Here is a 57,671-nt window from a genome sequence, read left to right on the forward strand (position 1 = left end):
AAAAATCCTGTTCTCCAGCAATGTTTTTTTAAATTAAAAAACCTTCTAAATCCGGTGTTCCGTCTTCGTAGAGAACCATCGATGGAAAAGGACAGGTTTTTTTAACCACTCTTTTAGAAGGCCGGTGAATTAATGAAAAAGGCAACTCATCCCAACTCTTTTTCAATTAGAGAAACTTTGTCAGATCTGTTCTCCTTGCTGATCAAATACCGCTGGTTTGAGCAAAAAACTTGTTTTTCACCAGCCTTTTAGAAGAAAAATTAGCGTTTTCCACAATTCAATCATCCAAACAATCCGAGTTCGATGGCTTTTCCCACCGCTCCCGCCCGCGACTTTACATCAAGTTTTCGCAAATATGGGAGATACGTGGTGCTCCACGGTTCGTTTACTGACTCACATTTCGCACCCTGAATAAAAATTTGAAATAAGCCCGATTTGACCGAATAAAAATTAATTATTTTACAATTTTTGTATAAAAAATTATATTTATGCGAATATTCTGGTCGTTTTTTGTATATTATGCAAAGGTTGCGAAATATGAGTACTGATGTTCAGTTGTTCGCCGATTTCGCTATTCGTTTTGTCTCTGGCAATGAGATCGAGAACGGCCAACTCCATTTCGGTTAGGGACGAACGATCATGGAAAACGAGATGGGTCGGAAATGATTTCACCCCTCGATGGCTTTCCCGAATGGCGTGAATAAGTGTTTCGACAGAGTCTTGTTTGGATACAAAAGGCATAGGCGCCTGCCTCGTAGGCGGCGTTCATGCACTCCAGACAATGAGATCGAGACAAAATCACGACTTTGCATGCAGGAAATAATGATGCGATTTTCCTTATCCAAAGGAGGCCGTTTTTCCCTTTGAAGCGAATGTCCATGACAATAATGTCAGGCTGATGTTGAGCTTATTTTCTGCTCCAAGTCGGTCGGAGAGGAAACGGCGCCCATCACTTCCAAGTCTAACTCACGTGCCATCCATGACAAGACAATGATCATCCACTAGCAGGAACTTTGATCTTCACAATTTCTTCCCTCCCCCCCCCCCTCCCGTAAAGGTATGGTATTGTCAAAAGTGTATCCTCCACACTCACGGTTTTCCCTTGAGTTTCAACGGTTGAACGAAAAAAAAGCTTGCCACCCCCGTTGTTTTCGGCCATCATTGAGGTAACCACACACTCAACAGCCAAAACAAAGGAGTGACAAGCTTTGTTACCTCAATGATTAGCCTATTTGCTTCAAATCATCAAGACCCAATATCAAATCATTGTGTATTTGATGGGTGTGATATTGGGAAAATCCTTGAATCTCGAGGACTTGGACGAACCCATCCAAAAGCCGTACCGGAAACTTCAGGTCGATGACCTTCCCATCATCGATGTGCCGGAAACCCTTGATTACCGGAAGCTGTTGGCGGACTACGAAGCCCAGCACGGACGTCCTTTACGGCCCATCCAGCGCCGCGCGAATGCGAAACACCGTGTTCCGGATTCGTTGACCTGCCCTCGCTGCCAGGCTCCCTCTTCTTACCTGTACGCCAATAACGGCGGAAACGGGCAATACCAATGCAAAGTGTGCCAATGCCGGTTCAACCACCGAAATCGGTTCACCAAGCAAGCGGTCTTTCGCTGCCCGCACTGCAAAAAGACGCTGGAAAAAATCAAGGAACGCAAAGAATACAACATCTATAAGTGCAAGAACAACGATTGCCCGTTTTACCAGGCCAACCTTCGCCGGATGACGAAGAAGGAGCGCCAACAGTTTCAACAGGATCCTCAAGCCTTCAAGGTGCGGTATTTGTTTTGAGAGTTCTTGTTTGACTTTCTCCCGTTGGCTTCCTCGTCGCTCATCAAGCCGAAGGTCGATTTGTCCCGGCTGGCTGCGTCGCCGCACGTGTTGGGGCTCGTGTTGACGTACTACGTCAACTTTGGGATGTCCTCGAGGGAGACCGCCGCCGCCATGAAGGACATCCATGGCGTCTCGATCTCCCATCAGACGGTGCTCAACTACGCCAACAGCGTCGCGCTTTGGATCAAGCCCTTTGTCGACCGGTTCCCGTATGAGCTGTCCGGTTCGTTTTGCGGGGACGAGACGTATATTCGCGTCAAAGGGCGCTGGCATTACCTGTTCTTTATGTTTGACGCCGTCAAAAAGATCGTGCTGTCCTATCGCGTCTCGCCCAACCGGGATACGCTCTCGGCCATCAAGGCCATCGATGATGTCCTGAGGAAGCTGGCGTCCCTCCCAGACGACTTGTCGTTCGTCGTGGATGGCAACCCTATTTACCGGCTGGCGCAACACTTCTTTGCCCAGCACGGGATTTCGTTTGACGTCCGCCAGGTGATCGGCCTGACCAACGAAGATCCGGTCTCGGAAGAGTTTCGCCCTCTCAAGCAGATCATCGAGCGATTCAACCGGACCTTTAAAGGCAACTACCGCCCGACCCATGGGTTCGGTGCGGAAGAAGGCTCGGTGTCCTTTGTGACGCTGTTTGTGGCGTATTTCAACTTTCTGCGCCCGCATAGCGCGCTCGAAGGCCGGGTGCCGGTCGTCGTCCCGGAATTGGCGGATCTTCCGCATATGCCGGCCCGGTGGACGAAGCTGATCGCCATGGCACAAGCGTTTCTCCAACAAGAGGCGGCCTGACTTTTTTGTCCTCCGGAGCCCGTTGAACAGAACTCCTGCCGGATTCGGCGAAGCGAACCCTTGACCAACCGAACACCGCCAAAGGTAAAATTCGGTCATGGCAAGGGCGGCTTTCTTATTGCCTTCTTTTTTGTCCCCGTCGCCCTTGACGACTCTTCCGCACCTTTGGCGGGTGTTGGTCAAGGGCGAATCCGGCTCTCCACATGCCCAATGATGCTCAATGGGATGGCCTGTGTGGAGTTTTCATAGAACTTTTGACGCTACCCCCGTAAAACTCACATTTCGCACCCTGAATAAAAATTCGAAATAAGCCAAGTTTGACCGAATAAAAATTAATTATTTTACAATTTTTGTATAAAAAATTATTTTTATGCGCATATCCGGGTTGTTTTTTGTATATTATGCAAAGGTTGCGAAATATGAGGTAAAACATTGTGAGTGGCTGTTTATTTGGTTGAAACACGGGTTGCTGTGGAAAACGATGGAGTTTTACAGGGGGATGAACGATGTGCCGTTTTGTCCAATGAGGCCGTCTCTCTCAGCCTAATCCATTAACTAAAAATAGGTATTTTCCGCAATGAAATTTGCGGAAAATACGGATGTTTTTTCGATTTTATTTTGGTACAGTAAGGGTGAAGCCGGCCGGCTTGATAAGATAATGAATGAGGAGTTGTTTATTTTGAAAAAGGTAAAAGTATTAGCATTTTCACTCATCGGAGCATTGTCCATTTCTATAGCTACAGTATGCTTTGCTGCTGAAGGGGATGTGTTAACGGCAAAACAACAACAAGAAATCAAGGCCATTCAATCCTATCACCCAAGTATCAAGGGGATTGATCTTGAACATCCAGAAACTTGGAATCTTAAACAGAATGTAGGCATTCAAGTACCAGTTCAAAGTTCGGGAAAAGTGTCTTCAGGACAAGTTTCCACGTCATCAACAAGTACAGAATTTGTAGGGGCCAAGGGTTATACCTATGTAGTAGACGAAGGACTATATTATGAAGGCGTTCATGGTACAATTCCATATCAATTAACTCCAGTAGTAGTGGTTAATGCTTGGTTAGGAAAACAATCACCATCTGCTTCAGAAATTACATGGGTAGACAATCAGGAAGAGATAAAATATGCAACAAAGAGTGCTGCTGATGTTACAACAGGTACAAACAAAAAGGCAAAAGGTTCTGTAGGGACACTTATATATGGAGAAGCTGCTCATTCCATAACCTTTTTAACTGGAACTTATACTGCTACAACAAATGACGCCAAGATTATTGAATAATTATAATAATTAGAAAGAAGAGTTATTTCTCTTCTTTTCCGTTTATAGAAAGGTATTTGACTTATGACAATAAGTAATAAAACAGGATTTTTAATCATAATACTTTCAATGCTACTATCTTTTTTCATCACTTTGTATATCGTTAAAGGAAACCATCAGGAAACAGACGGGAGGCCGAAATTGAAACAAATATATAGCTATACAGACATAAGAGAAACTAGTATGACTACAAAGCTGGATTATATAGTTGACTCTAAAAAATTGTTATACACTGTAGATCAAGATGGCAAGTTTGAAGCAACTTATACTTTAAAACATAATACTAGAACCCCAGAGAAAATGGTTTTTTATATCTTAATGGAAAATACTAATACTCCAATTTCAGTCAAAATTAATGGAATACAGAAAAAGTACCATGTCATGAAAGTACCCAAAAAAGGAAAAGTCTCCGTTACTTTTACCATTAGCAATGTGCCTAAAGGTAATCATATTGTTTATTTATTTACTGAAATATATGAAGAGGATCTAAACAGTAAGAATCCAGTAGAAAAACACAATATTCAAACATTCATGTCTTTCTATTATTTCCAATTAAAAGGTAAGGAAGGAGTGACAAAGGCAATTTCTCAAAAATCTATTAAGCCAATTTCTGTTTTAAAAGCTGACGCTAAAAAAGACCATTCATTAAAACTATTTAAAGATGAAAAACTATCAAATGAAATATTAGATAGTATTACTAGAGGAATGTATTATCTATCATTTAATAACTCAGACGAGTTTAATATGAGAGCTAATATGTATGTTCTTAATGATTATGAAGTTCAAAACAATGACCCAAATTCAGTTGATATTGCCCCATTCACAAAAGCGGTTGTTCCTATTGACCTTTCAAATATCAAAAGCAATAACAGTATACGAATAATCATGATCGGAATCCCTGAAAAGAATAAGACTGAAGCGCCGTTTCCAGTAAGAGTTGCGTTTAGTACTATGCGTTTTCAAGTTTCACGGTAATGCAACACCCGTAGAAGATAGCGCTGAAAAAAGCAGAATCAAGCGATATAGAGGAGAAGAGTGATATGGGATGGCATTGGAGGGGAGCGCGAATTATAGGCACATGGCCATCTTACAACTCACATTTCGCACCCTAACAACGTCAAAACAAAGGATTTTTTATTTAGTTTTTCAGAATAACTTTTTGACCAACACAACGAGCGATGGCAATCCTTTTTTTACCATCGCTAGTCGTTCTGTATCATGTTAGACGTAGATGCTCTCATCCATGCCCAATCCCTGCAGAATCCTTCGCTGATCCGGGTTGAGGGAGCGATCGAGTGCGCGTTGGATGCGCCCGTCTGGCAGCTCCAGCAGGATGACGTTCACATATTGAAACAGCTGAAAAATCGCCTGTCCCGTTGGCCGGGTCAGCTTGCGGCCTCCCGCGCCCTTTAACGGGTGTTCGGGTGTGATGAACTGGCGCACCCGGCGCTGAAAAACGCGGTAAATCGCCAAGGCCAAGAGAAATAGATAGCCCAATACGGCAACTCGTTCTGGCTTTTTGACATAAATCTCATCCGTGAAAAACGGATCTTTCAAAAACGCGAAGTTCATTTCCACCGAGATTTGCCCTTTATACAGCTTCAAGATCTCTTGGGCATCCATTTGTTGGCCCTTCCATTCCTTCGGAACGGTCGTGACGAGGACAAACCGGGACGCTTTCCGTCTTGCCTGTTCCCATGCCGGTTGGTCGAATTCGACGTTTAGGCGAAGGGTGTACAGCGTCTCCGTCTCGGGTTCCGCCCCTTTTTTCGGCCGTCCGCGCCGTTTTTTCGGACGCACGATCTCTTCGACCGCGGCCTCCACTCGATGAAACCGAGGGCGAAGGGACGCCTTGAGGGACGTCAAGGCTTGTTCGGCGTCTTCGCGGCAGGAGAAGGGGTGGCGCTCCCAACGGACTTGTTCCTCGCGAAGAAGCTCCGCTTCTTTGACCCGCTCTTTTTCGAGCGTTTTTCCTTTGCGCTGGTCGAGCGCGCTCGATTCGACGACGATCAGCCGAACCGAGTGGCCTTCATAGGTCGAGGCCGTTTCCCATACCCGATGCGTGGCGCCGTTTCTCTCCGCTAGGGTAAAGGGTTCGCTCCACGGGATGTGAGGCGAATCGGCCTCCGCTAATGCCCGTTTCACGATCCGGAGCGACGAAGGGCCTCTGGTGATCAAAAAGGCATGGGCGGCTTTCGTCTGCGCCAAGGTGTCTTTCGTCATCGCGGCGGAATCGGCCACGTAAATCCATTCGTCGTCGAGGTGGGCTTGCTTCAGCTGTTCATGGACACGGGAAAGTACCTCGGGATTCCATGTTTTATCAGACAGGTTGCCGTCATGCACATCGCCGTAAAACGGGATGCCATCCTCGTTGCCGACCAGTCCGAAGCCGATTGGTTTTTGCCAACGATGATGGCGGTTATAGCCATGTGTGATCTGCAAAGCCTCTAACGAGGCCGATTCATACGCTCCGTAAACCGTCTTGTCCGTCGTATCGGCGTGAAAGGCTCGGAGGGAAAGGCCTTCTTTGCGATAAATGTGAATCAAGCAAGTGCTGATGACCTTGTGAATATCGGCCTCATACAAGCGGTCGAGATGACGGGCCAAGGCATCGTCGTTCAACCAGGAAGGCTGGAGACCGGGACGGATGAGTTTCTCCAGATCGATCTCCTGAGCCCATCGTTCTAAGTGAACCAGGGCTTGCCGGCCGTCAAATAGATTGTAAAGGATGGCCTGAACGGCATCGCTGACTCGCGTTTGGCATTGTGGATCGACGGGCACAAGATGGTCAATCAAGTGGGGGAGGTCCAGTTTTTTGACTAGAACACTTATTATATTCAAATAAGAATTGCGATAGACCCCTTTGACTTTAACATTCATGAGAGAAAAACTCCTTTACGTTCCTTGTGTGTCAAGGATTCATTCGACACCGGAATGAAAAAATCCTCCCGATTTTCGTCGGGAGGGTGCGAAATGTGAGGCACAAGACTTGACAATTTATCCTTTTAAAAAAGCCCGATATCGTTTGTAATATAGACTCGCATATCAAAGAAATCATCGTAGGCGACGGAGAAGCGCGTCAGCGCTATGTTCTCGTGTATAATCCCAGCGAAGCCGAGCGCCAACGCAAGGAACGGGAAACGTTGCTCGAATCGCTGAAAGAGGAGTTAGAGGGGCTTCGCCAACTCCCCAATGAAGCTCATCATAAGGCCACCTGCCGGCTGCGTTCCCCTCCGTCCTACGGAAAATACTTGCGTCAATTGAAGGATGGAACGCTTCGCATCGACAAGCAAGCGGTTCGTGAAGCGGAAAAGTACGATGGCAAATATTTCATCGGAACCTCCGATGACACCTTGTCTGCCGAGGATGTCGCCATAGGGTATAAGCAGTTGGTGGATATCGAGAAGGCCTTTCGGACGTTGAAATCAACACTCGAGCTGCGCCCTATGTATCATCGCTTGGAAGACCGCATCCGGGCGCATCTGCTGCTCAGTTGGTTGGCTCTCTTGCTGGGGGTTGTCCTAAAAGGTTGTTTGCCTTTCCACGAGGCACAACATACTGTTTTCTGAGTTGGTGTCATGCTTATATACAGGCGTGAGAGAAGGTGCCCCATAGCTTTTGGGACACCTTCTCATGAATCGTGGCCGGAAGTAAGAGACGAATGCGAACGTCTCATGCTTGGACATTTTTCTTCAAAAAACGGCGACCTTGATCAACGAACCGAACTGACGGCCAAACAAGCGCTATTCCTTGCGGCTCTAGGGCTGGAGCCTCCTCCGAAGATCCCAGGCATCCATCGTCGCACCTAGATACACGCTCGAAGTGTGCTCAAATGTCTCTCGTCCCTTTTGCATCAAGGGGCGAGAGGCATTTTGTTTGCCTAGTGACTGTCGAACTCGGGAAAAAGATTCTTGCTCTTATTCTGTACTATAAGTTATAATACAGTCAAATCACTTTAGGTGTAGCCCCATCGCATAGACAAGTTATCGAGAAGACATCATTATTTCTGTGCGGCCTTATTATGTTTATTGCAAAATAAAAATGCAGATATCTGCAGAGAATTTGGCTTAGGCCAACTTTACATGGAGAGGGGGGCGTGATAGCCTTTTTAGGCATAGCCAGCCCTTGATATTGCTGGCTTCCTGGCTTTTTAATCACGCCCCCCAGAGGCTCCATGTCAAGTTGTAATTCTCTGCACTTTTCGTCGCGAAACTCTGTATTTTTTCTTTGCAGAAAACACCTTATTATTTATTTTAAATGAATTGTGATCGGCTTGAGCCGGTGTAAAGGAGAGAAGGCTCGTTGTGTGGTGATGAAAACAAAACGAGGCGATGCCGAAAAACGGACACAGGTTGGCCGCATCGGGCATCGCCTGTTTTTACAAACGGGCGGTGTCTTGAATGATTGCAAGCAGCGTTTGCAGCGGATCGCTCGCGCCGGCTTTCTCCATGTTTTTTTGGTAGCGGTCTTTGTTTTCATATAGGCGGTGAATGGCGGCTTGCAGCGCTTCGTTCGTCAAGTCCTCTTCCATCAGCACTTCCGCATAGCCTGCTTTTTCAAACGAACGGGCGTTTAGGATTTGGTCGCCGCGGCTTGCCGCTTTCGAGAGCGGGATGAGCAGCATCGGCTTGCGCAAGGAGAGCAGTTCGAAAATGGCGTTCGCCCCGGCGCGGGAGACGACGATGTCGGCCAAGGCGAGTAAGTGGGGCAGCTCTTCGTTGACGTATTCGAACTGTTTGTATCCTTTTTGGCCTACGAGGCTTGGGTCGATGTTTCCTTTGCCGCAAATGTGGATGATGTCAAATTCGGCAAGAAGCGTCGATAGGTTGGCGCGCAAGGCGTCGTTAATTTTTTTCGAGCCTAAGCTGCCGCCCATCGCCAGCAAGACCGGTTTTTTTCCGTCGAACTGGCACATCTTCCTCCCTTGTTCGGCGTTGCCATCCTTCAACTCTTCGCGGACGACGGCGCCGACGTAGACGGCTTTATCGGCATTGACGTATTGCTTCGTTTCCGGGAAGGTGAGGCAGATTTTTGTCGCAAACGGCATGGCGATTTTGTTCGCAAGCCCCGGGGTTAAGTCAGATTCATGGATCACCGACGGCACACCGTTCAGCCAAGCGCCGAGAATGACGGGAACGGAGACGAATCCGCCTTTTGAGAAGACGACGTCCGGTTTTTCTTTTTGGATCAGGCGGTACGCCTGCCAAACGCCTTTCAGCACGTTGAATGGATCTTTAAAGTTTTTCCAGTCAAAATAGCGGCGCAGTTTTCCGGTCGAAACCGAATAGTACGGGACGCCGTCGATGCGGCCGATAATCTCCCGTTCAATCCCTTGATGAGATCCGATGTAAACGATATCCCATCCAAGCTCTTTCAATTTCGGGATGAGGGCGACGTTGACCATCACGTGGCCGGCTGTGCCGCCGCCGGTTAAGATGATTTTTTTTCGCAATGCGGATCACCTGTCTTTTTTTAATCGCTCGTGTATCGTTATGTATTATAGCAAATTCCACCGAGCTTCGGGAGGAAACCGAGCGGTGGCGCTTTTCGTATAGTAAGAAAACTGAACGGTCTGCATGAAATTTTCATGATTTTCTGTTCGATTTCTCATTTGTTTGTTATATGATAAAACATCTACAGCGTGATGATCTCGAATATATATAAGTTGGAATCAAGAATTTTCGATTTTTCGTTTCTGTTTTATCTCCATACAAGTCGACTTTGATATAACGTGGCGAACGATCGGCTGGATGTAAAACAAAATTAAAGTTCATTTTTCTATTTTCAGAGAGAAGAAATATTGGTAAAGTACAATCAAGAGGTGAATGCCATGTGGGCTTGGCTGTTCGTTTGTTTCATTGTGGGAATTGCCATTTATGGGATTGTACCGACGATCATCATTCGCAAAAAGCGGGTGCGTTTGTTTCGGGAGGGAACGGCATCCGATTGTCTGGCGCTGACGTTTGATGACGGCCCCGACCCGTATTATACGCCAAAGTTGCTTGATTTATTAAAGAAATATGGCGTGAAGGCGACGTTTTTCGTTGTCGGCCGCAAAGTCGAGCGCTATCCGGATATTGTGCGGCGGATGGCCGAAGAAGGCCATGAAATTGGGATTCATAATTACCGCCACATCAGCAATTGGCTGTTGCCGCCGCTTTGGTTGGATTGGGGGGTGCGCCGCGCCGCCGCGGCGATTGAGCGGGCGACGGGCCAACGCCCGGTGTATTACCGCCCGCCGTGGGGGCATTTTAACGCTTGGACGCCGATCGTGCAAAAGCGGTATACAACGGTGTTATGGTCGCATATTCTTGGCGATTGGAACGAAAAAATTGGTACAATGGAATTGTTCCGCCGCTTGCGTTCGTCCATACGCGGCGGGGCGGTGATTGTGCTTCATGACAATGGGGATGCGTTGGGTGCTGACAAACGCGCGCCAGAGCAAATGTTGTCCGCGCTCGAGCTGCTGTTTAAGGATGAAGCAGCGAAAAAGATGCGTTGGGTGACGATTACGGAACTGAGAAATGTGCAAACTAATACACAAATCTCGGCGATGTAGTGGGGGAGCTATGGATACAAGCGTATGGTTGCCGTATGTCCAGTCATATGGATATGTGATGCTGTTTTTATTTTTATTTTGCGGCATTGTCGGCATTCCGGCGCCGGAGGAAAGCTTGCTCTTTTTGGTCGGCGTGATGGTTGCCAAGGAGCAGTTGCTGCTTGGACCGTCGCTCGCTTCATGCTGGGGCGGGGCGATGGCCGGCATGGTGACGGCATACGGCGCCGGCCGGTGGTGGGGGGCGCCGTTTGTGCAAAAGTACGGCAAGTGCGTCGGAATTACGGCTGAACGTTGGGAGCGGGCTCGCCGATGGTTTGGCCGCTATGGCAAATGGGGGATTTTATTCGGCTGCTATGCTCCCGGGGTGCGGCAAATTTGCCCGTATATGGCGGGAGTGAGCCGGTTTCCGTTCGGGCCGTTTTTGTTGCTGTCGGCGCTTGGAACGGCAGGTTGGGCCGTTCCGTTGACCGCGGCGGGGCTTTGGCTCGGCCAGCGCATCCATATCCCCCTGATTTCTTTTCCGCTTGCCGGTTTGGCGTTGTTTTTGCTTTTTTTGCTTGCGGCATGGGTTGGGCAGCGGAGGCGCAAAAAATCTTTCGAAAGCTAAAGGGTGCGATCGATGATGAAAGTATTGTTTTTGCCGCTGTTTCAAATGAATACGGGACACCATAAAGTAGCCGATACGTTGATGGATTTTTTGCGCCGCCAGTTTCCGGCGGTCGAAAGCAAAAAGATCGATTTTTTGAGCTATTGCAATGAACTGATGGAAAAAATGGTGTCAGAGGCCTACTTGCGCTGGATTCGCTCGCATCCTGCTTCGTACCACCGTGTGTACAAAAGGCTGATGTACCAAGAGCCGCCCCGGTTTGAGTTCATTTCGTTTGAGCCATGGCTGCCTTATTTTGAAAGCAAAATGAAAAAGATGGTGGAAGAAGAACAGCCGGATTTAATCGTCTGCACCCATTCGTTTCCGTCGCGCATTTTGCAGCGGCTGAAGCGAAAACGGGTGCTGACGGTTCCAGTTGTCAATGTCTACACCGACTTTTTTATGAACAGCATCTGGGGGAAACGGTTTATTGACTATCATTTTGTTCCCCATCAAGAGGCGAAATGGGAGCTGATCACGAAGTACGGGGTTGACAAAGGACGCATCATCGTCACTGGCATCCCAGTGCACGATGTGTTTATGAATCGGTCGGAAGCGAGACGCAAGCGGCAGCCTGCTCATGTGCTTGTCGCCGGTGGAAACCAAGGGCTTGGCAATATGCTGGCGTTTTTGCGGGCGGCCCGCACGTCAACGTTGTTTCGCTATTCGGTGCTGTGCGGCGCCAATCGCCAGCTGTACGAGGAAATCGCCAGCTGGCAGCTGCCTCATATCCGGCCGCTTCCATACATCGCTGACCCGGAAGAGATGAATCGGCTGTATGAAGAGGCGGATGCCGTCATTACGAAACCAGGCGGGGTGACGGTCAGCGAGTTGCTTCATAAGCGCATTCCGATTTTTACGATCGATTGCTTGCCTGGGCAGGAGCGCATCAATTTGCAATATTTACAGCAAAATGGTCTCATTTATCATTTGGTCGGGCCAGAAAGCGGCGAGCAGCACATGCTTCGCTTGTTGATGGATGATGTGGAGAAAAACCGGTTTTTCCGCCGTGTGTCCGATTATTTTGCCGGCGTGGAAAAAACGGGGCAAGAAGCGCTCGCCGAAGTGGTAGCGGCCATGCCGCAACGCATGGCTTGGCGCGTGTTGCATCCGTAGCGACAGAAGGTGTCCCAAAACGGTCGGGGCACCTTTTCTTATTCCTGTATATACGTGTAAAACAAATGCTGGAAAACGATATGTTGTGCTTTGTTGAAAGAAGAACCACCTTTTTAGACACCCTCACTTTTTTGTTCCTTATCGCTTATGGGGGGTGGCGAAACAACCTGCATCGTACATATAAAATATCAGACCGTTGGGCGCGAAACGTGTTACAATAGGAACGATGGCCAAGGAAAGAGGAGGAACGATGATGAAAACGAGAGTTGGCGTGTTATACGGCGGCAAATCACCGGAGCACCAAGTATCGTTGTCGACGGCGATGGCGGTGATGAACGCCATTGATCCTCATAAATTCGATGTCATTCCGATTTATATTACACCGGAAGGTCAATGGATCAAGGGCGAACAACTGACCGGACCGATCGAGGAAATCAAGCAGCTGCAATTCACTTCGGCGGCGACCGCCTTGATTCCGGTTTCCTTGAACCAAGTTCCGGCTGCCGATTCGGCTGCGGGAGGAAACGAGGAAACGATCGATGTCATTTTCCCGCTTTTGCATGGGCCGAACGGTGAAGACGGAACGGTGCAAGGGTTGCTTGAGATATTGAACATTCCGTATGTCGGCAACGGGGTGCTTGCTTCCGCGGTCGGCATGGATAAGGTGATGATGAAAAACTTGTTTACGCAGGCCGGGTTGCGCCAAGCAAAATATATCGCCGTGACGAAGTACGATTGGCAAAAAAGCGGCGAGACGGTGTATGACCGGATCGAACGAGAGCTTGGCTACCCGTGCTTTGTCAAGCCAGCCAACGCCGGTTCGAGCGTCGGCATTTCCAAATGCAAGCAGCGCGGCGATTTAAAAGCCGCATTTATCGAGGCATTTCAGTATGACCGAAAAATTATTATTGAAGAGGCGATTGTCGGCCGCGAAATTGAAATCGGCGTGATCGGAAATGATGAGCCGATTTGTTCGGTCGTTGGCGAAATTGTTCCCAAAAAGGAATTTTACGACTATGAAGCGAAATACGAAGACGGGCAAACCGAATTGATCATCCCAGCGGACGTAACGAAAGAACAGTATGAGACGATCAAACAAATGGCCATTACGGCGTTTCAGGCGCTGGATTTGTCTGGACTTGCGCGCGTCGATTTTTTCCTCGCCGAAGATGGCGCTGTTTATATCAACGAAGTGAACACGATGCCAGGCTTTACGCCATACAGCATGTTCCCGCTTCTTTGGCAGCACAGCGGTGTGCCGTACCCGGAGCTGATTGAACGGCTTATCGCGCTCGCATTGGAACGACATCAAGAAAAGCAGACGATCACGTACACGTTCAAAAAAGAAAAGAGGTGAGAGCCGATGATCAAACGGACAGTGCGGCAAATCGCCGAAATGGCTGACGGACAGTGTTTAAAGCCGGAATGGGAGAATATGGTCGTAAGCGGTGTGTCAACCGACACAAGGACGATCCAAGCCGGCAACTTGTACGTTCCGTTGCGCGGTGCGACCTTTAACGGCCACGATTTCGTGCAAGAAGCGGCGCAAAAAGGAGCTGTCGCCGTACTCTGGGCGGAAAGGGAAGGAACGCCGCCGGAAGGTGTGCCAGTGGTCGTTGTGGATGATACGCTTTTGGCATTGCAGCGGCTCGCCGCCCGCTACCGCGAGCAGCTTGGACTGAAGGTGATCGGCGTCACTGGCAGCAACGGCAAAACGACGACGAAAGATATGATTGCCGCGCTGCTTTCAACCCACTATCGAGTGCAAAAGACGGAAGGGAACTTGAACAATCACATCGGCGTGCCGCTGACGCTTCTTTCGCTTGACGAAGGGACGGAGATGGCCGTTGTGGAAATGGGGATGAGCGGGTTTGGCGAAATCGAGCGGCTGACCATGATCGCCCGTCCGGACGCAGCGGTCATCACGAATATCGGAGAAGCACACTTGCAGGAGCTCGGGTCGCGGGAAGGCATCGCCAAGGCGAAGTTGGAAATTTTGGCGGGTTTGCATCATGACGGGCTATTCGTCTACCATGGCGATGAGCCGCTCTTGACGGAGCGCGTGCCGAAGCTGTCGCTTCCCCGCCATGTCGTGACGTTCGGGGCGGGCGAACAGAACGATTACTATCCGACCGATGTGCGCATTGAAGCGGGAGGAACATCGTTTGTCATCAATGCGCTCCCCGGCCGGACGCTGTTTATGCCGGTATTAGGCAAGCATCATGTGTACAACGCGCTCGCCGCCATTGCGGTCGCCCGCTTTTTCGGCATCGATTGGGAAGGCATTGATGCGGCCCTCTCCCGTCTGCAAGTGACGCGCATGCGTACGGAAGTCGTCAAGACGAAATATGGCTTTACCGTCATTAATGACGCCTACAATGCTAGCCCGACATCGATGCGCGCCGCCTTGATGCTTCTTCAAGAATTGAGCGGTTATCGGCAAAAAATCGCCGTATTGGGCGATATGCTGGAGCTTGGCGACGAAGAGGTGGCGTTTCATCGAGAGATCGGGGAGGTGTTGCGGCCGGGAATGGTGGACTATGTGTTCACTTACGGGCCGCTGGCGCACCATATCGCCGCGGCGGCCGCCCCATTTTTTGATGATGGACGGGTGAGGGAGTTTGACGATAAAGCAGCGTTGGCCGAGGCTGTGCGTTCCGTCGCGACTTCGGATGACATTGTTTTATTGAAAGCATCGCGCGGCATGAAATTGGAAGAGTTGCTTCGATATTGGGTGTAACATCAAGCAACCCGAGAGAAACGAAAAGCGGCGTCACAGGCGCCGCTTCTCATTCGGGCGGGGGTGGAAATGATGATCGGCTGTTTATGTATTCACGGGTTTACGGGAAGTCCAGAAGAAGTGGCGCCGCTGGCCGATTATTTGCGGGAGCGGACCGATTGGATGATCGAAACGCCGACCTTGCCGGGCCACGGAAGCGAACTGCGGTTGAAAGGAATTACATACGACCAATGGATCGCGGCGGCGGAACAAGCGTTTTTAGCGCTCCATCACCGTTGCAGTGTGGTGTATGTCATTGGGTTTTCAATGGGTGGAGTGATCGCCGTCTACTTGGCGGAAAAATACCCGGTCGCCAAACTCGTGCTGCTAAGCGTTGCGTTTTACTATGTCAACCCGCGCCAATTATGGCGCGACATCCGCGAGATGTTTGCCAATGGATGGAAAGGAGCGCGGGAGCACCCACTGTTTCTCCGCTATCGAAACAAAATGATGGCGACCCCGTTTTCAGCTGTCAGGGAGTTTCGCAAACTCGTTCGCGATGTGCGTCCCCGACTTCCGCGCGTCGCGGCACCCGCGCTCATTGTGCAAGGAGAAAAAGATGGGATCGTGCCGCTAAAAAGCGCCTATTATTTATATGAGCAGATTGGATCGGCGGAAAAAAAGCTGTTGCTTTTGCCCAATTCGTTCCATCATGTTTGTCATAGCATCGATCGGCACGTTCTGTTTGCTGAGGTGGAAACATTTTTGCGCGCTGCCCATGCCCATCATTGCAAATCACCGCATAACATGGTATGATAACTGTCAAACCTTTCTCTCGGATAAAGGGACGATTTTTTATAAGGAGTTTGAATAACATTGACGACATTTCAAGAATTAGGATTAAGCCAAGAAGTGATGAAAGCGATCGAGCGGATGGGGTTTGAAGAGACGACTCCGATTCAAGCAAAGACGATTCCGCTCAGTCTGCAAAATAAAGACGTAATCGGTCAAGCGCAAACCGGAACGGGGAAAACGGCGGCGTTTGGCATTCCGATCGTAGAAAAAGTGGATGTGAAAAACGGCGCCATTCAGGCGCTTGTGGTCGCGCCGACGCGTGAGCTCGCCATCCAAGTATCAGAAGAGCTGTACAAAATCGGCGCCGTCAAGCGCGTGCGCGTTTTGCCGATTTACGGCGGTCAAGATATCGAGCGGCAAATCCGTGCTTTGAAAAAACATCCGCACGTGATCGTCGGGACGCCGGGCCGTATTATCGACCATATCAACCGCGGGACGCTCCGCCTTGAGCATGTGCATACGGTCGTTCTCGATGAGGCGGATGAAATGCTCAATATGGGCTTTATCGAAGATATTGAGGCGATTTTAAGCCATGTGCCGGCCGAGCGGCAGACGTTGCTGTTCTCGGCGACGATGCCGGATCCGATTCGCCGCATTGCCGAGCGCTTCATGAACGAGCCGGAACTTGTCAAAGTGAAGGCAAAGGAAATGACCGTGCCGAACATTCAACAGTACTACTTAGAAGTGCACGAGAAAAAGAAATTTGACATTTTGACGCGGCTTCTTGATATTCAGGCGCCGGAGCTCGCGATCGTGTTCGGCCGCACGAAGCGTCGTGTCGATGAGCTGGCGGAGGCGCTCAACTTGCGAGGCTATGCAGCGGAAGGCATTCACGGTGATTTAAGCCAAGCGAAACGGCTGTCGGTGCTGCGCAAGTTTAAGGAAGGTGCGATTGAAATTTTAGTGGCGACGGATGTTGCGGCGCGCGGCTTGGATATTTCCGGCGTAACGCACGTGTACAACTTTGATATTCCGCAAGACCCGGAAAGCTATGTCCACCGGATTGGGCGCACCGGGCGCGCCGGCAAGACAGGGGTGGCGATGACGTTTGTCACTCCAAGGGAGATCGGCCAGCTTCACCATATTGAGCGGACGACGAAGCGGAAAATGGAGCGGATGAAGCCGCCGACACTTGATGAGGCGCTCGAAGGCCAACAGCGTATCGCTATCGAAAAGCTTCTCAACGTCGTGGAGACCGAAAACCTGTCATTTTACAAACGGGCAGCGGAAGAATTGCTTGAAGAGCACGATTCGGTAACGATTGTCGCTGCCTGCTTGAAAATGTTGACGCGCGAGCCGGATACGACGCCGGTGCAATTGACGGAAGAGCCGCCTTTAGCGGTCAAGCGGGAGAAAAAACGGGGCGGCCGCCCGGACGGCTCAGCCCGCAGCCGGACGAAGAAACGGCGGATTACGGCGCATTAAGCGCCGTTTTTTCATAGCCGAGGCATGTAAAACGACGGCCACTTGGGGCGGATGAACAAAAAGGGGGCAAGCAGGCCGCCGACGGCGAAGCCAAATAGATGGGCCAATAAATTCCCATCTGGTGTCATGATGCCAAGCAGCAAATGAACCGCCATGACCGAAAGCAGCAACTGGGCGTGGCGGGGGGCGACTAAGTCGCGGCGGAATAGGGCGAGGTAGCTGTACATGCCAAACAAGGCGAAAATGGCGCCCGACGCCCCGACATGGGTGTACAGCGGCGGCAGAAGGAATAAAGTGGCGACATTGGCGCCGATTCCGCCTCCGATATACAGAAACAAAAACTTTCTTTTCCCAAGTGCGTGCTCCAGCCAGGGGCCAAACAGCCATAAGGACAAACTGTTGACGGCCATATGGTGGAAATCGCGATGCAGCACGATTGGGCTGACAAGCCGCCAGTACTCTCCATGGCGGATCGCGCCGTTCGTCCCGACGGCGTATTGCCAAATGGGTTCAAGCGCTGTCAAGGGAAGAGAAAACAACAGCCATGCGGCGATATGGACCAATAATAAGGCGGCAACGACGGGATAAAGGCGGACAAATGAGCGGACATCGCTTGCATGTTGAAACACGGGTTGGTCTCCCTTCTTCGCGGAAATGGGGCGTTTTTTATAAGCCATCTTATGCGGGTCTCTCATAAAAAATTTGTCGGACCATCAGGGCGGATAGGATAGGTGAGGAAGCAGTGATCGTCGGCATTGGCATTGATATTGTAGAGTTGGAACGGATCCGCTCCCTTCTTGAGCGGAGCCGCAAATTTCCAGAGCGAATTTTGACGCCGCGTGAAAAAGCGCAGTTTGGCGAGTTGCCGCCCGCAAGACAGGCAGAGTTTCTCGCTGGGCGATTTGCGGCTAAAGAAGCGTACGCCAAAGCGCTCGGAACGGGGATCGGGCGGCATCTATCGTTTCAAGACATCGAGATCGTTTCCGATGAGCACGGAAAGCCGAGCATTGCTGCCCGCCGCGATGGCGAGACGGTTCATCTGTCCATTTCCCATAGCCGCGATTACGCCGTCGCCCAAGTCGTCATTGAGCGCCTTGGACCGATGACGCCGGCTGATGCTTGCCATGGCTAGTCTGCATATTCCCGAAAGTTGTCTCATATATTGTAGTGCATGGGTAGAAATCGATATATGAGGCAAAGGGGTTGAAGCGATGGGCAGAAACGTGCTGATGGCGTTGGTCGGCATCATTTTTCTGTTTGCTTTGGCTGGCTGCGGGTCGAAATCGCAGGAAGAGGTGCTGAAGGCGCTTGATGAAAAGGTCGATGAGATGACGGGCTATCAGGCTGAGGCGAAAATGACGTTCCGCACCGGGGAAAAGCCGCAAGTGTATCATGTCGAAGTGTGGCACAAGCAGCCGTCCTACTACCGCGTCAGCTTGAAAAACGCCGACAAAGGACAAAGCCAAATGATTTTGCGCAATGACGAAGGGGTGTTCGTCTTCACGCCGGCGCTCAACAAAACCTTCAAGTTTGTGAGCGATTGGCCGAAAAACAGCAGCCAAGCGTATTTGTACGAATCGCTCGTCAAAGACATTTTGAGCGATTCGAAGGCGAAGTTTAAGGCGACGGACGATTACTATGTGTTTGAGACGAAAACGAACTACCCGAACAGCGAAGTCGTTCCAACCCAAGAGATTACACTGCGCAAAAAAGATTTGGCGCCCGTCTCGGTCAAAGTGATGGATACGGACCGGAAAGCGCTGTTGACGGTCGAGTTTTCCAACGTCGAGTTTAACAAAAAGTTTGATGATGACGCGTTTGATACAAAGAAAAACATGACTGGCGCCCGTCTTGAGGTGCCAACGATGGCCGAAGGAAAAGAGCAAGTGATGGCCGTCATGTACCCGAGTCAGCTTCCGAAAGGGGTTCAAGCGCTTGAGGAAAAAGAAGTGAAAGGTGAAAACGGCACGCGCGTCATTATGACATTTGGCGGCAAAAAATCGTTTACGCTCGTGCAAGAAAAAGCGGATGTGCTTCCGGCGACAAGCATTCCAGTTCTTGTCAACGGCGACCCGGTTGATTTAGGATTCACCATTGGCGCCCTCACCGACCGAACGTTGACATGGTGGTACAATGGGGCGGAGTTTACGCTCGCCTCGGACGATTTGACGCCGGAAGAAATGGTGATGGTCGCCAGCTCCGTGCAAGAAAAAGCGGCAAAATGACAGTGCGGATTTGCAAACGGGCGGCTCTCCGCGTTGAAGCGGAGAAGCTGCTTTTTGTTTTTGTGCAGAAGCAGTGAAGGCAGGCCAGTGGACGAATCGTTGCGATCTCCAATGTTTTCCGCCGTTTTTCTCATTTTTCCGCCGCTCATCCTATTCCTTCTTCCCTAGGAACATGGTAAACTAAAAAAGGAATCCAATCGATTCAAGCGCTTTCAAACTGGCTATGACTAGAAAGGCAGCGAGAGAGGATGGACGAGTTTCACCGCGATACGTGGGTGGAAATTGATTTGGACGCCATTTACGACAACGTCGCGAATTTGCGCCGCTTTTTGCCGGGGGGTACGCAAATTATGGCCGTTGTCAAGGCGAACGCCTACGGGCACGGCGATGCCCAAGTGGCGGCAACGGCGCTCGAAGCGGGCGCTTCCCGCTTGGCCGTCGCCTTTTTGGACGAGGCGCTTGCCTTACGAAAAAAAGGCATCGATGCCCCGATTTTAGTGCTTGGGGCGTCTCGTCCCGAGGATGTGGCGTTGGCCGCCGAACACCGCATCGCCTTAACCGTGTTTCGCTCTGATTGGCTCGAGAAGGCGTCATCGCTGTATAACGGTTCGACCCCGATTCATTTCCATTTAAAGATGGACACGGGAATGGGACGGCTTGGGGTGAAAGACGAAGAGGAGACAAAGCGAATAGCGGCCTTGATCGATCGCCATCCGCCCTTTGTGCTTGAAGGGGTGTATACGCATTTTGCGACCGCTGATGAAGTGAATACGGATTACTTTTCTTATCAATACGCCCGCTTTTTGCATATGCTTGACTGGCTGCCGTCGCGGCCGCCGCTCGTTCATTGCGCCAACAGCGCGGCGGCCCTTCGTTTTTCCGATCGAGCGTTCAACATGGTTCGCTTTGGCATTTCGATGTACGGGCTCGCCCCATCGCCGGACATCAAGCCGCTCCTCCCGTACGAATTGAAAGAGGCGTTTTCGCTCCATAGCCGCCTTGTACACGTCAAAAAACTGCAACCAGGCGAAAAGGTGAGCTACGGTGCGACGTACACCGCGCAGACGGAAGAGTGGATCGGCACGATTCCAATCGGTTATGCGGACGGCTGGCTGCGAAGGTTGCAGCACTTTCATGTGCTTGTTGGCGGGCAGCGGGCGCCGATCGTCGGCCGTATCTGCATGGACCAATGCATGATCCGCCTGCCGGAGCCGCTGCCTGTCGGGACGAAGGTGACATTAATTGGCCGCCAAGGGGACGAAGTCATTTCCATCGATGATGTCGCCCGCCATTTGGGCACAATCAATTATGAAGTGCCGTGCACGATCAGCTACCGGGTGCCCCGTATTTTTTTCCGAAATAAGCGTATAATGGAAGTGAGAAACGCCGTTGGCCGCGGATGAAGCGATGCATAATCTGCTTCGGAAGACAAAGGATAGAAAATGGAGAAATGACTTTGCAGCGCCGTTGTTTAATGGTATCATGAAGTGGAAGCAATCAATGGCTGCAGTTCGTGGAGGTGTATATTTGTGTCGGAATCTGGCGCAACAACGGAAATCGTCGTTCGTTTGCCGCAGTCGCTGCTGACAGAACTGGACGTGCTCGTAAAGCAGGAAAACGGCAACCGCAATGAACTCATTTATCAAGCGACGAAAATGTACATTCGCGAGCGGAAGAAACGGCAAATTCGCGAGGCGATGAGACGAGGCTACATGGAAATGGCGAAAATCAATTTATCTATCGCTTCTGAAGCGTTTCATGCTGAATACGAGGCCGACCACACCGTTGAACGCTTAGTTAGCGGGGGGTAATGCTTTGATTGTCAAACGTGGCGACGTGTATTTTGCGGACCTTTCCCCGGTTGTTGGCTCGGAGCAGGGCGGCGTGCGCCCCGTGTTGGTGATCCAAAACGATATCGGCAATCGTTTTAGCCCGACGGTGATTGTCGCGGCGATTACGGCGCAAATCCAAAAAGCGAAGCTGCCGACGCATGTCGAGATTGACGCGAAACGCTACGGGTTTGAACGCGATTCGGTCATTTTGCTTGAGCAAATTCGCACGATCGACAAGCAACGGCTGACCGATAAAATCACTCATTTGGACGATGAAATGATGGATAAAGTCGATGAGGCGCTGCAAATTAGCTTAGGACTGATCGACTTTTGATAGAGCGAAAAACCTTTGCTTTTGGCATAACAGCGAACAGGAGAAACGGCGTTTTCGGTTGCCAACGGGCGGCCGAGCGGATGGGGAAAGCGGCGTTGACGTGCGGCATCGGTCTTGATTATCGAGTGTTCACGTTGGTGAGACGGGCAGATCGGTCTTCCCGGAACGATCTGTCCTTCCATTTTCATCTATGTATACTGTTTCACAAAGCAGCTGCGTACAGGTAGCGCTTTTTTATTTTCCATGTCATTAAGGAGGGAATCGCTTGGCTAACGAACAGCGGCTCATTGAAGTCATTGCCGCCGAGCAGCAGCTGGCAGCGAAGCAAGTCGAAAACGTCATTGCGCTCCATCGAGAAGGAAACACGATCCCGTTTATCGCCCGCTACCGGAAAGAAATGACTGGGGCGCTCGATGAAGTGCAAATTTGTGAAGTACTTGAGAGATGGGAGTATTTGCAGCATTTAGAGCAACGGAAAGAGGAAGTGATTCGCCTCATTGATGAGCAAGGGAAGTTGACGGAAGAGTTAAAGCGCGACATTCTTGAGGCCACGAAGTTGCAACAAGTCGAAGATTTATACCGCCCATATCGGCAAAAGCGGCGCACGAAAGCAACAATCGCAAAAGAGAGAGGGCTTGAACCCCTTGCCGAATGGCTCCTTTCGTGTCCACCGGCCCCAACTCCGGAACAACAGGCCGAAATGTTCGTCAACGAAGATAAAGGAGTCGCAACCGTTGAAGAGGCGCTTCAAGGTGCGAAAGATATCATCGCCGAAAAAGTGGCAGATGACGCTGCTCTTCGTCAATGGGTGCGCGACGAGACGCGGCGGAAAGGAACGATTGCTTCGGTTGCCAAAGCGCCGGAAAAGGACGAAAAGAGTGTGTATGAAATGTACTACGACTACGAGGAGCCCCTCGCTAAAATCGTTCCGCACCGCGTGTTGGCGTTAAACCGTGGTGAAAAGGAAGAGGTGCTGCGCGTCTCGATCAAGGCGCCTGTTGAGGACATCATTCGCTATTTGCGGCGAAAAACAGTCGCTGATGAATCGTCCCCGGCCGCTCCCATCGTGGCAGAAGCGATCGAGGACGGATACAAGCGGCTGATGGAGCCTGCCATTGAACGCGACATCCGCAACGAGTTGACGGAGAAAGCGGAGGAGCGGGCCATCCATATTTTCGCTGAAAACTTGCGCAAACTGCTTCTCCAGCCGCCGCTCAAAGGAAAAACGGTGCTCGGCATCGACCCAGCCTATCGGACTGGGTGCAAGCTCGCCGTTGTCGACGAAACGGGGAAACTGCTTCGCATTGATGTGATCTATCCGCATCCGCCGCAAGAGCGAAAAGAAGAGGCGCGCGCGAAACTTCTTCGCCTGCTTGATGACTATCACGTTGATATGATCGCGATTGGCAACGGAACAGCATCTCGGGAAACCGAACAGTTTGTCGCCGACACGCTGAAGCATGTGCAACGCGATATCTTTTATTTGATTGTCAATGAAGCAGGAGCGAGCGTCTACTCTGCTTCCGACCTTGCACGCGCTGAGTTTCCCGGCCTGCAAGTTGAAGAGCGGAGCGCCGTCTCGATCGCCCGCCGCGTCCAAGACCCGCTCGCCGAGCTTGTCAAAATCGATCCAAAATCGGTCGGCGTCGGCCAATACCAGCACGATGTGTCGCAAAAAAAGCTTGCCGAGTCGCTTCGTTTCGTCGTCGAGACGGTCGTCAATCAAGTCGGTGTCAACGTCAACACTGCCTCCGTCTCCCTGCTTCAGTACGTGTCCGGGCTCACGAAAACCGTTGCAGAAAACATCGTCAAGCGTCGCGAAGAGCAAGGGAAATTCCGCAACCGCGAAGAGTTGAAAACGATTCCTCGGCTCGGAGCGAAAACGTACGAGCAGTGCATCGGTTTTTTGCGCATCATTGATGGCGACGAACCGCTTGACCGCACGCCGATTCACCCCGAGCGGTACGCGGAAGTGAAGCAACTGTTGCGTAAGTTAGGATTTACGACCGCCGCCATTGGCAGTGATGAACTGCGCCAGGCGCTGCAAGCCGTCGAGGTCGAGACGGTGGCTGCCGAGCTCGGCATCGGAGAACTGACGTTGCGCGACATCATTGACGCGTTGTGCCGCCCAGAGCGCGACCCGCGCGACGAGCTGCCCAAGCCGCTATTACGCAAAGATGTGTTGAAGATGGAAGATTTGAAGCCAGGCATGGAGCTGGAAGGAACCGTGCGCAACGTCGTTGACTTCGGCGCCTTTGTCGACATTGGGGTCAAACAGGACGGGCTCGTGCACATTTCCAAACTAAGCAAACAATACGTGCGCCATCCGCTCGATGTCGTTTCGGTCGGCGACGTCGTCAAAGTATGGGTCGAGCATGTCGATGTGGCGAAGGGAAGAATATCGCTGTCGATGGTGCCGCCGAAAGAGTGAAATGGAGAAAGCACTGCCTTAGGAGCAGTGTTTTCTCCGATAAAAAAACCAGCATTGGTTCAACAGTTTAATTTGCTCACGGTTTTTCTCATAGTAGGCTCGTCTCATCTGATTTTTCAGCCATGTAGGCAAAATCAGTCACCTCCCTGACAGTGGAAAGGTAATATATGTGTATGTAATGGTGAATTGTCCTGTGCCAAAAGATGAAGGAGAGACCCGCCATGGACCAAAAGCAGCTGCAAGCCCTTGTCGAACAAATTTCCATTCGCGTGTTCGGCAAGCCGTTCCGCCATACCGCTTTCTTCAACCCTCGTTTGCGCACCACCGGCGGGCGCTACATGTTGCAAACGCACAACATTGAGCTCAATAAAAAACATTACGAGCAGTTCGGCGAGGAAGAATTGATCGCCATCATCAAACACGAGCTTTGCCATTACCACTTGCACCTTGAGGGAAAAGGCTACCGCCACCGCGACCGCGACTTCCGCGAACTGCTGCAAAAAGTGGGGGCGCCTCGCTATTGTCGTCCGCTTGCTCGAAATACAAAAGCGCCGAAAACGATCTACACATACATTTGCACGTCATGCGGCCTCACCTACCGCCGCAAAAGACGGATCAACATAGACCGTTATGTTTGCGGCCGCTGCCGAAGCAAGCTCAAACGATCCTAGACTCCCATGACAGAAAAATTTGGTTGCCATCGGAAGGATGAAAATATCTCTATGTCGAATATTACGGTTTTACACATTTTGAAGCTCAGGTATTTTCAGAGTAGATGCAATTTGAAACTTTAACATTTGCAGCTTTTACATAGCCCCGGCATTTGATCGACTGTCGGGCGACTGAACAACGCCGCTTTCAGACCCATGCATGGGTCTGTGAAGCGGGTGGTTGTTCGGTCTTCCGTCACGCCTTGGTGTTCGTCAGTCGAGAAAATAGACAAGCTACCTTTTCGTCAAGAATTGTTAAACTATAATGTCCAGTCAACGCCAATAATCAAACAAAACATTTTGCGAAAAAAGGTTGACAATCAGGATGATCGTGTGCTAAATTATAAAAGCCGTCGCTAAACGGCGGAAAACAGCAGAGGAAGTTGCGGGAAAACGTATTGACAAACGACAAGTTGCTCAATATAATAAACAATGTCGATTGTCAAACATCATTCCGCAATAGCTCAGCGACGAGCCTCACATCTTCGAATTGGCTGCGAGTTGCCTCGACGCATCTCGCTTCCTTGAATTAGCTGGCAGAGGAAGAGGCAACGAGCACATCGTAAAGATATGCATGACATATAATTTTCTCATCATTCCGCAATAGCTCAGCGGTAGAGCAACCGGCTGTTAACCGGTAGGTCGTAGGTTCGAATCCTACTTGCGGAGCCATTTCTTTGGAGAAGTACCCAAGTGGCTGAAGGGGACGGTTTGCTAAACCGTTAGGTCGTGGCTTTACGGCGCGCGGGTTCAAATCCCGCCTTCTCCGCCACTCCAATACGTATATGCGTGGCCCGTTGGTCAAGTGGTTAAGACACCGCCCTTTCACGGCGGTAACACGGGTTCGAATCCCGTACGGGTCACTGAATAGCGCGGGGTGATCCCCGCGATTTGTGGTCCCGTAGTGTAGTGGTTAACATGCCTGCCTGTCACGCAGGAGATCGCGGGTTCGAGTCCCGTCGGGACCGCCATTGCACTAAATCGCTGGGCCATAGCCAAGCGGTAAGGCAACGGACTTTGACTCCGTGATGCGCTGGTTCGAATCCAGCTGGCCCAGCCATTTTTATGTGTTAAATACATGAGCCATTAGCTCAGTAACGAGCGCTACATCTTCGGGTTCGCTTCGAGTTGCCCCGACGCATCTAGCTTCCTTGAACAGACTGGCAGAGGAAGGGGCAGGTAGAGCTAGATAATTACTTGGGATGTTTTCCAAACTATGAGCCATTAGCTCAGTAACGAGCGCTACATCTTCGAGTTCGCTTCGAGTTGCCCCGACGCATCCAGCTTCCTTGAACAGACTGGCAGAGGAAGGGGCAGGTAGAGCAACGAGCTTTGCATCACCGAGTTTGCTTCGAGTTGTCCCGACGCATCCTGCATCTTCGAATATGCTAGCAGAGGAAGGGACATCGTTCACTGTGAGTGTATACCCAACCATGAGCCATTAGCTCAGTAGGTAGAGCATCTGACTTTTAATCAGAGGGTCGGAGGTTCGAGTCCTCCATGGCTCACCATATTAGCGGGTGTGGCGGAATTGGCAGACGCACCAGACTTAGGATCTGGCGCCTCACGGCGTGGGGGTTCAAGTCCCTCCACCCGCACTGATTAGTCGATATGCGGTCGTGGCGGAATGGCAGACGCGCTAGGTTGAGGGCCTAGTGGGGGCGACCCCGTGGAGGTTCAAGTCCTCTCGACCGCATTTTTTAGATAAACTATTGACAGCAACACAGTGAGTTGCTAAAATGTAATCCGTCTCTTTGGTGCAATAATCTATTGCGCTCGTAGCTCAATTGGATAGAGCATCTGACTACGGATCAGAAGGTTAGGGGTTCGAATCCTCTCGAGCGCGCCATCATCGGGAAGTAGCTCAGCTTGGTAGAGCACATGGTTTGGGACCATGGGGTCGCAGGTTCAAATCCTGTCTTCCCGATTTTGTTAAACTAAATATTATGCGGGTGTAGTTTAGTGGTAAAACCTCAGCCACGAGCCTTCACTTCGCCGAATACGCTTCGAGTTGCCCCGACGCATCCAGCTTCTTTGAATCAGCTGGCAGAGGAAGGGGCATGAAAGATTGTGATGGGTGTTTCATCAAAAATTATGCGGGTGTAGTTTAGTGGTAAAACCTCAGCCTTCCAAGCTGATGTCGTGGGTTCGATTCCCATCACCCGCTCCATGAAGAGTCCATAGGATTATTTCGTTCCTTGAAAACTGAACGAAACGAAGCGCGACGAAAAGCGGAGGTCCGCGGGTCGCCGCGACGGGCAAATGTTCTTCACCCGTAGGGGTGCTTGCACCCCGAGGGGGAAGGTTATTTGACCCCGAGCGGCGGCGGACCGAAGCTAGACAATTCGAAAAGCGGAGGCCGCTTGCCTATCGGCGAAACGCGCTGAGTGGCCCGCGAGGAGGCTGTCGCCGCCGCAGTGGGACACGAAGCGTCGCAAGCCGATAGCGGCCGAAGCTAGACAATGCGGAAAGCGGAGGCCGTTTAGCGCCTTTGGTGCTGCGGCCGAAGCAAAAAGCCAATCAACTTTCTTTTGGAGAGTTTGATCCTGGCTCAGGACGAACGCTGGCGGCGTGCCTAATACATGCAAGTCGAGCGGACCGGATCGGAGCTTGCTCTGGTTTGGTCAGCGGCCGACGGGTGAGTAACACGTGGGCAACCTGCCCGCAAGACCGGGATAACTCCGGGAAACCGGAGCTAATACCGGATAACACCGAAGACCGCATGGTCTTTGGTTGAAAGGCGGCCTTTGGCTGTCACTTGCGGATGGGCCCGCGGCGCATTAGCTAGTTGGTGAGGTAACGGCTCACCAAGGCGACGATGCGTAGCCGGCCTGAGAGGGTGACCGGCCACACTGGGACTGAGACACGGCCCAGACTCCTACGGGAGGCAGCAGTAGGGAATCTTCCGCAATGGGCGAAAGCCTGACGGAGCGACGCCGCGTGAGCGAAGAAGGCCTTCGGGTCGTAAAGCTCTGTTGTGAGGGACGAAGGGGCGCCGTTCGAAGAGGGCGGCGCGGTGACGGTACCTCACGAGGAAGCCCCGGCTAACTACGTGCCAGCAGCCGCGGTAATACGTAGGGGGCGAGCGTTGTCCGGAATTATTGGGCGTAAAGCGCGCGCAGGCGGTCCCTTAAGTCTGATGTGAAAGCCCACGGCTCAACCGTGGAGGGTCATTGGAAACTGGGGGACTTGAGTGCAGGAGAGGAGAGCGGAATTCCACGTGTAGCGGTGAAATGCGTAGAGATGTGGAGGAACACCAGTGGCGAAGGCGGCTCTCTGGCCTGCAACTGACGCTGAGGCGCGAAAGCGTGGGGAGCAAACAGGATTAGATACCCTGGTAGTCCACGCCGTAAACGATGAGTGCTAAGTGTTAGAGGGGTCACACCCTTTAGTGCTGCAGCTAACGCGATAAGCACTCCGCCTGGGGAGTACGGCCGCAAGGCTGAAACTCAAAGGAATTGACGGGGGCCCGCACAAGCGGTGGAGCATGTGGTTTAATTCGAAGCAACGCGAAGAACCTTACCAGGTCTTGACATCCCCTGACAACCCAAGAGATTGGGCGTTCCCCCTTCGGGGGGACAGGGTGACAGGTGGTGCATGGTTGTCGTCAGCTCGTGTCGTGAGATGTTGGGTTAAGTCCCGCAACGAGCGCAACCCTCGCCTCTAGTTGCCAGCATTCAGTTAGGCACTCTAGAGGGACTGCCGGCGACAAGTCGGAGGAAGGTGGGGATGACGTCAAATCATCATGCCCCTTATGACCTGGGCTACACACGTGCTACAATGGGCGGTACAAAGGGCTGCGAACCCGCGAGGGGGAGCGAATCCCAAAAAGCCGCTCTCAGTTCGGATTGCAGGCTGCAACTCGCCTGCATGAAGCCGGAATCGCTAGTAATCGCGGATCAGCATGCCGCGGTGAATACGTTCCCGGGCCTTGTACACACCGCCCGTCACACCACGAGAGCTTGCAACACCCGAAGTCGGTGAGGCAACCCGCAAGGGAGCCAGCCGCCGAAGGTGGGGCAAGTGATTGGGGTGAAGTCGTAACAAGGTAGCCGTACCGGAAGGTGCGGCTGGATCACCTCCTTTCTAAGGACGAAAAGCGGAGGCCGCCCGCTTATCGGCGAGGTGCGCTGGAGGGCCTGCGAGGAGGCTGTCGCCGCCGCAGCAGGACCGAAGCGTCGCGAGCCGATGGCGGCCGGAGCTAGACAATCCGAAAAGCGGAGGCCGTAATGGCGGCCAACTGTCGATACACAGCGCTTTCGTTTCGTTCGGTTTTGAGGGAATGAGAAATTCCTTCACTTGTTTTGCGCCTGCGTCTTCCAGCAGATTCAAGGAAGATGGATTCCTCGGCGCAAAGCTGCAAGGAAGCAGACTCAAGGCAGTCGCTTCGTTCAGTTTTGAAGGAATGAAAAGTTCCTTCAAAAGCGCCTGTGCCTGCGTCTGCTAGCAGGTTCAGGGAAGCAAGATTCCTCGGCACAAAGCCGCAAGGAAGTTTGTTCAAAGAAGTCGCTTTGCGTCTACAAGCGGATTCGGAGAAGCCGAATTCCTCGACGCAAACCAGCGAAGAAGCGAATTCAAAGGAGCTACTTCGTTCCTTGAAAACTAGATAACCGAGTAACATAAGGAAGAAGCCGAGAGCGCAATAGGTTAAGCTGGAAAGGGCGCACGGTGGATGCCTTGGCACTAGGAGCCGATGAAGGACGGGGCAAACGCCGAAACGCTTCGGGGAGCTGTAAGCAAGCGTTGATCCGGAGATGTCCGAATGGGGGAACCCACTGTCCGTAATGGGGCAGTATCCATGCCTGAATCCATAGGGCATGGAGGGCACACCCGGGGAACTGAAACATCTTAGTACCCGGAGGAGAAGAAAGCAACCGCGATTCCCTGAGTAGCGGCGAGCGAAACGGGAACAGCCCAAACCAAGAGGCATGTCCTCTTGGGGTTGTAGGACCGCTCACGATGGGAGTGAGAAAGGGACGGGGTAGACGAACCGGTCTGGAACGGCCGGCCAGAGAAGGTGAGAGCCCTGTAGTCGAAACTTCGTTCCCTCCCGAGCGGATCCTGAGTACGGCGGGACACGAGGAATCCCGTCGGAAGCAGGGAGGACCATCTCCCAAGGCTAAATACTCCCTAGTGACCGATAGTGCACCAGTACCGTGAGGGAAAGGTGAAAAGCACCCCGGGAGGGGAGTGAAAGAGAACCTGAAACCGTGTGCCTACAAGTAGTCAGAGCCCGTTGATGGGTGATGGCGTGCCTTTTGTAGAATGAACCGGCGAGTGACGATGGCGTGCGAGGTTAAGCCGAAGAGGCGGAGCCGCAGCGAAAGCGAGTCTGAACAGGGCGTCAAGTACGTCGTCGTCGACCCGAAACCAGGTGATCTACCCATGTCCAGGGTGAAGGCCGGGTAACACCGGCTGGAGGCCCGAACCCACGCACGTTGAAAAGTGCGGGGATGAGGTGTGGGTAGGGGTGAAATGCCAATCGAACTTGGAGATAGCTGGTTCTCCCCGAAATAGCTTTAGGGCTAGCCTCGGGTTTAGGAGTCTTGGAGGTAGAGCACTGATTGGGCTAGGGGCCCAAAACGGGTTACCGAACCCAGTCAAACTCCGAATGCCAATGACTTATGCCCGGGAGTCAGACCGCGAGTGATAAGATCCGTGGTCGAGAGGGGAACAGCCCAGACCGCCAGCTAAGGCCCCGAAGTGCACGTTCAGTGGAAAAGGATGTGGAGTTGCCGAGACAACCAGGATGTTGGCTTAGAAGCAGCCACCATTTAAAGAGTGCGTAATAGCTCACTGGTCGAGTGACTCTGCGCCGAAAATGTACCGGGGCTAAACGTGCCGCCGAAGCTGCGGGATGACCGTTGGTCATCGGTAGGGGAGCGTTCTAAGGGCAGAGAAGCCAGACCGGAAGGACTGGTGGAGCGCTTAGAAGTGAGAATGCCGGTATGAGTAGCGAAAACAGAGGTGAGAATCCTCTGCGCCGAAAGCCTAAGGGTTCCTGAGGAAGGTTCGTCCGCTCAGGGTTAGTCGGGACCTAAGCCGAGGCCGAAAGGCGTAGGTGATGGACAACAGGTTGAGATTCCTGTACCACCTTCTTCCCGTTTGAGCGATGGGGGGACGCAGGAGGATAGGGCGAGCAGGCGGCTGGAAGAGCCTGTCCAAGCCGTGAGGCTGATCCGCAGGCAAATCCGCGGATCATAAGGCTAAGCGGTGACGGCGACGGATGGATCCGGAAGTCCCCGATTTCACACTGCCAAGAAAAGCCTCTAGCGAGGGAAGAGGTGCCCGTACCGCAAACCGACACAGGTAGGCGAGGAGAGAATCCTAAGGCGCGCGGGAGAACTCTCGTTAAGGAACTCGGCAAAATGACCCCGTAACTTCGGGAGAAGGGGTGCTCTTTGGGGTGAAGAGCCCTGAAGAGCCGCAGTGAAAAGGCCCAAGCGACTGTTTATCAAAAACACAGGTCTCTGCGAAGCCGAAAGGCGACGTATAGGGGCTGACACCTGCCCGGTGCTGGAAGGTTAAGGGGAGCGCTTAGCGGAAGCGAAGGTGCGAACCGAAGCCCCAGTAAACGGCGGCCGTAACTATAACGGTCCTAAGGTAGCGAAATTCCTTGTCGGGTAAGTTCCGACCCGCACGAAAGGTGTAACGACTTGGGCGCTGTCTCAACGAGAGACCCGGTGAAATTATACTACCTGTGAAGATGCAGGTTACCCGCGACAGGACGGAAAGACCCCGTGGAGCTTTACTGCAGCCTGATATGGAATTTTGGTATCGCTTGTACAGGATAGGTGGGAGCCTGGGAAGCCGGAGCGCCAGCTTCGGTGGAGGCGACGGTGGGATACCACCCTGGCGGTATTGAAATTCTAACCCGCACCCCTTAACGGGGTGGGAGACAGTGTCAGGTGGGCAGTTTGACTGGGGCGGTCGCCTCCCAAAAGGTAACGGAGGCGCCCAAAGGTTCCCTCAGAATGGTTGGAAATCATTCGGAGAGTGCAAAGGCACAAGGGAGCTTGACTGCGAGACGGACAGGTCGAGCAGGGACGAAAGTCGGGCTTAGTGATCCGGTGGTTCCGCATGGAAGGGCCATCGCTCAACGGATAAAAGCTACCCCGGGGATAACAGGCTGATCTCCCCCAAGAGTCCACATCGACGGGGAGGTTTGGCACCTCGATGTCGGCTCATCGCATCCTGGGGCTGTAGTCGGTCCCAAGGGTTGGGCTGTTCGCCCATTAAAGCGGTACGCGAGCTGGGTTCAGAACGTCGTGAGACAGTTCGGTCCCTATCCGTCGCGGGCGGAGGAAATTTGAGAGGAGCTGTCCTTAGTACGAGAGGACCGGGATGGACGCACCGCTGGTGTACCAGTTGTCCCGCCAGGGGCACCGCTGGGTAGCTATGTGCGGACGGGATAAGCGCTGAAAGCATCTAAGCGTGAAGCCCCCCTCAAGATGAGATTTCCCACCGCGTGAAGCGGGTAAGATCCCTCGAAGATGACGAGGTCGATAGGTCCGAGGTGGAAGCGTGGCGACACGTGGAGCTGACGGATACTAATCGATCGAGGGCTTAACCAAGAAAAGCGCAGGCGAGCGGGTCGCCGCGACGGGCAAATGTTCTTCGCCTGCAGGGATGTTCACATCCCGAAGGCGAAGGTTATTTGACCCCGAGCGGCGGCGAGCCGGAGCTGGACAATGCGAAAAGCGCAGGCGAGCGGCTTCTTCCGACGGTTATCTAGTTTTGAAGGAATGAACATCCTGTTGACAAATCCAACAGGATGGATATAATAATTACTGTCCAAGATGATAACTATTGCCTAGTGGCTATGGCGGAGGGGAAACACCCGTTCCCATCCCGAACACGGAAGTTAAGCCCTCCAGCGCCGATGGTAGTTGGGGCCAGCGCCCCTGCAAGAGTAGGTCGTTGCTAGGCAGCTTCATTCACCAGGGAGTTTCGACACGCCTCATTCCCTTTTTCTTTTTAGGGGCGATTGCGCAACAGGGCGATCTGTCAGCGAGCCAAAAGGCTGCGCGGGATCGTCCTTTTTGTTTTTCCTTTTCTCCTATGCCTATTTTTCGTTTTGGAAGTGGCGGCAAGATGTTCGGATATGATACAATTTCAAAAGCAAGAGTGAAGATGATAAAAGGGGATAAGGTAGAACAAAATGAAAAAAATTGAAATTTTGGTGCATTCTCCGGAAGAAACGAAGTCGGTGGCCCGCCGGCTGGCGGAACATCTTGAGCCGGGAATGGTCATCGCATTAGAAGGTGATCTCGGGGCGGGAAAGACGACGTTTACGAAAGGTCTTGCTGAAGGGCTGGGCATTACGCAAACGGTCAATAGCCCGACGTTTACGATTATTAAGCAATATGATGGTCGGCTTCCGCTTTATCATATGGATGTATACCGACTTGAAGATGAATGGGAAGATCTTGGATTTGACGAATATTTTGCTGGCGATGGTGTTACGGTTGTTGAATGGGCGCATTTGATCGCCGGCCAGTTGCCTGAGGAACGGCTGACCGTTTTCTTGTTTCATCGAGGTGGCGATGAGCGGTTGCTTCGCTTTGAGCCGTCGGGGGAGCGTTATGAACAGTTGTGCAAGGAGATTTTTCCGTCATGAAAGTATTGGGAATTGATACATCGAATATGCCGCTTGGCATTGCGTTGGTAGATGGTGATGTCGTGAAAGGGGAATTCATCACTAATGTGAAAAAAGACCATTCATCCCGGGCGATGCCAGCCATTGAGTTGTTGCTTCGACGATGTGACGTTGCTCCAAAAGATCTCGATTTAATCGTTGTAGCGAAAGGGCCGGGGTCGTATACCGGGGTGCGGATCGGCGTGACGATTGCGAAAACGCTTGCCTGGTCGCTCGGTATTCCGATCGCCGGAGTGTCGAGCCTTGAGGTGCTCGCCGCCAATGGCCGTTATTTTCCTGGAGTGATCGTTCCGCTGTTTGACGCACGGCGCGGACAAATTTACACCGGGCTTTATCGCTACGAAGGAGGTGCGCTCCGCTGTCTTGAGGAGGACCGGATTGTGGCGGCGGATGAGTGGGCGCGTCGGTTGAGCGAGCGGGAAGAGGATGTATTGTTCATTGGTGCGGATGCACCGCTATATCGTGATTTGTTTCGAAGTCATTTAGGCGAACGGGTTCACGTGGCCCCGCCGTCTTTGGCGTTGCCGCGTCCGAGCGAGTTGGTGATGCTAGGCAAACAAAAAGAGCGCGAGAACGCCCATGTGTTTGTGCCGAACTACCTCCGCCTTGCCGAGGCGGAGGCGAAATGGCTCGCGAAACAAAAAGGGGAACAGAACGATGGGGATCAATGTTCAATTTCGGCCAATGACCATTCATGACATTGATGAAGTCGTGCAAGTCGAGCGGGCATCGTTTACTTCGCCTTGGAGCCGTGAATCGTTTTACAACGAGCTCATGTACAACCGCTACGCCAAATATATCGTCATGGTGTACAACGGGCGGATCATCGGGTATGGTGGGATGTGGCTTGTCATCGATGAGGCGCATGTGACGAATGTAGCCGTGTTGCCGCAGTTTCGTGGGCAAAAGCTTGGTGAAGCGCTCATGCGACGCTTGATGGACATGGCCAGGCAGCATGGGGCGGCGACGATGACGCTTGAGGTGCGCGTGTCCAATCATGTTGCCCAGTCGCTGTACCGAAAGCTGGGGTTTCGCAACGGAGGCATTCGCAAACGGTATTATCCGGATAACTTTGAAGACGCGTTAGTCATGTGGGTGAAGCTGAGATGAATGAGGACGTATATGTATTAGGCATTGAAACGAGCTGCGATGAAACGGCGGCAGCAGTCGTGAAAAACGGAAGAGAGGTTTTATCGAATGTAGTGGCGTCGCAAATGGAAAGCCATCGGCGGTTTGGCGGCGTCGTGCCGGAAATTGCTTCCCGCCATCATGTGGAGCAAATTACGCTCGTTATTGAGGAAGCGATGCAGCAGGCCGGCGTATCGTTTGCGGGCCTTGATGCGGTGGCGGTGACGGCCGGACCGGGGCTTGTCGGAGCGCTTCTTGTCGGGGTCAACGCGGCGAAAGCGTTAGCGTTCGCCCATGGATTGCCGCTTATTGGAGTGCATCATATCGCCGGTCATATTTACGCCAATCAATTAGTGGCCGAAATGAAGTTCCCGCTGTTGGCGCTCGTCGTTTCCGGTGGTCATACGGAACTAGTGTTCATGAAGGAGCATGGGAATTTTGCGGTGATCGGTGAAACGCGCGATGACGCTGCCGGTGAGGCGTATGACAAGGTGGCGCGGGCTTTAGGCCTTCCGTACCCAGGAGGACCGCACATCGACCGGCTGGCTCATGAGGGAGAGCCAGTGATTGATTTGCCGCGAGCGTGGCTTGAGGAAGGTTCGTATGATTTCAGCTTCAGCGGCTTAAAATCGGCGGTTCTCAATGCGCTCCACAACGCGAAGCAGCGCGGCGAGGAGATCGATCCGAGACAGATGGCCGCGAGCTTTCAGGCCAGCGTCGTCGATGTGCTGGTGACGAAAACGGTGCAGGCCGCCAAAGAATACCGCGTACGGCAAGTGCTGCTCGCCGGGGGGGTGGCGGCCAACCGCGGGCTGCGGGCTGCACTGCAGGATAAAATGAAAGAGCTCCCCGATGTGGAGCTTGTCATCCCGCCGTTATCGCTATGCACCGATAATGCTGCGATGATTGCCGTTGCGGGAACAGTGTTATATCAACAAGGAAAGCGGGCTGATTTGGCGCTCAACGCCAATCCAAGCTTGCCGCTTGTCTAGGCAGTTGGCTGAAACGCGAAAGACAACGCGAAAGACACCAAAGGGCGATCCGTTTGCGGCAGGCAAACGGATCGTCCTTTTTGTTTTCATTTGAAAAAAGTTTGTGTATATTTTTATCCACAAATCTGTGGACAATGTGGAAAAAGCGGTAAAACACTATCAACATAAGAAAAACAATACACAGCGATTTTTGTGCAAAAGGAAGATGTTTTTTGTGGATAATGTGGAAAAGTTGGTGAATAACTTATATTCCATGGTGGAAATTGTGGATTCTTTTGTGGATAATGTGACTAACTAAAGAACAACCCGCCGAAACTAGAGGCGGGTTGTCGGTTATAGTGAAGTATAAAGCTGTTCCCATTCGGCCAATAACATTTCGACTCGCTGCTTCCGCTCGTCGTTTTCTTGCGTCAATCGTTGCATCGTCTCATAGTCGCCGTAAACGGATGGATCACAAAGTTGCTGCTCGATCTCAGCGATTTGTGCTTCAAGCGCTGCAATCTCGGCTTCGATTTCATCCAAGCGGCGTTGGCGCTGGCGCCGTCGTTTTTTTTCCTCTTTTTCTTGCTCGTACGTCGTTTTGGCAGAATCACTTGCCGTTTCTGTCGGGCGGACGTTCAGGAGCGCCAGTTCACGCATTTCTTCTTTTTTGGCGATGTAGTAATCATAGTCGCCTAAGTATTCCGTTAGGCCTCCGCTGGAAAGTTCAAACACCTTTGTTGCGATTCGGTTGATGAAATAGCGGTCGTGGGAAACGAACAAAATCGTTCCCGGGTAGTCGATGAGCGCTTGCTCGAGCACTTCTTTGCTGTCGAGGTCTAGATGGTTTGTCGGTTCGTCCAAAAGAAGGACATTTGCTTTTTGCAGCATCAGCTTGGCGAGCGAAAGGCGTGCTTTCTCCCCGCCGCTTAAAGCGGAGACCGGTTTTAAAACGTCATCGCCGGAAAACAGGAAGTTGCCGAGCACGGTGCGAATTTCTTTTTCCGTCTTTTCGGGGTAGGCGTCCCACAGCTCGTCAAGCACCCGTTTGTTCGATGACAAATCAGCTTGGTCTTGATCGTAATAGCCGATTTGGACGTTTGCGCCGTAGCGGAGCTCTCCTGTTTGGATAGGGAGTTTTCGGGCGATCGCCTTCAGCAATGTCGACTTGCCGATGCCGTTCGGCCCGACTAGGGCGACGCTTTCGCCGCGCGTGATGCGGAAGCTGATTTGGCGGATGATGGGTGCACCGTCGCCATAGCCAACGGCTATGTCTTCAGCGGTGAGCACTTCATAGCCGCTCGGTCGATCGATCGAGAACGAAAAGGAGGCTGATTTTTCATCGCCGACAGGCCGTTCGAGCCGTTCTATTTTTTCCAGTTGCTTTCGCCGGCTTTGCGCCCGTTTGGCCGTCGAGGCACGGGCGATGTTGCGCTGGATGAAGTCTTGGAGTCGGGCGATTTCTTCTTGCTGTTTCTCGTACCGTCTTAACTCTTGTTCGTATTGCTCGGCCCGCAACTCCAAATAGCGGCTGTAGTTGCCGGCATAGTGTTTGAGCGTGGCATTCGACAGTTCGTATACGTCGGTGACGATTTTGTCTAAAAAGTAGCGGTCGTGGGAAACAACCAGGACGGCACCGGGATAGGCTTGCAAGTACTGCTCCAGCCAGGCGAGCGTCTCAAGATCCAAATGGTTCGTCGGCTCGTCCAAAATCAATAAATCCGGCTTGGACAACAGCAATTTCCCAAGGGCAAGCCGCGTCCGCTGTCCGCCGCTTAACGACGAGACCGGCGTTGTTTTATAATCATATGAGGAAAACTGCAGCCCGTGCAAAACGGAGCGGATGTCGGCTTCGTATTGGTAGCCGCCTTGTTCTTTGTATTGTTCTTGCAGCTCGTCATACGTTTTCAGCGTTTTTTCATAGCGAGCTGGATCGGCGAGTACGTCTGGGTCGCCGAGTTGCATGCTGAGTTCGGCGAGCTGTTTTTCGAGTCCTAGAAGCGGGGTGAATACCTCAAGCATTTCGTCCCAAATGGAACGCGGCGAGTCGAGCCCGCTGTTTTGCGCCAAATAGCCGATTTTGATATGGTTTGGTTTGATGATTTTGCCGCTGTCGAAAGAGAGTTCACCGGCGATGATTTTCAACAATGTCGATTTTCCCGCTCCGTTGCGGCCGACAAGGGCAATTCGGTCGCGGGACTGTATTTCTAGTTTTATATTCGATAAAATAAGGTCAGCGCCGAAATATTTCGTGAGCCCGTGCACTTGCAAAATGATCATGTCCGTCACCTCGCGAATAGTTTAACGTAAGTCGCGAAAACGGTCAAAGACGAATGATGAAAAATCGTGTATAGTGTATAAATGGAGGAGATTGTATTGTCATCGTTCACTCATTTCAATGAACAAGGGCGCGCGAAAATGGTTGATATTACGCACAAAGAAGATACTGTGCGAGTGGCTGTGGCGCAAACGAGCGTGACTGTCAGCCGGGAAATTTACGAAAAAATGACGAGCAATGCGATCGAGAAAGGGGATGTGCTCGCCGTCGCTCAAGTGGCGGGGGTGATGGCGGCGAAGAAGACAGCTGACCTTATTCCAATGTGTCACCCGCTTATGTTAAAGGGTGTGGACATTGCTTTTGCTTGGGAAAACGATGGAGAAGCGCATAAGCTCGTCATCACGGCAACGGTGAAAACGAAAGGGAGCACAGGAGTGGAAATGGAAGCGCTGACGGCCGCTTCGGTCTGTGCGTTGACAGTGTACGATATGTGCAAGGCGCTTGATAAAGGAATGGTCATCGGTCCGACGTATTTGGTCGAAAAAACGGGCGGGAAGTCTGGCCATTACCGACGGAAAACCGATTAGCTAGGGGATGAGATCATGAGCAACGAACAACCGAAAATTCCGCAGGCAACCGCCAAACGGCTGCCGCTTTACTATCGGTTTTTGAAAAACTTGCACGCTTCCGGCAAGCAACGCGTCTCCTCTGCCGAGTTAAGCGAGGCGGTGAAAGTCGATCCGGCGACGATCCGCCGTGATTTCTCCTATTTTGGCGCGCTTGGCAAAAAGGGATACGGGTATAATGTCAATTATTTGTTGTCGTTTTTCCGCCGGACGCTTGAAGAGGATGAGGTGACCGAAGTCGCCTTGTTTGGCGTCGGCAATTTAGGCACCGCCTTTTTAAACTATAATTTTTCGAAAAACAACAATACGAAAATCGTGATGGCGTTTGATGTCGATGAGCGGAAAGTAGGGACGACAGTCGGCGGGGTGCCGGTTTATCATCTCGATGAGTTGGAGGAGCGGCTTCACGAAAACATCCCGGTCGCCATTTTAACCGTGCCGGCCGCCGCGGCTCAAGCGCTGACCGACCGCCTTGTCGCGCAAGGAATTAAAGGCATTTTAAACTTTACTCCGGCGCGGTTGAACGTGCCGAACCATATTCGCGTCCATCATATCGATTTAGCCATTGAGCTGCAGTCGCTCGTCTATTTTTTGAAAAACTATCCATCGCCATCGTAAAAAGGAGAGAACAACACATGAAATATTTGTTGCTCGTTGCTGTGATTTTGTTGCTGTTTGGCACGAAAAAGCTGCCGGAATTAGGGCGGTCGTTCGGCCAGTCGCTTCGCGAGTTTAAAGACGCCACAAAAGGGCTCGCTGATGACGAAGAAACGAAAACCGACCGATGACAAGGCAGGATGGGGAAACAATGAATGACAAAGAAATGTCAGTGTATGAGCATCTGGGTGAACTGCGAAAACGGCTCATCATCGTGCTCATCTTTTTTGCTGCGGCGCTTGTCGTTAGTTTCTTTTTTGTCGATGATGTCATTTTGTATTTGCAGCGAACGGCCGAGGCGAAGCATTTGACCATGAACGCCTTCCGCCTCACCGATCCGATTAAAGTGTATTTTCAGTTTGCCTTTGTCATCGCGGCTGTACTGTCGGCTCCGGTGCTGTTGTATCAAATTTGGGCGTTTGTCAGCCCCGGTCTGTATGAAAAAGAGCGGAAAGTGACGTTAAGCTATATCCCGGCGTCGATCGTTCTTTTTTTAGCAGGCGTCAGCTTCGCTTATTTCGTCTTGTTTCCGTTTGTCGTTCGATTTATGAGCCAGCTGGCTGACCAACTAGGGGTTCAACAAATGATCGGCATTAATGAATATTTTCAGTTTTTGCTTCAGCTCGTGCTGCCGTTTGGCATCGTGTTTCAGCTGCCGATCGTCGTGTTGTTTTTCACCCGCTTAGGGCTTATTACGCCGCAGCTTCTTGTTCGCATCCGCAAGTATGCGTATTTGGCGCTGCTTATTTTAGCGGCGGTCATTACGCCGCCGGATGTGCTGTCGCAAGTGATCGTCATGATTCCGCTCACCATTTTGTATGAAGGAAGCATTTGGGTGGCGCGCATCGGCTATCGGAAAGCGCAGCGAGCAGCCGAGGAGGAAGGCAATGAGTGAGGCGGGACGAAAAACATGGAGAGGAAAGCGAGCAAGGCCGGGCCAAACGAAGGGGCTGTCTCAAAAGCCGCAAAACAGGGCTTTGAGGCCGGCCTCTTGTTTTTTTGTTTCCATTTTCACGATATGATCGCCGTCATGAGATTGATGTTCTGGTCCCTTCCCGTGCGAATCACGGGAAGGGGGTCAGCGTTTTGAGGCAAAAAGAAGGCGAAGGGCGGTGCCGAAATCAAAGGCAGCGAGCGCCGCTAAAGCGATGGTGGAGACGTTCCAAACCGTTTCATGAGCACTTTCGATGGCCAAATACGTAAACATTGAGCCTAAGACGAAATACAGAAGCGAAAACAGCCGAGGGTTTCGCATCATAGCCAAACCCTCCAAACGGCGAGCGGCAGCTCGGACTGGCGCATCATTTTCTCAATCTCGTCGGCCAACAGCGTCTGCATGGCGACGACGAACGTATTCATGGCGACATGGGCGAAAATCGGCACGAAAATGCGTCCGGTTTTCGCGTATAAAAACGCGAATACCATCCCCATGGATGTGTACAGAAGCAAATGTTCCGGCTCCATATGGACAAGGGCAAACAAGAGCGAACTGACAAGCGCAGCAAGCCAAAAGTTGTATTTTTCATAAAGTGAGCCGAAAATGATTTTGCGGAAGATGATCTCTTCCAAAATCGGGCCGATGACGGAGGTGACGACGACCAACAGCGGCGTCAGGCGGATGATATCGATGATTTGCCTTGTATTTTCCGACCCTGGTTTGATGCCGAGCAGCCGCCATTCGATGTTGGCGGCGATGCTTTGCGCCGTGAGCGCCAAAAAGACGCCCAAGACCGCCCACATCCACGAGGAACCAAGCGGCAGCCGCCGCATCATTCGTTCGTTGCGGTCACCGCGGAGCAGCCATAGGATAATGACAAAAGCGAGCAGGAAACTAATGATCGCCCAATACCCGGAAGCCAGTTTGGCGGCTTCGAGGCGGCTTTCCGTTCCTTGGCCGACGCCGAGGGCGCGAAGAAGCGGCACGCCGACAAAGGCGGACAGCTGCATGACGATATACGTGATGATGACGTACCAGTGGTTGCGTTTCAAACCCTCTACCCCTTTTATTTCAAATTATATCCGTATTGTAGCACATGTATGGCGAAAATAGTAAGAAAACTGCATCCTCGCATCCCACCTCACCGCCGTAAAAAAATGAACCGGAGCCGTTTATCAGTCCGAGGAATGTGAAATAATGAAAACGAGCTCCGCGCGGATGGGGAGTAGAGGCAAAACAACCGGCTCCTTTTGCTCTTTCTTCTTTAGGAGAGAAAAACAGTTATTTTTTTGCATTTCCTACTTGCAAAACTGAAAGAAGTTCATTAATATTATAAGTGTGTTAGCACTCAATAGTGATGAGTGCTAATAAGAACGGTGAAAACTATCGTTAAGGAGGTTGTTCCCCGTGTTGAAGCCATTAGGCGATCGTATTGTCATTGAAGTCGTGGAAACAGAAGAAAAAACGGCTAGCGGTATCGTTCTGCCGGATACGGCGAAAGAAAAACCGCAAGAAGGTCGCGTTGTTGCTGTCGGTGCAGGCCGCGTGCTCGATAACGGCCAACGCATCGCGCCGGAAGTCGAAGTTGGCGACCGCATTATCTTCTCGAAATATGCGGGCACAGAAGTGAAATACGACGGCAAAGAATACTTAATTTTGCGCGAAAGCGATATTTTGGCTGTCATCCGCTAATATATGCGTTCATCACATAAACATTCCGAAAACATACTGGGTACTTAATCGGATACTTAACTTGTGGCACGCAGTCTAACAATTTCATAAGGAGGTAACGGGGTATGGCAAAACAAATCAAGTTCAGCGAAGAAGCGCGCCGTGCGATGTTGCGCGGGGTGGACAAACTTGCAGACGCAGTGAAAGTCACATTAGGTCCGAAAGGCCGCAACGTCGTATTGGAGAAAAAATTCGGTTCGCCGCTCATCACGAATGACGGGGTAACAATCGCGAAAGAAATCGAACTCGAAGATCCGTTTGAAAACATGGGCGCGAAACTTGTCGCTGAAGTCGCCAGCAAAACGAACGACATCGCTGGGGACGGTACAACAACCGCTACGGTATTGGCTCAAGCGATGATCCGTGAAGGCTTGAAAAACGTGGCTGCTGGTGCCAATCCGATGGGCATCCGTCGCGGGATTGAAAAAGCGGTTGCTGTTGCTGTTGAAGAATTAAAAGCCATCTCCAAACCGATCAAAGGGAAAGAGTCGATCGCCCAAGTGGCTGCGATTTCGGCTGCTGACGAAGAAGTTGGTCAATTGATCGCTGAAGCGATGGAACGTGTCGGCAATGACGGCGTCATCACGCTTGAAGAATCGAAAGGCTTCACGACGGAACTCGACGTTGTCGAGGGGATGCAATTCGACCGCGGTTACGTTTCGCCGTACATGATTACGGATACGGAAAAAATGGAAGCGGTTCTCGAAAATCCGTACATCTTGATTACGGACAAGAAAGTATCGAGCATCCAAGAATTGTTGCCGATCTTAGAACAAGTGGTCCAACAAGGCCGTCCGCTCTTGATCATTGCGGAAGATGTTGAAGGCGAAGCATTGGCGACGCTTGTTGTCAACAAACTGCGCGGCACGTTCAATGCAGTTGCCGTCAAAGCGCCTGGCTTCGGTGACCGCCGCAAAGCGATGCTCGAAGACATCGCGATTTTGACAGGCGGCGAGGTGATCTCGGAAGAGCTTGGCCGTGAATTGAAATCGACAACGATCGCTTCGCTCGGCCGTGCGTCGAAAGTTGTCGTTACGAAAGAAACGACGACGATCGTCGAAGGCGCTGGCGATTCGGAGCGCATCAAAGCGCGCATCAACCAAATCCGTGCGCAGCTTGAAGAAACGACGTCCGAATTCGACCGCGAAAAACTGCAAGAACGCTTAGCGAAATTGGCTGGCGGCGTAGCGGTCATCAAAGTTGGGGCGGCAACAGAAACAGAATTGAAAGAACGCAAACTGCGCATCGAAGACGCGCTCAACTCGACTCGTGCGGCTGTTGAAGAAGGCATTGTCGCCGGCGGTGGCACGGCTCTCATGAACATCTACAACAAAGTCGCTGCCATCGAAGCGGAAGGCGATGAAGCAACCGGCGTGAAAATCGTATTGCGCGCGATCGAAGAACCGGTTCGTCAAATCGCGCAAAACGCTGGTCTGGAAGGCTCGATCATCGTTGAGCGCCTGAAAAACGAAAAACCGGGCATCGGCTTCAATGCGGCAACAGGTGAATGGGTCGACATGATCGAAGCTGGTATCGTTGACCCGACGAAAGTCACTCGTTCGGCGCTGCAAAACGCTGCATCTGTCGCCGCAATGGTCTTGACGACAGAAGCGGTCGTTGCCGACAAACCGGAAGAAAACAAAGGCAACAACAACATGCCGGATATGGGCGGCATGATGTAATCCGCCTAGCGAAACAAAGAACACTGGGAGTAATCCCGGTGTTCTTTTTCTTTTTGCCGCTGGGCAGTAGTCAAATTGAACGTGAAGTTTTGCACTCGGGGCGGCAGGATGGAGCTTGAGTTCTTTGACGAGCAGCGGCGGGGCCGCAGCATCAGCAACCACTCCGCGATGGCCTGTTGACCATGAATACGTTCCGAGCCGGTAGTCGACCGTTTCGCTGTTGATGGTCAATACCAGTTTTGGCGGTTCGAATGAACAGCCGGAAAATCATAGAAGCAGGAGAAAAACCAAACTCCGTCGTTTTCTCATAGGCAATTCCCCCTTTTTTAGTTTAGGCGTCTTTTCTGCAGATTTGTTGCGTTTATCCGCACGGAAAAGGGAATAAAAACATAATGGAGACGTCTAAACAAAGGAGCATTCCCGTTAGGAGCTTTTCCGGGGACTTGATCAAAAAAAGCCCTCTTGGTATGATGCAGGGGTGTCAAACACATCACTCACCATACCAAGGAGGACTTCAAATGCATTGTACACAAAACTATAAAATTGATCAAGTAACCGAACAAACGCTTGTGGTGGGCATCGATATCGCGAAACGAACCCACTACGCCTGCTTCGTGGATGACCGAGGGCGCGTGCTTCGCAAATCGTTCCCGATCTTCCAGTCGAAAGAGGGCTTTCGCCAGCTGTATGAAGCGATTCAGGAGGCGATGCAAGCGTTCGGAAAGCCGCAGGTGATCGTCGCGGTGGAACCGACCGGGCACTACTGGTTGAACCTGGCCTACTTCCTCGAGGAAAAAGGGATCCCGTTGGTGATGGTCAACCCGGCGCATGTGTGCCTGTCGAAAGAACTCGATGACAACCTGCCGACGAAACATGACGCCAAAGACGCCCTGGTCATCGCCAGACTGGCGAAAGACGGACGATTCCTCGTCCCCCGGCTGTTGCACGAGATCGAAGCCGATTTGCGCGTCGGGAGCACGCTCAAAGAGAAGCTCCGCAAGGAACAGGCAGCGGTGAAAAACGCGATCATCCGCTGGACCGACCGGTATTTTCCGGAGTTTTGGACGGTGTTTCGCGACGTGGGAAAAACGGCGCTTTCGGTGCTGGAGTGGACGCCGCTTCCGGCTGATATGGCGGGCCGATCCGCCGAGGAGCTCATCGAGGTGCACCGGCAAAGCGAAGGGTTGAAAAGCCCGCAGAAAACCAAGATTCGGGCGTTGATCAACGCCGCAAAGGACTCGATTGGGGTGACGGAAGGGGCGACGATGGCCCGATTTGAGATCGCCGCGCTCGTCCGCCGATACCGCCAATTGGAGGGCGAAATCGCGGCGTTGGACGCCGAGTTGAAGGTATTGGTTCAAACGACGATGGAGTATCAATGGCTGAAAACGGTCGACGGGTTGGGAGACGCCACGATCATCGATCTGCTGGCGGAGATTGGCAGCTTCGCCCATTATCGGGACCCGCGTCAATTGGTGAAGTTGGCGGGCCTGACGCTCAAGGAGAATTCCTCCGGCCAGCGCAAAGGGCAAAAGCAGATCTCCAAACGGGGACGGAAACGGCTGCGATCGGTGCTGTTTCGGGCGATGATTCCGCTGATCCGGCACAACGAGGCGTTTCGCGAGCTGCACGACTATTACACGACGCGCCCCGTCAATCCGCTGACCGGAAAGCAGTCCATCGTCGCGTTATGCCGAAAGCTGTTGAATGTGCTGTTTGCGATTTGTACGAAGAAACAAGCCTTTGACGCCGAGCGAATGAAGCAGGACGTCTTGTCCCAGGTGCACCGGGCGGCCTAAGGCCTCCCCCTGCGAACGGAAGAATCGTTGGACAACAGGATGACACCGGAGAAGCTGGCGTGATCTGATCCATTCGACCTTGAGTCCCCAAAGGAGCTTGGCCGGCCTCCGCCTGATGACGAGACCGAACGAGGGAATGTTGGCGCCAAGACGCCCGGAGACATGGGAGGGTTCGTCCTCATCAGCGACGCGGAGATCCAAGGGTGCATCGAATACGCTTCCTCCCACGGAAGGAAAATATCCCCAGCCGTGGCCGCGAAGCGCACCCTAGGTCTGTAAGATATCCACAAAAATGAAAAAGGATGTAAGGGATTTTGTCGAAAAATATTTTTTGGACACCCCTGAGGGGCCGAAAAGCCTTGATAAATCAACATTTCTAGAGGGAGAGATCACCATGTAAGAGCACTTTCATTTTACTACAGATCGAGCGAAGATTCAAAAACAATATGCATCAAGAGTCAGCCAAGACTTTGTGGAGAACTTTTTTTCGGTTCACTACGGGTGTTGTCAATCACCGGTTAGTGAACCATTTTAAGGAATCGATATCGTAAGCGCTTTCGGGCTCTCATCCCTCATCTTGAGGCGATGATACGATATTCCATTTTTTTACACCCAATCACCATCCCGGAGCGCCGACAACGCTTGATGGATCGGCGTCCCAGATGACTGTTGCAGACACGGTAGATTCTGACGCACCACATCCGCCCACAACCGTCCTGCCTTCCGTTTGGCCTGTTCAATCCGCTTGGACTTCGTCGAGGACGAGGCTGCCCTCCGTGGCTCTTCCTCCTCCAACTGCCCCTTTCTCCACCCGATCCCGTCGATTCGGGCCACCATCGCTTTTAGAAACGCTCGAAGCCCTTGGTCTTTCCAGCTGCGGCGGGATTTCACCCGATGCGCAAATCGGCTCATCACGCTCTCGGCGTGGCCCATCGGACGCATGCCGGTCGTCTCCACCCCTTGCTCCGACAGCCACTCCCGGTAGTCCCGGATGCATCCCGGCATCGACTCGATCCGGCGGATCATGGCAGCCATCTGCTTCTCTTTCGCTTCGTCCTCCAACGTGCCGATGGCGCTGTTCAGCTCCACGAGAAGCCCTTCTTCGTCTTGTTTCGCCAGCTTCTTCCGCACTTCCCGCCAACGCGGATGGCCGGACAGACACTGACGCAGCTCCCGCGCCACATGAAATCGATCCAGCTGAAAGCACGCCCGCTTCCCAAAATACTCCCGGGAGGCCGTGATCCACGACGCCGCGTCGCCGTTGAGGACCAACAGGTCTCGGCACGGATCATAGGCATATTCCTTCATCAGCCACTCCTCAAACCGTTCCCACACGTCCCCCGTCCCTTCATGGAGGTAGTGGCGCCGGTTCACCAGCTCAAGCTGCGACCCGTTTCGTCTCCATCCCTCGTGAACCGCCAGGATTTTCTCTTCTTTCGCCCGTTTTCCTTTCCCCTGGCGGGAAACAGAGTCCTTCCGCCTCCACAAACAGCACTCGGCCATGCCGTTTGGAAACGGGGCGGTGCAGCGAGACAAGGGCCTCGAGCACCAACTGGCGAATCGCCTCGTGGCTGAGAACCGCATACCCCACGATTGACTCGAGTGTGCGAGCTGCTTTGCGGTAGGAAGAGCACTCGACGGCCAACTCGACCGCCGTTTCCTCGAGGCAAGGGCTGATCGACTGCGCTCCATCAAAGCCCAGTTCGGCATCCAGCAAGAAGGTATAGTTCCCCGTTTGCCGGTCATAGTAGTAGTTCCGTCGGAACGTCACTTCCCCAAACAGCGTTTGGATCGTAGTCGGCCGTTTGTCTTTCAGCTGATGCCGGCGCTTGTCCCGCGCTTCCGCCAGTTGTTGATCGATCTCCTCCAAAAGGGCCGCCAACAAGACAGCGAACACCTTTTGAAGAGTTCTCAACAATTGTTCCTCCAACTCTTTTAACTCACATTTCGCACCCTTCCGACGAAAATCGGGAGGATTTTTTCATTCCGATGTCGAATGAATCCTTGACACACAAGGAACGTAAAGGAGTTTTTCTCTCATGAATGTGAAAGTCAAAGGGGTCTATCGTAATGGTTATTTGAATATAATAAGTGTTCTAGTCAAAAAACTCGACATCCCCCACTTGATTGACCATCTTGTGCCCGTCGATCCACAATGCCAAACGCGAGTCAGCGATGCCGTTCAGGCCATCCTTTATAATCTATTTGACGGCCGGCAAGCCCTTGTTCACTTAGAACGATGGGCTCAGGAGATCGATCTGGAGAAACTCATCCGTCCCGGTCTCCAGCCTTCCTGGTTGAACGACGATGCCTTGGCCCGTCATCTCGACCGCTTGTATGAGGCCGATATTCACAAGGTCATCAGCACTTGCTTGATTCACATTTATCGCAAAGAAGGCCTTTCCCTCCGAGCCTTTCACGCTGATACGACGGACAAGACGGTTTACGGAGCGTATGAGTCGGCCTCATTAGAGGCTTTGCAGATCACACATGACTATAACCGCCATCACCGTTGGCAAAAACCAATCGGCTTCGGGCTGGTCGGCAACGAGGATGGCATCCCGTTTTACGGCGATGTGCATGACGGCAATCGATCGGATAAGGCGTGGAATCCTGAGGTGCTGTCGCGGATCCACGAACAGTTCAAACAAGCCAAGATCGACGACGAATGGATTTACGTGGCCGATTCCGCCGCGATGACGAAAGACACCTTGGCGCAGACAAAAGCCGCCCGTGCCTTTTTGATCACCAGAGGCCCTTCGTCGCTTCGAATCGTGAAACAGGCGCTCGCAGAGGCCGATTCGCCTCACATCCCGTGGAGCGAACCCTTTACCCTAGCGGAGAGAAACGGCGCCACGTACCGGGTATGGGAAACGGCCGCGACCTATGAAGGCCACCCGGTTCGGCTGATCGTCGTCGAATCGAGCGCGCTCGACCAGCGCAAAGGAAAAACGCTCGAAAAAGAGCGGGTCAAAGAAGCGGAGCTTCTTCGCGAGGAACAAGTCCGTTGGGAGCGCCACCCCTTCTCCTGCCGCGAAGACGCCGAACAAGCCTTGACGTCCCTCAAGGCGTCCCTTCGCCCTCGGTTTCATCGAGTGGAGGCCGCGGTCGAAGAGATCGTGCGTCCGAAAAAACGGCGCGGACGGCCGAAAAAAGGGGCGGAACCCGAGACGGAGACGCTGTACACCCTTCGCCTAAACGTCGAATTCGACCAACCGGCATGGGAACAGGCAAGACGGAAAGCGTCCCGGTTTGTCCTCGTCACGACCGTTCCGAAGGAATGGAAGGGCCAACAAATGGATGCCCAAGAGATCTTGAAGCTGTATAAAGGGCAAATCTCGGTGGAAATGAACTTCGCGTTTTTGAAAGATCCGTTTTTCACGGATGAGATTTATGTCAAAAAACCAGAACGGGTCGCCGTATTGGGCTATCTATTTCTCTTGGCCTTGGCGATTTACCGCGTTTTTCAGCGCCGGGTGCGTCAGTTCATCACACCAGAACGCCCGTTAAAGGGCGCGGGAGGCCGCAAGCTGACCCGGCCAACGGGACAGGTGATTTTTCAGCTGTTTCAATATGTGAACGTCATCCTGCTGGAGCTGCCAGACGGGCGCATCCAACGCGCACTGGATCGCTCCCTCAACCCGGATCAGCGAAGGATTCTGCAGGGATTGGGCATGGATGAGAGCATCTACGTCTAACATGATACAGAACGACTAGCGATGGTAAAAAAAGGATTGCCATCGCTCGTTGTGTTGGTCAAAAAGTTATTCTGAAAAACTAAATAAAAAATCCTTTGTTTTGACCTTGTTAGGGTGCGAAATGTGAGTTACTCACACTTCAAGATTTTTTCTTTCAAATCAAAACCGCTTTGTTCTTATCTCTTCCACTCTCTTGCTAACATCCCGTACACAACATGGTCAACAAAATGATCGTAAAGCCACTCCGCATCTCGAATCGTCCCTTCATTCGTAAATCCCAGCCGTTCAGGAATCGCTCTGCTCCGTTGATTTTCTACCGCACAGCGGATTTCGACACGATTCATCCCCTGTTCAACCAACAAATAGTCAATGCACGCCTTGCATGCTTTCGTCATCAATCCCATTCCTTGAAACGATTCGCCAAGCCAGTAGCCAATGCTCGTTTTTCGATTTACTCGATCAATATAATGAATTCCAATGACAACGGCCAATTGGCCACGATGCCAAATCCCTGCCTCAAAACCATTGCCAGCAGCAAATTTCTGCAATCCTTGACCGACCTTTTAGGACATACAAAAAAGACTGCTCCGAAAGGCTATCCAAACTGCCTTTTGGAACAGTCTTGCGTCTCCGTTACTATTCCCGTAAAAAGACGAAGTAACAAATAAAAACGACAAACAGCACATACAACAGCGGATGCACGTCTTTGCCGCGGCCTTTTAAAATCATCGTGATCGGGTAGAAGATGAAGCCAACGGCAATCCCAGTGGCGATGCTGTAGGAAAGCGGCATCGTGATGAGCGTGAAGAATGCCGGTACAGCGACTTCGAACTTCTTCCAGTCAATTTCGCCGATCGACGAGGCCATTAATACCCCGACGATGATGAGCGCTGGCGCGGTGACCGGTGCGGTAATGACGCTTAACAGCGGCGAGAAGAACAACGCCAGCAAGAACAAAATCCCCGTCACGACCGCGGAAAACCCTGAGCGCCCTCCAGCGGCGACGCCGGCTGACGATTCGATGTACGACGTCGTTGTCGATGTGCCGAACACCGCCCCAACCATCACCGCTGTCGCATCGACAAGCAGCGCTTTGCCGGCGCGCGGCAGTTTATTGTTTTTCAACAACCCGGCTTGGTTGGCGACAGCCAAGAGCGTCCCGGTCGCATCGAAAAAGTCGACAATAAAGAACGTTAAGACAACACCGAGCATTTTCCACGAGAAAATGTCCGGCAAATGCTTGATCGCTACACCGAAGGTTGGCGAAATATCCGGAATAGCGCCGACAATTTGATGCGGCACTTTGATCAAACCGAAAATCATGCCGACAATCGCGGTAATGACCATGCCGTAAAAGACGCCGCCGTTTACTTTTCTTACCATCAAAACAACAGTAATGAACAATCCAAAAATGGCCAACAGTGTATTGCCGTCTTTCAACGAACTTAATCCGACGAGCGTTGCTTTGTTATCGACAATAATTCCAGCGTTTTGCAAGCCGATGAACGTGATGAACAGCCCAATTCCGGCGCTGACTGCATATTTCAGTTCAACCGGGATGGCATCGATAATTTTTTCCCGAATGCCGGTGAGCGATAAAATCGTAAAAATGATGCCGGAAACAAACACTCCTGCCAGCGCTGTTTGCCACGGAATGCCCATATGCAGCACGACGGTGAAGGCGAAAAAGGCATTCAGCCCCATCCCAGGCGCCAAGGCGATTGGATAGCGGGCCAACACTCCCATCAAAATCGATCCGTACGCCGCTGCCAAAGCCGTGGCGACAAACACGGCGCCTTGGTCAATGCGCAGTTCATCAGGAAAATCTTTCACAGCCCCTAACGACAAGGTAAATGGGTTGACGAACAAAATGTACGCCATCGACAAAAACGTCGTCAGCCCGGCGATCATCTCCGTTCGATAGTTCGTGCCGAGCTCATCAAACTGGAAGTACTTTCTCACGTCTGCCCCCTCCTATACATAAAATAAAAAACGCTTCTAGCAGCTACCAGAAGCGTTGACTAGGAAGGAATGATGAACAGAGAGAGGACAAACAAGCACTCTCCTATCCCGCATCCCTCGTAGTCAAGCTATTTACGGTAGCTTGGTAGAAACTCCCGAGCCATATTCCCAGGATTATACGACGGAATTCAACAATATTCATGATTCCACGGCTATTGTATCAGCCTGAAGATGACCTGTCAAGAAAAAAGACGAACATTTCTTTGTAAATGTTCGTCTTTTGTTCGTTTTTATTCCCACTCGATCGTTGCCGGAGGCTTGCTTGTAATATCGTAGACGACGCGGTTGACATGCGGCACCTCATTGACGATGCGCGTTGAAATCCGCTCGAGCACATCCCACGGGATGCGCGCCCAATCGGCGGTCATCCCGTCGATCGAGGTCACCGCGCGGATGGCGACCGTATAATCGTACGTGCGGGCATCCCCCATCACCCCAACGCTGCGAATGTCGGGAAGGACGGTAAAGTATTGCCAAATTTCGCGGTCCAACCCAGCTTTTTTCACTTCTTCGCGCAAAATGGCGTCTGATTCGCGAACGATTTCCAATTTTTCTTCCGTCACTTCTCCAAGAACACGGATGCCAAGCCCTGGCCCCGGGAACGGCTGCCGCCAGACGATTTCGTCTGGGATTCCTAGTTGCGTGCCGAGTGCACGCACTTCGTCTTTAAACAGCGTATTGAGCGGTTCGATCAGTTCGAATTTCATATCTTCCGGCAAACCGCCGACATTATGATGCGATTTGATCGTTTGCGCCGTCGCCGTGCCGCTTTCGATAATGTCGGTATAGAGCGTGCCTTGCACTAAAAATTCAATGCCTTCAAGCTTGGCCGCCTCGTCGTCAAATACGTAAATAAACTCGTTGCCGATGATTTTCCGCTTTTGTTCCGGGTCCGTAACCCCTTTGAGTTTCGCCAAAAAGCGGTCTTTCGCATCAACTTTAATGACATTCATTTGGAACTGCTCACGGAACGTCTTCATGACGCTTTCGGCTTCACCTTTGCGCAAAAGGCCATGGTCGACGAAAATACAAGTAAGTTGATCGCCAATGGCGCGGTGCACCAAAACGGCAGCAACCGACGAATCGACTCCGCCGCTTAAGGCGCACAGCACTTTTTTTCCGCCCACTTGTTCACGGATGCGGCGCACCTGCTCATCAATAAAGTTTTCCATCGTCCAGTCGCCCCGGCAGCCGCACACCTCAAAGACAAATTTCTTCAATAGATCATTGCCGTATACCGAGTGGCGCACTTCTGGATGGAATTGCACTCCATACCATTTTCGCCGTTCGTCACTCATCGCAGCAATCGGGCACGAAGGGCTCGTCGCATCGACAGCGAAACCAGCCGGCGGAGCGGTCACCAAATCGCCGTGGCTCATCCAAACGACTTGCTCGTCCGGCAAACCATGAAAAAGCAAAGAATCGTTTTTCACTTGGATGAGCGCTTTGCCGTATTCACGGTGCGTCGCTTTTTCCACCTTACCTCCTAAATGGTGCGCCATCAGCTGCATCCCGTAGCAAATCCCTAAAATCGGCAGCCCCAGCTCAAAAATCGCTGGGTCGCATGTAAACGCTTGTTCATCATACACGCTGTTTGGACCGCCCGAGAAAATGATTCCTTTGGCGTTCAGCGCACGAATTTCCTCAGCACGGATCGTGTGCGGATGCAGTTCGCTGTAGACGCCAAACTCTCGGATGCGGCGGGTAATCAGCTGGTTATATTGACTGCCAAAGTCCAAGACGACGATCATTTCTTGGTTCATGTTTTCCACCCCGTCAAAAAAATAACGCTGCCATTGCCCAAAACATGGATGAAGGCAGAATAGCAGCGTCTTCTGCCTTCATAGTCGGGCCGTTTACGGCGGCCCGGTAGAGATGCGCAAGCCATATTCTTGCGCTTATATGAAGGGCTTTCGTCTATCCGTATGCAAATTTGAGTTCATTCTATCAACTTGCCGGCATACGGTCAAGAGATCGTCCTTTTTATTAAATTTTCCCACAATTCCACCGCTTCACGGACATTGGCTTCCTTGATTCCCGTTCCGTATACGGCGCGTTCATATAGTTTCGTCAACCGATTCATCTCATCTGTTTCAAACAGGCGATCCACTTCGGCGGCGTATTGACGCAGCGTTTCATGCGGCCGACGCTTAAGTCCATAATCTTGCAAATGGCGAAGAAGCGCCCCGTACGCAGAAATGAGCCAGGCGGCCCCATCGAGTTTCCGGCGGCGGAACCGAAACAGCGTAAAGCGCGGCCACCATTTCCGCCTTGTCGCATAGGCCGCTCCGCCCAACACGGCCAACACGACCAGCGTGGTCAACCCCATTTTCCACGACCAAACATCCGCCAGCTTCTCCCACCAATGCTCCCCCTGTGCCGTCGAAGGTTGCTCAAGTAATTGATCGAGCGGCACACGCGGCGTTTCCCGTTCTTCCGGCTGCAGCTGTGGTTCTGGCTCCTCTGGATTCGAAGCGGCAAGCGAGAACGCATATGGATTGACAAACCCTTGCGTCGGTTCAAATGGCACCCAGCCGATGCCTTCAAAATACACTTCGACCCATGAATGGGCGTCGTTGTTGCGCACTTCATAAACCGATTGCCCGTCTTGTTCCCCAACCAACCGTCCGGATGTGTACCCTTTCACCCAGCGCGCTGGAATGCCCAGTGTGCGGACGAGCACTGCCATCGAGGTGGAAAAATTGTCGCAATACCCTTGCTTCGTCTCAAATAAAAACTGGTCGACGTAATCTTGATCAGGCCCGGGAACAGCGACGTCCGTCGTTTCGTACGTGTATCCGTTCAGATGGAAGTATTGCTCGATCGCTTTTACCTTGTCGTACACGGTTTCTTTTCCATCAGTAATTTGCTTCGCCAACTCGCGAACCCGCTGCGGAAGCGTCTCTGGCAATTGCGTATAGCGTTTCAAAAAGGGCGGGTCTTGGACAGGGGGCGCGGCGCGCAATGCCTCAATCGGAAAATCTGGCTCCATATACGTCAGCATATACTGACGGATCGGAAGCGCGTTGGCGTTTTGATCGCTCGTATAAATTTTTTCCGTCGCCATATGCATGCGGTAGACGATATGGTCAGACGTTTGCACCTGTTGCAAGCCGAGCGGATAGACGAGATGAAACGCCTGGTCTTGGCGGGTGATTTCCGCCGTCTGCTCGACCGTCTTGACTTTGTCGCTCCACCATTCATACCTAATCAGCTCACCGTTTCCAAACGACTGGACTTGTTCGCTTTGAAACGCTTCCCACCCTTTTCCCGTGTAAATGTCTTTCGTTTCGACGCGCCAATAATGACGGCCTTGGTCTTTGGCAATGAAAACGACGGCATCATCAGCAATAAACGGCCCGCCGAGCCGCGAATCATTTTGCCCATAGCCGATTTTCTTGACCCCGGCGGCTGCCGGGACATCGGGATCTTCTCCCGGATTGGCGGCATAGCTGCGGATGAACGCCACCGGATCCGGCCATTGCGGCGGCAGCTTCGGACCCGCATACCCAACCGCAAGAGCGACGGCAGGAATGAATAGAGCGGCCGCCCGCCACTTTCCGATGCGAAAAGACGGCGCTTTTGCCTGCAGCTCTTCGCCCTGGAGCCAAACGAAGGCAAAAAAGCCGAGCGCAACAAGACGAAGGATCGCCCCGTTGCCGCTATATGGCAGAAACGTATCAAGCACAGCGATATACCCAACTGTCAACGCGTATGGGACAAACCACCGATTCCGCCGTACAATAAGCCAATGCAACAGGAACGAAACGGCCCATAACAGCAGAAAAAAGACAAAGGTGCGCAGCGCATCGCCCGGCATAGAAGACCAATCGCCCGACAACCAGACGGTGCTATCCCGCCAAAGCGCATGAGGCAAAGCGGCGATCGAAGCAAAAGAAAATAGACGAGAAAGCGCCCACCATATATAAACCATTTTCCCGAGCGCGGAAAGCCATATGGGAACACGGAGCAAATGAAGTCCGAAACAAAGGGCGACAAATGATACAAACACGCCTATATGCGCTGTATCGGTGACGGCCTCTAACGGCCAAAGCCATTCCGTGAGCAGCCAAGCGGCTAGGGCGTTAGACAGCACGGTAGATAACATGTTTGCCCCTAACGGTCTCATCCGTCTCCTCCTCCTTGCCGGACGGTTTGCAACGCCTGCGGGTCAATGCGCGATACGTACACTCCGCTGCGGCGAAGCCTGTCCGCCCAATTCCGCTCATCCTCTCCCCATTCACGGTTGACAACATACAGAACAATATGGCGTTTTGGCGCCATTGCTCGCAGCTGCCCGGCCAACTGGGCGGACAACGCGGACGTCACAATGATGCAACCAGCAGCCGTCCTCCAGTTCGCCTCCTCAGCTAAAACATGCGCGAGCGGCTCTTGGCCGCCGACGTCCACTTCCGCCAACCGGAGAAGAATCGACTGCCACTGTCCGTCATGGCGGCGCGGCGCTAAGAAAGAACACTCTTTTCCAGCAACGAGCAGCCCGACCGGCACCCCTTCATCTATCAACGCCTTCGATACGGAAGCCGCTAACGTGACAAGCTCCTCAAACCATGGAGACGCGGCGCCGTCGAGCACAACGATCCAATCGTCATTGCGCTGTTCATCAAACTCTTTGGTCATCAGTTCCTGTCTGCGCGCTGACGCCTTCCAATGCACCCACGACATTTTGTCCCCAGGCACGTATTCACGGGCGCCGGCCGCCACGGCCATATCGCGGCGATAGGCAAGCGTGCGCGCAGCTTTTCCTTGGGCAAACCATTCGCGCACCATCTCAGGCGGCCATTCGATATAACGTGGATAGACGATGACCGTGCACGGGGCATAAAACGATGCCGTTTTGTTCACCCAGCCAAAGACATCGCGCGCTTCCAAGCGAACAGCTTCCAATTGATGACGGCCGCGCGGCAAGGAAAGCGGCCATGTACAAGAAAGGTGGCGGCGAAACGGCCAAGCAATCGCAATCATCTCTCCTCCGTGCTTCCACCCTTCCTCAGCAACAGCAAGCGTCGCCAGCGGAACCGCCCACGGCAACTCGATACGAACCATCACCGGAATCGATTCACCCGCATGGTAGCGCCGCGCCGGCACCGTCCGGCTTACCGCGGCGCGTCGAAGCGGATACATCGCGACCAAGAACGCATACAAACCGAACGGCAAAAAGCTGTAAAACAAAAACCAGCTGACAAATCCACCTTGAAACATGGCGTACGAAAACAAGACAGCCGCCAAAATCAACAGGCGAAGAAAAGCGGGCCATCGTCGGCCATTCCATTTTCCTCTCATGCTCATCGCCGCCCTGGCACCGGCACCGGCGTGCGGGCAATGAGCTGTCCGATGATGGTTTCTGCATCAAACTTGTCCCATTTCGCCTCCGGCCGGACGAGCAGGCGGTGGGCGAGCACATAGGGAGCGAGCTGCTGCACATCATCGGGGATGACAAAATCGCGGCCATGGATGAACGCGTACGCCTGCGCCGCTTTCATCAAGGCGACCGATCCGCGCGGACTGACACCTAAATAGACCGCTTCATGCTGACGGCTTTGCTGGATGAGATCGACGATATATCGTTTCACGGTATCGCTCACATGCACGTCGGCTACCTTTCGTTGCAGCGCAAGCAATTCATCAAGCGACATCACCGGGCCGATCTCCGCCAGCGGTGCCGTCTTTTCTAGACGGTTTAACATTTCGATTTCCTCGTCAGGGGACGGATAGCCCATATGCAATTTCAACAAAAACCGGTCAAGCTGGGCCTCAGGAAGCGGATACGTTCCTTCATATTCAATCGGGTTTTGCGTCGCCATCACAAAAAACGGCTGCGGCAGCGCCCGCGTGACACCATCCACCGTCACACTTCCTTCTTCCATCGCCTCAAGCAGCGCCGACTGCGTTTTCGGCGACGTCCGGTTAATCTCATCAGCCAACACAATATGAGCGACAATCGGGCCGGGCTTGTACTCAAACTGCTGTGTTTTCGGATTATAGACGGAAACGCCGATCACATCGCTCGGCAACAAATCCGGCGTAAATTGAATCCGTTTCAGCTCGGCGCTGAACGATTTCGCCAGCGCGCGCACAAGCATCGTCTTGCCGACGCCCGGCACATCTTCAAGCAACACATGGCCCTTGGCCAACAGCGCCGTTAAACTGAGCACAATGACATTGCGTTTTCCGACAATGACTTGTTCAATATTGCGGACAACTTGCTCAAGCGGGGAAAGCAACGGTTCGTTGATCGTCATGACATCAAACTCCTTTTATGGTGATCAATGGGACTTTTAGGAGTAGGCACTATCTAGTTTCTACTATTATTAATATAATATCGAATATACACAACTTTTGGAATGGATTTGCAACAAAGGGGAGAAGGAAAAAAAAGGGAGAAGTCAAAAATGAAAACGCCCATCCCACGGAAGCGGGATGAGCGCTTTTCCCTTAAATCATTTTCTCCGGTCTCACCCATTCCTCGTACTGCTCCGCCGTGACATACCCGGTTTTCAACGCCGCTTCCTTGAGCGTCAACCCTTCGCGATGGGCGAGCTTGGCGATTTCCGCCGCCCGGTCGTAGCCGATACGCGGGCTCAACGCCGTCACGAGCATGAGTGAGCGGTCCACGTATTCTTTCATTTTCGCTTCGTTCGCCTCCA

At 52.2% G+C, this 57,671-nt stretch carries 44 protein-coding genes, 11 tRNA genes, 3 rRNA genes, 4 pseudogenes and 2 riboswitches (1 of these 64 only partly in view); of the genes and pseudogenes, 45 read left to right on the forward strand and 17 right to left on the reverse strand.

Translation table 11 applies throughout. The features are described from left to right. Positions 1-486: 486 nt before the first annotated feature. Complete coding sequence (locus GYMC52_RS20305; protein ID WP_349674963.1) at positions 487-741, reverse strand: LuxR C-terminal-related transcriptional regulator; 255 nt, start codon at positions 739-741, stop codon at positions 487-489. Then, on the reverse strand, positions 638-880 hold the full coding sequence (locus tag GYMC52_RS19885; RefSeq protein WP_083777769.1) for a response regulator: 243 nt from the start codon (positions 878-880) through the stop codon (positions 638-640). Before GYMC52_RS19885 ends, GYMC52_RS20305 begins: the two co-directional genes overlap by 104 nt. A 352-nt stretch (positions 881-1,232) precedes the next feature. Here GYMC52_RS19885 and GYMC52_RS20255 point away from each other — a divergent pair. From GYMC52_RS20255 to GYMC52_RS01195, 3 genes and pseudogenes are all read left to right on the forward strand, one after another. Beyond that, positions 1,233-2,645 (forward strand): annotated as a pseudogene (locus GYMC52_RS20255) (DDE-type integrase/transposase/recombinase). 577 nt (positions 2,646-3,222) lie between these two features. Beyond that, complete coding sequence (locus GYMC52_RS01190) at positions 3,223-3,927, forward strand: hypothetical protein (protein ID WP_230982725.1); 705 nt, start codon at positions 3,223-3,225, stop codon at positions 3,925-3,927. Between the two features lie 222 nt (positions 3,928-4,149). After that, positions 4,150-4,941, forward strand: a complete 792-nt coding sequence (locus GYMC52_RS01195; protein ID WP_230982726.1) for a hypothetical protein — start codon at positions 4,150-4,152, stop codon at positions 4,939-4,941. 246 nt (positions 4,942-5,187) lie between these two features. Here GYMC52_RS01195 and GYMC52_RS01200 read toward each other — a convergent pair whose 3' ends face one another. Then, a complete protein-coding gene (locus GYMC52_RS01200) occupies positions 5,188-6,846 on the reverse strand; it encodes an IS1634 family transposase (RefSeq protein ID WP_013522793.1) in 1,659 nt (552 codons plus the stop codon). Between the two features lie 161 nt (positions 6,847-7,007). Here GYMC52_RS01200 and GYMC52_RS18160 point away from each other — a divergent pair. Next, a pseudogene (locus GYMC52_RS18160) lies at positions 7,008-7,706 on the forward strand (IS1634 family transposase); the annotation flags it as partial. A gap of 638 nt (positions 7,707-8,344) precedes the next feature. Here GYMC52_RS18160 and GYMC52_RS01210 read toward each other — a convergent pair. Then, positions 8,345-9,418, reverse strand: a complete 1,074-nt coding sequence (locus GYMC52_RS01210; RefSeq protein WP_013522794.1) for an undecaprenyldiphospho-muramoylpentapeptide beta-N-acetylglucosaminyltransferase — start codon at positions 9,416-9,418, stop codon at positions 8,345-8,347. 378 nt (positions 9,419-9,796) lie between these two features. Here GYMC52_RS01210 and GYMC52_RS01215 point away from each other — a divergent pair, with 378 nt between their 5' ends. From GYMC52_RS01215 to GYMC52_RS01245, 7 genes are all read left to right on the forward strand, one after another. After that, on the forward strand, positions 9,797-10,525 hold the full coding sequence (locus GYMC52_RS01215) for a polysaccharide deacetylase family protein (protein ID WP_013144037.1): 729 nt from the start codon (positions 9,797-9,799) through the stop codon (positions 10,523-10,525). A gap of 10 nt (positions 10,526-10,535) precedes the next feature. Next, on the forward strand, positions 10,536-11,132 hold the full coding sequence (locus GYMC52_RS01220; RefSeq protein WP_013522795.1) for a DedA family protein: 597 nt from the start codon (positions 10,536-10,538) through the stop codon (positions 11,130-11,132). Between the two features lie 12 nt (positions 11,133-11,144). Continuing rightward, positions 11,145-12,287: an MGDG synthase family glycosyltransferase gene (locus GYMC52_RS01225; protein WP_013144038.1), complete on the forward strand. Its 1,143-nt coding sequence runs from the start codon at positions 11,145-11,147 to the stop codon at positions 12,285-12,287. A gap of 253 nt (positions 12,288-12,540) precedes the next feature. Then, the gene (locus GYMC52_RS01230) at positions 12,541-13,644 is read left to right on the forward strand and encodes a D-alanine--D-alanine ligase (RefSeq protein WP_013522796.1); all 1,104 of its coding nucleotides are present in this window, start codon (positions 12,541-12,543) and stop codon (positions 13,642-13,644) included. Positions 13,645-13,650: 6 nt separating this feature from the next. After that, a complete protein-coding gene (locus GYMC52_RS01235) occupies positions 13,651-15,027 on the forward strand; it encodes a UDP-N-acetylmuramoyl-tripeptide--D-alanyl-D-alanine ligase (RefSeq protein WP_013522797.1) in 1,377 nt (458 codons plus the stop codon). Positions 15,028-15,099: 72 nt separating this feature from the next. Then, positions 15,100-15,822 (forward strand): alpha/beta hydrolase, encoded by a 723-nt coding sequence (locus GYMC52_RS01240; protein WP_013522798.1) that lies wholly within the window; start codon positions 15,100-15,102, stop codon positions 15,820-15,822. A gap of 99 nt (positions 15,823-15,921) precedes the next feature. After that, the gene (locus tag GYMC52_RS01245; RefSeq protein ID WP_396231437.1) at positions 15,922-17,286 is read left to right on the forward strand and encodes a DEAD/DEAH box helicase; all 1,365 of its coding nucleotides are present in this window, start codon (positions 15,922-15,924) and stop codon (positions 17,284-17,286) included. An 11-nt stretch (positions 17,287-17,297) separates the two neighbouring features. Here the strand turns inward: GYMC52_RS01245 and GYMC52_RS01250 are convergent, their stop codons facing one another. Further along, a complete protein-coding gene (locus GYMC52_RS01250) occupies positions 17,298-17,915 on the reverse strand; it encodes a rhomboid family intramembrane serine protease (RefSeq protein ID WP_013522799.1) in 618 nt (205 codons plus the stop codon). Between the two features lie 113 nt (positions 17,916-18,028). On the opposite strand from GYMC52_RS01250, the gene acpS reads away from it, so the two are divergent. The 6 genes from acpS to GYMC52_RS01280 all read left to right on the forward strand — a co-directional run bounded on the left by acpS (position 18,029) and on the right by GYMC52_RS01280 (position 24,108). Continuing rightward, on the forward strand, positions 18,029-18,418 hold the full coding sequence (gene acpS, locus GYMC52_RS01255) for a holo-ACP synthase (protein WP_011229738.1): 390 nt from the start codon (positions 18,029-18,031) through the stop codon (positions 18,416-18,418). A gap of 79 nt (positions 18,419-18,497) precedes the next feature. Next, complete coding sequence (locus GYMC52_RS01260; protein ID WP_013522800.1) at positions 18,498-19,511, forward strand: LolA family protein; 1,014 nt, start codon at positions 18,498-18,500, stop codon at positions 19,509-19,511. A gap of 248 nt (positions 19,512-19,759) precedes the next feature. Beyond that, positions 19,760-20,914 carry an alanine racemase gene (gene alr / locus GYMC52_RS01265; protein WP_013522801.1) on the forward strand — a complete coding sequence of 385 codons (1,155 nt, stop codon included), beginning with the start codon at positions 19,760-19,762 and terminating at the stop codon, positions 20,912-20,914. A 126-nt stretch (positions 20,915-21,040) separates the two neighbouring features. Continuing rightward, positions 21,041-21,322, forward strand: coding sequence for a CopG family ribbon-helix-helix protein (locus tag GYMC52_RS01270; RefSeq protein ID WP_013144044.1), 282 nt, complete (start codon positions 21,041-21,043; stop codon positions 21,320-21,322). 4 nt (positions 21,323-21,326) lie between these two features. Beyond that, the gene (gene ndoA, locus GYMC52_RS01275; RefSeq protein WP_003253417.1) at positions 21,327-21,677 is read left to right on the forward strand and encodes a type II toxin-antitoxin system endoribonuclease NdoA; all 351 of its coding nucleotides are present in this window, start codon (positions 21,327-21,329) and stop codon (positions 21,675-21,677) included. 265 nt (positions 21,678-21,942) lie between these two features. Next, entirely contained in the window at positions 21,943-24,108 is a 2,166-nt protein-coding gene (locus GYMC52_RS01280; RefSeq protein WP_013522802.1) for a Tex family protein, read from the forward strand. 18 nt (positions 24,109-24,126) lie between these two features. On the opposite strand, the gene cmpA is transcribed toward GYMC52_RS01280, so the two are convergent. Continuing rightward, a complete protein-coding gene (cmpA, locus tag GYMC52_RS19115; RefSeq protein WP_013144046.1) occupies positions 24,127-24,240 on the reverse strand; it encodes a cortex morphogenetic protein CmpA in 114 nt (37 codons plus the stop codon). Between the two features lie 89 nt (positions 24,241-24,329). Between cmpA and GYMC52_RS01285 the strand changes: the two genes are divergently transcribed. From GYMC52_RS01285 to tsaD, 20 genes are all read left to right on the forward strand, one after another. Next, positions 24,330-24,779 carry a SprT family protein gene (locus GYMC52_RS01285; RefSeq protein WP_013144047.1) on the forward strand — a complete coding sequence of 150 codons (450 nt, stop codon included), beginning with the start codon at positions 24,330-24,332 and terminating at the stop codon, positions 24,777-24,779. A gap of 636 nt (positions 24,780-25,415) precedes the next feature. Further along, a tRNA-Asn gene (locus GYMC52_RS01290) sits at positions 25,416-25,490 on the forward strand. Positions 25,491-25,497: 7 nt separating this feature from the next. Then, a tRNA-Ser gene (locus GYMC52_RS01295) sits at positions 25,498-25,590 on the forward strand. A 19-nt stretch (positions 25,591-25,609) separates the two neighbouring features. After that, positions 25,610-25,681, forward strand: a tRNA-Glu gene (locus GYMC52_RS01300). 32 nt (positions 25,682-25,713) lie between these two features. Continuing rightward, positions 25,714-25,789: transfer RNA gene (locus tag GYMC52_RS01305), tRNA-Asp, on the forward strand. A gap of 14 nt (positions 25,790-25,803) precedes the next feature. Further along, positions 25,804-25,878, forward strand: a tRNA-Gln gene (locus tag GYMC52_RS01310). A 375-nt stretch (positions 25,879-26,253) separates the two neighbouring features. Then, positions 26,254-26,329: transfer RNA gene (locus GYMC52_RS01320), tRNA-Lys, on the forward strand. A 5-nt stretch (positions 26,330-26,334) separates the two neighbouring features. Next, positions 26,335-26,416, forward strand: a tRNA-Leu gene (locus GYMC52_RS01325). Between the two features lie 15 nt (positions 26,417-26,431). After that, a tRNA-Leu gene (locus GYMC52_RS01330) sits at positions 26,432-26,514 on the forward strand. Between the two features lie 76 nt (positions 26,515-26,590). Continuing rightward, positions 26,591-26,667, forward strand: a tRNA-Arg gene (locus GYMC52_RS01335). A gap of 4 nt (positions 26,668-26,671) precedes the next feature. After that, positions 26,672-26,745 (forward strand) — tRNA-Pro (locus GYMC52_RS01340). Between the two features lie 169 nt (positions 26,746-26,914). Further along, positions 26,915-26,988, forward strand: a tRNA-Gly gene (locus GYMC52_RS01345). Between the two features lie 358 nt (positions 26,989-27,346). Continuing rightward, a 16S ribosomal RNA gene (locus GYMC52_RS01350) occupies positions 27,347-28,904 on the forward strand. A 559-nt stretch (positions 28,905-29,463) separates the two neighbouring features. Next, a 23S ribosomal RNA gene (locus tag GYMC52_RS01360) occupies positions 29,464-32,392 on the forward strand. Positions 32,393-32,630: 238 nt separating this feature from the next. Next, positions 32,631-32,747, forward strand: a 5S ribosomal RNA gene (rrf, locus tag GYMC52_RS01370). Together the 16S, 23S and 5S rRNA genes with 11 tRNA genes alongside form the textbook arrangement of a ribosomal RNA operon. Then, the gene (locus GYMC52_RS19555; RefSeq protein ID WP_156779977.1) at positions 32,739-32,993 is read left to right on the forward strand and encodes a hypothetical protein; all 255 of its coding nucleotides are present in this window, start codon (positions 32,739-32,741) and stop codon (positions 32,991-32,993) included. The genes rrf and GYMC52_RS19555 overlap by 9 nt, the downstream gene beginning before the upstream one ends. Continuing rightward, on the forward strand, positions 32,980-33,438 hold the full coding sequence (gene tsaE, locus GYMC52_RS01375) for a tRNA (adenosine(37)-N6)-threonylcarbamoyltransferase complex ATPase subunit type 1 TsaE (protein WP_013144048.1): 459 nt from the start codon (positions 32,980-32,982) through the stop codon (positions 33,436-33,438). The genes GYMC52_RS19555 and tsaE overlap by 14 nt, the downstream gene beginning before the upstream one ends. After that, positions 33,435-34,175 carry a tRNA (adenosine(37)-N6)-threonylcarbamoyltransferase complex dimerization subunit type 1 TsaB gene (tsaB, locus tag GYMC52_RS01380; RefSeq protein ID WP_011229746.1) on the forward strand — a complete coding sequence of 247 codons (741 nt, stop codon included), beginning with the start codon at positions 33,435-33,437 and terminating at the stop codon, positions 34,173-34,175. The genes tsaE and tsaB overlap by 4 nt, the downstream gene beginning before the upstream one ends. Continuing rightward, a complete protein-coding gene (gene rimI, locus GYMC52_RS01385) occupies positions 34,135-34,587 on the forward strand; it encodes a ribosomal protein S18-alanine N-acetyltransferase (protein ID WP_011229747.1) in 453 nt (150 codons plus the stop codon). The genes tsaB and rimI overlap by 41 nt, the downstream gene beginning before the upstream one ends. Continuing rightward, a complete protein-coding gene (gene tsaD, locus GYMC52_RS01390; protein ID WP_013144049.1) occupies positions 34,584-35,597 on the forward strand; it encodes a tRNA (adenosine(37)-N6)-threonylcarbamoyltransferase complex transferase subunit TsaD in 1,014 nt (337 codons plus the stop codon). Before rimI ends, tsaD begins: the two co-directional genes overlap by 4 nt. A gap of 333 nt (positions 35,598-35,930) precedes the next feature. Here tsaD and GYMC52_RS01395 read toward each other — a convergent pair whose 3' ends face one another. Then, on the reverse strand, positions 35,931-37,856 hold the full coding sequence (locus tag GYMC52_RS01395; RefSeq protein WP_013144050.1) for an ABC-F family ATP-binding cassette domain-containing protein: 1,926 nt from the start codon (positions 37,854-37,856) through the stop codon (positions 35,931-35,933). Between the two features lie 96 nt (positions 37,857-37,952). On the opposite strand from GYMC52_RS01395, the gene moaC reads away from it, so the two are divergent. The 4 genes from moaC to tatC are packed head-to-tail and all read left to right on the forward strand — an operon-like array spanning position 37,953 to position 40,032. Beyond that, complete coding sequence (gene moaC / locus GYMC52_RS01400; protein ID WP_011229750.1) at positions 37,953-38,441, forward strand: cyclic pyranopterin monophosphate synthase MoaC; 489 nt, start codon at positions 37,953-37,955, stop codon at positions 38,439-38,441. Positions 38,442-38,456: 15 nt separating this feature from the next. Continuing rightward, the gene (locus tag GYMC52_RS01405) at positions 38,457-39,098 is read left to right on the forward strand and encodes a redox-sensing transcriptional repressor Rex (protein ID WP_013144051.1); all 642 of its coding nucleotides are present in this window, start codon (positions 38,457-38,459) and stop codon (positions 39,096-39,098) included. Positions 39,099-39,115: 17 nt separating this feature from the next. Continuing rightward, entirely contained in the window at positions 39,116-39,268 is a 153-nt protein-coding gene (gene tatA, locus GYMC52_RS01410) for a twin-arginine translocase TatA/TatE family subunit (RefSeq protein ID WP_013144052.1), read from the forward strand. A gap of 20 nt (positions 39,269-39,288) precedes the next feature. Beyond that, a complete protein-coding gene (tatC, locus tag GYMC52_RS01415; protein ID WP_013144053.1) occupies positions 39,289-40,032 on the forward strand; it encodes a twin-arginine translocase subunit TatC in 744 nt (247 codons plus the stop codon). A gap of 183 nt (positions 40,033-40,215) precedes the next feature. Here the strand turns inward: tatC and GYMC52_RS01425 are convergent, their stop codons facing one another. Further along, the gene (locus GYMC52_RS01425) at positions 40,216-40,395 is read right to left on the reverse strand and encodes a YdiK family protein (RefSeq protein ID WP_013522803.1); all 180 of its coding nucleotides are present in this window, start codon (positions 40,393-40,395) and stop codon (positions 40,216-40,218) included. After that, entirely contained in the window at positions 40,392-41,126 is a 735-nt protein-coding gene (locus GYMC52_RS01430; RefSeq protein ID WP_013522804.1) for a CPBP family intramembrane glutamic endopeptidase, read from the reverse strand. The genes GYMC52_RS01425 and GYMC52_RS01430 overlap by 4 nt, the downstream gene beginning before the upstream one ends. 355 nt (positions 41,127-41,481) lie before the next feature. Between GYMC52_RS01430 and groES the strand changes: the two genes are divergently transcribed. From groES to GYMC52_RS01445, 3 genes are all read left to right on the forward strand, one after another. Further along, positions 41,482-41,766, forward strand: a complete 285-nt coding sequence (gene groES / locus GYMC52_RS01435; protein ID WP_013144057.1) for a co-chaperone GroES — start codon at positions 41,482-41,484, stop codon at positions 41,764-41,766. A gap of 104 nt (positions 41,767-41,870) precedes the next feature. Then, on the forward strand, positions 41,871-43,487 hold the full coding sequence (gene groL, locus GYMC52_RS01440; protein WP_013144058.1) for a chaperonin GroEL: 1,617 nt from the start codon (positions 41,871-41,873) through the stop codon (positions 43,485-43,487). A gap of 518 nt (positions 43,488-44,005) precedes the next feature. After that, positions 44,006-45,286, forward strand: coding sequence for an IS110 family transposase (locus GYMC52_RS01445; protein ID WP_013522805.1), 1,281 nt, complete (start codon positions 44,006-44,008; stop codon positions 45,284-45,286). 606 nt (positions 45,287-45,892) lie between these two features. On the opposite strand, the pseudogene GYMC52_RS18305 reads toward GYMC52_RS01445, so the two are convergent. Further along, a pseudogene (locus GYMC52_RS18305) lies at positions 45,893-47,183 on the reverse strand (ISLre2 family transposase). 142 nt (positions 47,184-47,325) lie between these two features. Here GYMC52_RS18305 and GYMC52_RS01460 point away from each other — a divergent pair. After that, entirely contained in the window at positions 47,326-48,984 is a 1,659-nt protein-coding gene (locus GYMC52_RS01460; RefSeq protein WP_013522806.1) for an IS1634 family transposase, read from the forward strand. Positions 48,985-49,160: 176 nt separating this feature from the next. On the opposite strand, the pseudogene GYMC52_RS01465 reads toward GYMC52_RS01460, so the two are convergent. The 7 genes and pseudogenes from GYMC52_RS01465 to fumC form a co-directional block, all read right to left on the reverse strand. After that, positions 49,161-49,544, reverse strand: a pseudogene (locus tag GYMC52_RS01465) (GNAT family N-acetyltransferase); the annotation flags it as partial. A 76-nt stretch (positions 49,545-49,620) separates the two neighbouring features. Next, positions 49,621-50,946 (reverse strand): NCS2 family permease, encoded by a 1,326-nt coding sequence (locus GYMC52_RS01470; RefSeq protein WP_013522807.1) that lies wholly within the window; start codon positions 50,944-50,946, stop codon positions 49,621-49,623. A 100-nt stretch (positions 50,947-51,046) separates the two neighbouring features. Next, positions 51,047-51,148, reverse strand: a riboswitch (purine riboswitch). 88 nt (positions 51,149-51,236) lie between these two features. Beyond that, positions 51,237-52,769 (reverse strand): glutamine-hydrolyzing GMP synthase, encoded by a 1,533-nt coding sequence (guaA, locus tag GYMC52_RS01475; RefSeq protein WP_011229763.1) that lies wholly within the window; start codon positions 52,767-52,769, stop codon positions 51,237-51,239. Positions 52,770-52,830: 61 nt separating this feature from the next. Then, positions 52,831-52,932, reverse strand: a riboswitch (purine riboswitch). A 40-nt stretch (positions 52,933-52,972) separates the two neighbouring features. Beyond that, the gene (locus GYMC52_RS01480) at positions 52,973-55,135 is read right to left on the reverse strand and encodes a transglutaminase TgpA family protein (RefSeq protein ID WP_013522808.1); all 2,163 of its coding nucleotides are present in this window, start codon (positions 55,133-55,135) and stop codon (positions 52,973-52,975) included. After that, positions 55,132-56,313, reverse strand: a complete 1,182-nt coding sequence (locus GYMC52_RS01485) for a DUF58 domain-containing protein (RefSeq protein ID WP_013522809.1) — start codon at positions 56,311-56,313, stop codon at positions 55,132-55,134. Before GYMC52_RS01485 ends, GYMC52_RS01480 begins: the two co-directional genes overlap by 4 nt. Next, positions 56,310-57,266, reverse strand: a complete 957-nt coding sequence (locus GYMC52_RS01490; RefSeq protein WP_013522810.1) for an AAA family ATPase — start codon at positions 57,264-57,266, stop codon at positions 56,310-56,312. The genes GYMC52_RS01485 and GYMC52_RS01490 overlap by 4 nt, the downstream gene beginning before the upstream one ends. A gap of 193 nt (positions 57,267-57,459) precedes the next feature. Continuing rightward, positions 57,460-57,671, reverse strand: the final stretch of a protein-coding gene (gene fumC / locus GYMC52_RS01495) for a class II fumarate hydratase (protein ID WP_013522811.1). It continues 1,159 nt past the right edge of the window; only the last 212 of its 1,371 coding nucleotides appear in the window; the start codon falls outside the window, past its right edge; it ends in the stop codon at positions 57,460-57,462.

Origin of the sequence: Geobacillus sp. Y412MC52 (genome assembly GCF_000174795.2) — a bacterium.
In the GTDB taxonomy this organism is placed as follows: Bacteria; Bacillota; Bacilli; order Bacillales; family Anoxybacillaceae; genus Geobacillus; species Geobacillus thermoleovorans.

Coding starts and splice junctions, on each gene's coding strand:
- GYMC52_RS01220 (WP_013522795.1), top strand. CDS start 10,536: ATGGATACAAGCGTATGGTTGCCGTATGTCCAGTCATATGGATATGTG.
- tsaB (WP_011229746.1), top strand. CDS start 33,435: ATGAAAGTATTGGGAATTGATACATCGAATATGCCGCTTGGCATTGCG.
- alr (WP_013522801.1), top strand. CDS start 19,760: ATGGACGAGTTTCACCGCGATACGTGGGTGGAAATTGATTTGGACGCC.
- GYMC52_RS01395 (WP_013144050.1), bottom strand. CDS start 37,856: ATGATCATTTTGCAAGTGCACGGGCTCACGAAATATTTCGGCGCTGAC.
- tatA (WP_013144052.1), top strand. CDS start 39,116: ATGAAATATTTGTTGCTCGTTGCTGTGATTTTGTTGCTGTTTGGCACG.
- GYMC52_RS01245 (WP_396231437.1), top strand. CDS start 15,922: ATGAAAGCGATCGAGCGGATGGGGTTTGAAGAGACGACTCCGATTCAA.
- GYMC52_RS01190 (WP_230982725.1), top strand. CDS start 3,223: ATGAAATTTGCGGAAAATACGGATGTTTTTTCGATTTTATTTTGGTAC.
- rimI (WP_011229747.1), top strand. CDS start 34,135: ATGGGGATCAATGTTCAATTTCGGCCAATGACCATTCATGACATTGAT.
- GYMC52_RS01460 (WP_013522806.1), top strand. CDS start 47,326: ATGAATGTGAAAGTCAAAGGGGTCTATCGTAATGGTTATTTGAATATA.
- GYMC52_RS19885 (WP_083777769.1), bottom strand. CDS start 880: ATGGACATTCGCTTCAAAGGGAAAAACGGCCTCCTTTGGATAAGGAAA.
- tatC (WP_013144053.1), top strand. CDS start 39,289: ATGAATGACAAAGAAATGTCAGTGTATGAGCATCTGGGTGAACTGCGA.
- GYMC52_RS01405 (WP_013144051.1), top strand. CDS start 38,457: ATGAGCAACGAACAACCGAAAATTCCGCAGGCAACCGCCAAACGGCTG.
- GYMC52_RS01235 (WP_013522797.1), top strand. CDS start 13,651: ATGATCAAACGGACAGTGCGGCAAATCGCCGAAATGGCTGACGGACAG.
- GYMC52_RS01230 (WP_013522796.1), top strand. CDS start 12,541: ATGAAAACGAGAGTTGGCGTGTTATACGGCGGCAAATCACCGGAGCAC.
- GYMC52_RS01485 (WP_013522809.1), bottom strand. CDS start 56,313: ATGAGCATGAGAGGAAAATGGAATGGCCGACGATGGCCCGCTTTTCTT.
- guaA (WP_011229763.1), bottom strand. CDS start 52,769: ATGAACCAAGAAATGATCGTCGTCTTGGACTTTGGCAGTCAATATAAC.
- GYMC52_RS01195 (WP_230982726.1), top strand. CDS start 4,150: ATGACTACAAAGCTGGATTATATAGTTGACTCTAAAAAATTGTTATAC.
- GYMC52_RS01225 (WP_013144038.1), top strand. CDS start 11,145: ATGATGAAAGTATTGTTTTTGCCGCTGTTTCAAATGAATACGGGACAC.
- tsaD (WP_013144049.1), top strand. CDS start 34,584: ATGAATGAGGACGTATATGTATTAGGCATTGAAACGAGCTGCGATGAA.
- GYMC52_RS01425 (WP_013522803.1), bottom strand. CDS start 40,395: ATGATGCGAAACCCTCGGCTGTTTTCGCTTCTGTATTTCGTCTTAGGC.
- tsaE (WP_013144048.1), top strand. CDS start 32,980: ATGAAAAAAATTGAAATTTTGGTGCATTCTCCGGAAGAAACGAAGTCG.
- GYMC52_RS20305 (WP_349674963.1), bottom strand. CDS start 741: ATGCCTTTTGTATCCAAACAAGACTCTGTCGAAACACTTATTCACGCC.
- groL (WP_013144058.1), top strand. CDS start 41,871: ATGGCAAAACAAATCAAGTTCAGCGAAGAAGCGCGCCGTGCGATGTTG.
- GYMC52_RS01200 (WP_013522793.1), bottom strand. CDS start 6,846: ATGAATGTTAAAGTCAAAGGGGTCTATCGCAATTCTTATTTGAATATA.
- GYMC52_RS01445 (WP_013522805.1), top strand. CDS start 44,006: ATGCATTGTACACAAAACTATAAAATTGATCAAGTAACCGAACAAACG.
- GYMC52_RS01490 (WP_013522810.1), bottom strand. CDS start 57,266: ATGACGATCAACGAACCGTTGCTTTCCCCGCTTGAGCAAGTTGTCCGC.
- GYMC52_RS01215 (WP_013144037.1), top strand. CDS start 9,797: ATGTGGGCTTGGCTGTTCGTTTGTTTCATTGTGGGAATTGCCATTTAT.
- GYMC52_RS01260 (WP_013522800.1), top strand. CDS start 18,498: ATGGGCAGAAACGTGCTGATGGCGTTGGTCGGCATCATTTTTCTGTTT.
- GYMC52_RS01285 (WP_013144047.1), top strand. CDS start 24,330: ATGGACCAAAAGCAGCTGCAAGCCCTTGTCGAACAAATTTCCATTCGC.
- GYMC52_RS01240 (WP_013522798.1), top strand. CDS start 15,100: ATGATCGGCTGTTTATGTATTCACGGGTTTACGGGAAGTCCAGAAGAA.
- GYMC52_RS01480 (WP_013522808.1), bottom strand. CDS start 55,135: ATGAGACCGTTAGGGGCAAACATGTTATCTACCGTGCTGTCTAACGCC.